The organism is Demequina sp. NBRC 110052 (assembly GCF_002090075.1).
GTDB lineage: Bacteria > Actinomycetota > Actinomycetes > Actinomycetales > Demequinaceae > Demequina.
The window spans coordinates 171,022-226,866 of record NZ_BBRI01000002.1; the positions used below are offsets into that span (position 1 = coordinate 171,022).

At 69.8% G+C, this 55,845-nt stretch carries 59 protein-coding genes (2 of these 59 cut by a window edge); 35 read left to right on the forward strand and 24 right to left on the reverse strand.

From position 1 onward, the window contains the following. Together B7K21_RS00800 and B7K21_RS00805 are read right to left on the reverse strand one after the other, a co-directional pair. Positions 1-595 carry the beginning of a 3-oxoacyl-ACP reductase gene (locus B7K21_RS00800; RefSeq protein WP_084073039.1) on the reverse strand. The gene continues 752 nt to the left of window position 1, outside the view, so 595 of the gene's 1,347 nt are visible here — the first part of the coding sequence; its start codon is at positions 593-595; its stop codon lies off the left edge, out of view. Next, positions 595-1,863, reverse strand: coding sequence for an acetyl-CoA C-acetyltransferase (locus B7K21_RS00805; protein WP_084073040.1), 1,269 nt, complete (start codon positions 1,861-1,863; stop codon positions 595-597). The genes B7K21_RS00800 and B7K21_RS00805 overlap by 1 nt, the downstream gene beginning before the upstream one ends. Before the next feature lie 76 nt (positions 1,864-1,939). Here B7K21_RS00805 and B7K21_RS00810 point away from each other — a divergent pair, with 76 nt between their 5' ends. The 18 genes from B7K21_RS00810 (at position 1,940) to B7K21_RS00895 (ending at position 20,060) form a co-directional block, all read left to right on the forward strand. Further along, on the forward strand, positions 1,940-2,572 hold the full coding sequence (locus tag B7K21_RS00810) for a TetR/AcrR family transcriptional regulator (protein ID WP_159448366.1): 633 nt from the start codon (positions 1,940-1,942) through the stop codon (positions 2,570-2,572). Positions 2,573-2,613: 41 nt separating this feature from the next. After that, entirely contained in the window at positions 2,614-4,563 is a 1,950-nt protein-coding gene (locus B7K21_RS00815; protein WP_084073042.1) for an acyl-CoA dehydrogenase, read from the forward strand. A gap of 123 nt (positions 4,564-4,686) precedes the next feature. Further along, entirely contained in the window at positions 4,687-5,940 is a 1,254-nt protein-coding gene (locus B7K21_RS00820) for an MFS transporter (RefSeq protein WP_084073043.1), read from the forward strand. Positions 5,941-6,031: 91 nt separating this feature from the next. Beyond that, complete coding sequence (locus B7K21_RS00825; protein WP_084073044.1) at positions 6,032-7,078, forward strand: alpha/beta fold hydrolase; 1,047 nt, start codon at positions 6,032-6,034, stop codon at positions 7,076-7,078. Positions 7,079-7,207: 129 nt separating this feature from the next. After that, the gene (locus tag B7K21_RS00830) at positions 7,208-8,419 is read left to right on the forward strand and encodes a substrate-binding domain-containing protein (RefSeq protein WP_084073045.1); all 1,212 of its coding nucleotides are present in this window, start codon (positions 7,208-7,210) and stop codon (positions 8,417-8,419) included. A gap of 7 nt (positions 8,420-8,426) precedes the next feature. Then, on the forward strand, positions 8,427-9,191 hold the full coding sequence (locus tag B7K21_RS00835) for an ABC transporter ATP-binding protein (RefSeq protein WP_084073046.1): 765 nt from the start codon (positions 8,427-8,429) through the stop codon (positions 9,189-9,191). Next, a complete protein-coding gene (locus B7K21_RS00840) occupies positions 9,188-9,922 on the forward strand; it encodes an ABC transporter ATP-binding protein (RefSeq protein WP_084073047.1) in 735 nt (244 codons plus the stop codon). The genes B7K21_RS00835 and B7K21_RS00840 overlap by 4 nt, the downstream gene beginning before the upstream one ends. Beyond that, positions 9,919-10,797, forward strand: a complete 879-nt coding sequence (locus tag B7K21_RS00845; RefSeq protein ID WP_084073048.1) for a branched-chain amino acid ABC transporter permease — start codon at positions 9,919-9,921, stop codon at positions 10,795-10,797. The genes B7K21_RS00840 and B7K21_RS00845 overlap by 4 nt, the downstream gene beginning before the upstream one ends. After that, positions 10,794-11,897, forward strand: a complete 1,104-nt coding sequence (locus B7K21_RS00850; RefSeq protein ID WP_084073049.1) for a branched-chain amino acid ABC transporter permease — start codon at positions 10,794-10,796, stop codon at positions 11,895-11,897. The genes B7K21_RS00845 and B7K21_RS00850 overlap by 4 nt, the downstream gene beginning before the upstream one ends. Beyond that, positions 11,894-13,441, forward strand: a complete 1,548-nt coding sequence (locus B7K21_RS00855) for a class I adenylate-forming enzyme family protein (RefSeq protein ID WP_084073050.1) — start codon at positions 11,894-11,896, stop codon at positions 13,439-13,441. Before B7K21_RS00850 ends, B7K21_RS00855 begins: the two co-directional genes overlap by 4 nt. Then, positions 13,438-14,121: a TetR/AcrR family transcriptional regulator gene (locus B7K21_RS00860; protein WP_084073051.1), complete on the forward strand. Its 684-nt coding sequence runs from the start codon at positions 13,438-13,440 to the stop codon at positions 14,119-14,121. The genes B7K21_RS00855 and B7K21_RS00860 overlap by 4 nt, the downstream gene beginning before the upstream one ends. Beyond that, entirely contained in the window at positions 14,118-14,870 is a 753-nt protein-coding gene (locus B7K21_RS00865) for a 3-hydroxybutyrate dehydrogenase (RefSeq protein ID WP_084073052.1), read from the forward strand. Before B7K21_RS00860 ends, B7K21_RS00865 begins: the two co-directional genes overlap by 4 nt. Next, positions 14,867-15,778: an alpha/beta hydrolase gene (locus B7K21_RS00870; RefSeq protein WP_084074746.1), complete on the forward strand. Its 912-nt coding sequence runs from the start codon at positions 14,867-14,869 to the stop codon at positions 15,776-15,778. Before B7K21_RS00865 ends, B7K21_RS00870 begins: the two co-directional genes overlap by 4 nt. Before the next feature lie 2 nt (positions 15,779-15,780). After that, entirely contained in the window at positions 15,781-16,554 is a 774-nt protein-coding gene (locus B7K21_RS00875; protein ID WP_084073053.1) for a CoA transferase subunit A, read from the forward strand. A 1-nt stretch (position 16,555) separates the two neighbouring features. Then, positions 16,556-17,197 carry a CoA transferase subunit B gene (locus B7K21_RS00880; RefSeq protein WP_200806219.1) on the forward strand — a complete coding sequence of 214 codons (642 nt, stop codon included), beginning with the start codon at positions 16,556-16,558 and terminating at the stop codon, positions 17,195-17,197. Next, positions 17,194-18,378 carry an acetyl-CoA C-acetyltransferase gene (locus B7K21_RS00885; RefSeq protein ID WP_084073054.1) on the forward strand — a complete coding sequence of 395 codons (1,185 nt, stop codon included), beginning with the start codon at positions 17,194-17,196 and terminating at the stop codon, positions 18,376-18,378. The genes B7K21_RS00880 and B7K21_RS00885 overlap by 4 nt, the downstream gene beginning before the upstream one ends. Positions 18,379-18,485: 107 nt before the next feature. Further along, entirely contained in the window at positions 18,486-19,103 is a 618-nt protein-coding gene (locus B7K21_RS00890) for a YitT family protein (RefSeq protein WP_200806220.1), read from the forward strand. 51 nt (positions 19,104-19,154) lie between these two features. Beyond that, positions 19,155-20,060 (forward strand): NUDIX domain-containing protein, encoded by a 906-nt coding sequence (locus B7K21_RS00895; RefSeq protein WP_084073055.1) that lies wholly within the window; start codon positions 19,155-19,157, stop codon positions 20,058-20,060. A 6-nt stretch (positions 20,061-20,066) separates the two neighbouring features. Here B7K21_RS00895 and B7K21_RS12525 read toward each other — a convergent pair whose 3' ends face one another. Beyond that, positions 20,067-20,693: an alpha/beta hydrolase gene (locus B7K21_RS12525; RefSeq protein WP_159448367.1), complete on the reverse strand. Its 627-nt coding sequence runs from the start codon at positions 20,691-20,693 to the stop codon at positions 20,067-20,069. Between the two features lie 56 nt (positions 20,694-20,749). Between B7K21_RS12525 and B7K21_RS12530 the strand changes: the two genes are divergently transcribed. Genes B7K21_RS12530 through B7K21_RS00910 form a run of 3 tightly spaced genes read left to right on the forward strand, consistent with a single transcriptional unit; the run spans position 20,750 to position 22,335 of the window. Beyond that, entirely contained in the window at positions 20,750-20,968 is a 219-nt protein-coding gene (locus tag B7K21_RS12530) for a hypothetical protein (RefSeq protein ID WP_159448368.1), read from the forward strand. Positions 20,969-21,012: 44 nt separating this feature from the next. Then, complete coding sequence (locus tag B7K21_RS00905; RefSeq protein WP_307155772.1) at positions 21,013-21,819, forward strand: Cof-type HAD-IIB family hydrolase; 807 nt, start codon at positions 21,013-21,015, stop codon at positions 21,817-21,819. Positions 21,820-21,849: 30 nt separating this feature from the next. Further along, positions 21,850-22,335 carry a hypothetical protein gene (locus B7K21_RS00910; protein WP_084073058.1) on the forward strand — a complete coding sequence of 162 codons (486 nt, stop codon included), beginning with the start codon at positions 21,850-21,852 and terminating at the stop codon, positions 22,333-22,335. A gap of 13 nt (positions 22,336-22,348) precedes the next feature. Here the strand turns inward: B7K21_RS00910 and B7K21_RS12850 are convergent, their stop codons facing one another. Genes B7K21_RS12850 through B7K21_RS00940 form a run of 6 tightly spaced genes read right to left on the reverse strand, consistent with a single transcriptional unit; the run spans position 22,349 to position 27,717 of the window. Further along, the gene (locus B7K21_RS12850; RefSeq protein WP_159448369.1) at positions 22,349-22,960 is read right to left on the reverse strand and encodes a TetR/AcrR family transcriptional regulator; all 612 of its coding nucleotides are present in this window, start codon (positions 22,958-22,960) and stop codon (positions 22,349-22,351) included. A gap of 51 nt (positions 22,961-23,011) precedes the next feature. Then, a complete protein-coding gene (locus tag B7K21_RS00920) occupies positions 23,012-24,238 on the reverse strand; it encodes an MFS transporter (protein ID WP_084073060.1) in 1,227 nt (408 codons plus the stop codon). Positions 24,239-24,253: 15 nt separating this feature from the next. After that, on the reverse strand, positions 24,254-25,519 hold the full coding sequence (locus B7K21_RS00925; protein WP_200806221.1) for an aminotransferase class III-fold pyridoxal phosphate-dependent enzyme: 1,266 nt from the start codon (positions 25,517-25,519) through the stop codon (positions 24,254-24,256). A gap of 2 nt (positions 25,520-25,521) precedes the next feature. Further along, positions 25,522-26,298 carry a hypothetical protein gene (locus B7K21_RS00930; RefSeq protein ID WP_084073062.1) on the reverse strand — a complete coding sequence of 259 codons (777 nt, stop codon included), beginning with the start codon at positions 26,296-26,298 and terminating at the stop codon, positions 25,522-25,524. Positions 26,299-26,313: 15 nt separating this feature from the next. Beyond that, the gene (locus B7K21_RS00935) at positions 26,314-26,931 is read right to left on the reverse strand and encodes a TetR/AcrR family transcriptional regulator (protein ID WP_084073063.1); all 618 of its coding nucleotides are present in this window, start codon (positions 26,929-26,931) and stop codon (positions 26,314-26,316) included. Positions 26,932-26,934: 3 nt separating this feature from the next. Further along, the gene (locus B7K21_RS00940) at positions 26,935-27,717 is read right to left on the reverse strand and encodes an SDR family oxidoreductase (RefSeq protein ID WP_084073064.1); all 783 of its coding nucleotides are present in this window, start codon (positions 27,715-27,717) and stop codon (positions 26,935-26,937) included. 188 nt (positions 27,718-27,905) lie between these two features. On the opposite strand from B7K21_RS00940, the gene B7K21_RS00945 reads away from it, so the two are divergent. After that, entirely contained in the window at positions 27,906-28,349 is a 444-nt protein-coding gene (locus B7K21_RS00945; protein WP_084073065.1) for an OsmC family peroxiredoxin, read from the forward strand. Between the two features lie 9 nt (positions 28,350-28,358). Here the strand turns inward: B7K21_RS00945 and B7K21_RS00950 are convergent, their stop codons facing one another. Then, positions 28,359-29,285, reverse strand: coding sequence for a LysR family transcriptional regulator (locus B7K21_RS00950; RefSeq protein WP_084073066.1), 927 nt, complete (start codon positions 29,283-29,285; stop codon positions 28,359-28,361). Positions 29,286-29,388: 103 nt separating this feature from the next. Here B7K21_RS00950 and B7K21_RS00955 point away from each other — a divergent pair, with 103 nt between their 5' ends. Further along, entirely contained in the window at positions 29,389-32,799 is a 3,411-nt protein-coding gene (locus tag B7K21_RS00955; RefSeq protein ID WP_084073067.1) for a proline dehydrogenase family protein, read from the forward strand. Positions 32,800-32,810: 11 nt separating this feature from the next. On the opposite strand, the gene B7K21_RS00960 is transcribed toward B7K21_RS00955, so the two are convergent. Beyond that, a complete protein-coding gene (locus B7K21_RS00960; protein ID WP_084073068.1) occupies positions 32,811-33,269 on the reverse strand; it encodes a MarR family winged helix-turn-helix transcriptional regulator in 459 nt (152 codons plus the stop codon). Between the two features lie 157 nt (positions 33,270-33,426). On the opposite strand from B7K21_RS00960, the gene B7K21_RS00965 reads away from it, so the two are divergent. From B7K21_RS00965 to B7K21_RS01010, 10 genes are all read left to right on the forward strand, one after another. Continuing rightward, positions 33,427-33,852, forward strand: coding sequence for an arsenate reductase ArsC (locus B7K21_RS00965; RefSeq protein WP_084073069.1), 426 nt, complete (start codon positions 33,427-33,429; stop codon positions 33,850-33,852). Between the two features lie 37 nt (positions 33,853-33,889). After that, positions 33,890-34,084, forward strand: coding sequence for a hypothetical protein (locus B7K21_RS00970; RefSeq protein ID WP_084073070.1), 195 nt, complete (start codon positions 33,890-33,892; stop codon positions 34,082-34,084). Between the two features lie 28 nt (positions 34,085-34,112). Then, positions 34,113-34,694: a CDP-alcohol phosphatidyltransferase family protein gene (locus B7K21_RS00975; RefSeq protein ID WP_234989122.1), complete on the forward strand. Its 582-nt coding sequence runs from the start codon at positions 34,113-34,115 to the stop codon at positions 34,692-34,694. A 30-nt stretch (positions 34,695-34,724) separates the two neighbouring features. After that, positions 34,725-35,150, forward strand: a complete 426-nt coding sequence (locus B7K21_RS00980; RefSeq protein WP_084073071.1) for an FHA domain-containing protein — start codon at positions 34,725-34,727, stop codon at positions 35,148-35,150. Positions 35,151-35,153: 3 nt separating this feature from the next. After that, positions 35,154-35,903: a MerR family transcriptional regulator gene (locus tag B7K21_RS00985; RefSeq protein WP_084073072.1), complete on the forward strand. Its 750-nt coding sequence runs from the start codon at positions 35,154-35,156 to the stop codon at positions 35,901-35,903. A 116-nt stretch (positions 35,904-36,019) separates the two neighbouring features. Beyond that, the gene (locus B7K21_RS00990) at positions 36,020-36,595 is read left to right on the forward strand and encodes a MerR family transcriptional regulator (protein ID WP_084073073.1); all 576 of its coding nucleotides are present in this window, start codon (positions 36,020-36,022) and stop codon (positions 36,593-36,595) included. Between the two features lie 112 nt (positions 36,596-36,707). Further along, complete coding sequence (locus tag B7K21_RS00995; protein WP_084073074.1) at positions 36,708-40,184, forward strand: pyruvate carboxylase; 3,477 nt, start codon at positions 36,708-36,710, stop codon at positions 40,182-40,184. A gap of 172 nt (positions 40,185-40,356) precedes the next feature. Beyond that, positions 40,357-40,854 (forward strand): flavodoxin domain-containing protein, encoded by a 498-nt coding sequence (locus B7K21_RS01000; protein WP_159448370.1) that lies wholly within the window; start codon positions 40,357-40,359, stop codon positions 40,852-40,854. Positions 40,855-40,948: 94 nt separating this feature from the next. Then, on the forward strand, positions 40,949-42,196 hold the full coding sequence (locus tag B7K21_RS01005) for an alpha/beta hydrolase-fold protein (RefSeq protein WP_084073076.1): 1,248 nt from the start codon (positions 40,949-40,951) through the stop codon (positions 42,194-42,196). An 87-nt stretch (positions 42,197-42,283) separates the two neighbouring features. Next, positions 42,284-42,646 (forward strand): hypothetical protein, encoded by a 363-nt coding sequence (locus B7K21_RS01010; RefSeq protein WP_084073077.1) that lies wholly within the window; start codon positions 42,284-42,286, stop codon positions 42,644-42,646. A gap of 57 nt (positions 42,647-42,703) precedes the next feature. Here the strand turns inward: B7K21_RS01010 and B7K21_RS01015 are convergent, their stop codons facing one another. Beyond that, positions 42,704-43,225: a MarR family winged helix-turn-helix transcriptional regulator gene (locus tag B7K21_RS01015; protein ID WP_084073078.1), complete on the reverse strand. Its 522-nt coding sequence runs from the start codon at positions 43,223-43,225 to the stop codon at positions 42,704-42,706. A 91-nt stretch (positions 43,226-43,316) separates the two neighbouring features. On the opposite strand from B7K21_RS01015, the gene B7K21_RS01020 reads away from it, so the two are divergent. Both B7K21_RS01020 and B7K21_RS01025 read left to right on the forward strand, forming a co-directional pair. Then, positions 43,317-44,228: an EamA family transporter gene (locus B7K21_RS01020; protein ID WP_084073079.1), complete on the forward strand. Its 912-nt coding sequence runs from the start codon at positions 43,317-43,319 to the stop codon at positions 44,226-44,228. Positions 44,229-44,281: 53 nt separating this feature from the next. Further along, entirely contained in the window at positions 44,282-44,620 is a 339-nt protein-coding gene (locus B7K21_RS01025; protein ID WP_084073080.1) for an RNA polymerase-binding protein RbpA, read from the forward strand. A gap of 104 nt (positions 44,621-44,724) precedes the next feature. Here B7K21_RS01025 and B7K21_RS01030 read toward each other — a convergent pair whose 3' ends face one another. The 12 genes from B7K21_RS01030 to ribB form a co-directional block, all read right to left on the reverse strand. Then, positions 44,725-45,468, reverse strand: coding sequence for a polyprenol monophosphomannose synthase (locus tag B7K21_RS01030; protein WP_084073081.1), 744 nt, complete (start codon positions 45,466-45,468; stop codon positions 44,725-44,727). Continuing rightward, a complete protein-coding gene (lnt, locus tag B7K21_RS01035; protein WP_144016007.1) occupies positions 45,465-46,994 on the reverse strand; it encodes an apolipoprotein N-acyltransferase in 1,530 nt (509 codons plus the stop codon). The genes B7K21_RS01030 and lnt overlap by 4 nt, the downstream gene beginning before the upstream one ends. A gap of 24 nt (positions 46,995-47,018) precedes the next feature. Beyond that, on the reverse strand, positions 47,019-49,766 hold the full coding sequence (locus B7K21_RS01040) for an RNA helicase (RefSeq protein WP_084073083.1): 2,748 nt from the start codon (positions 49,764-49,766) through the stop codon (positions 47,019-47,021). Positions 49,767-49,776: 10 nt separating this feature from the next. Then, entirely contained in the window at positions 49,777-50,709 is a 933-nt protein-coding gene (locus B7K21_RS01045) for a diacylglycerol kinase family protein (protein WP_084073084.1), read from the reverse strand. Next, positions 50,706-51,458, reverse strand: coding sequence for a twin-arginine translocase subunit TatC (gene tatC / locus B7K21_RS01050; protein ID WP_084073085.1), 753 nt, complete (start codon positions 51,456-51,458; stop codon positions 50,706-50,708). The genes B7K21_RS01045 and tatC overlap by 4 nt, the downstream gene beginning before the upstream one ends. Before the next feature lie 34 nt (positions 51,459-51,492). Then, a complete protein-coding gene (gene tatA, locus B7K21_RS01055) occupies positions 51,493-51,750 on the reverse strand; it encodes a Sec-independent protein translocase subunit TatA (protein ID WP_084073086.1) in 258 nt (85 codons plus the stop codon). A gap of 25 nt (positions 51,751-51,775) precedes the next feature. Beyond that, positions 51,776-52,696 carry a YafY family protein gene (locus B7K21_RS01060; RefSeq protein WP_084073087.1) on the reverse strand — a complete coding sequence of 307 codons (921 nt, stop codon included), beginning with the start codon at positions 52,694-52,696 and terminating at the stop codon, positions 51,776-51,778. After that, the gene (locus B7K21_RS01065; RefSeq protein ID WP_084073088.1) at positions 52,689-53,660 is read right to left on the reverse strand and encodes a YafY family protein; all 972 of its coding nucleotides are present in this window, start codon (positions 53,658-53,660) and stop codon (positions 52,689-52,691) included. The genes B7K21_RS01060 and B7K21_RS01065 overlap by 8 nt, the downstream gene beginning before the upstream one ends. Then, positions 53,661-54,503 carry an ATP phosphoribosyltransferase gene (gene hisG / locus B7K21_RS01070; protein ID WP_084073089.1) on the reverse strand — a complete coding sequence of 281 codons (843 nt, stop codon included), beginning with the start codon at positions 54,501-54,503 and terminating at the stop codon, positions 53,661-53,663. A 13-nt stretch (positions 54,504-54,516) separates the two neighbouring features. Then, positions 54,517-54,780, reverse strand: coding sequence for a phosphoribosyl-ATP diphosphatase (locus B7K21_RS01075; protein WP_084073090.1), 264 nt, complete (start codon positions 54,778-54,780; stop codon positions 54,517-54,519). A 69-nt stretch (positions 54,781-54,849) separates the two neighbouring features. Continuing rightward, positions 54,850-55,320 (reverse strand): 6,7-dimethyl-8-ribityllumazine synthase, encoded by a 471-nt coding sequence (gene ribH, locus B7K21_RS01080; RefSeq protein WP_084073091.1) that lies wholly within the window; start codon positions 55,318-55,320, stop codon positions 54,850-54,852. After that, positions 55,317-55,845 carry the final stretch of a 3,4-dihydroxy-2-butanone-4-phosphate synthase gene (gene ribB, locus B7K21_RS01085; protein ID WP_200806222.1) on the reverse strand. 713 nt of this gene lie beyond the right edge of the window, so only the last 529 of its 1,242 coding nucleotides appear in the window; the start codon falls outside the window, past its right edge; its stop codon occupies positions 55,317-55,319. The genes ribH and ribB overlap by 4 nt, the downstream gene beginning before the upstream one ends.

Consider the following 55,845-nt stretch of genomic DNA (forward strand, 5'->3'; position numbering starts at 1 on the left):
AGATGCCCGCGACCGAAGGGGCGTGGCCCACCGCCCAGGTCTGTCCGTCGACGAAGGCCGAGCGTCCCTGGAGCAGGAACTCCAGAGTCGACGCGACGTCAGCAGGGGTCGCGCCCTCCTCGACGCGCACAAGGTTGGACGTGGCGCCTCGTCGCAGCTCCTTGGCTACGGTCCGGTCGATCCCGTCGAGCGCGCGCGCGACGGCGCGCTGCTCCCAGTCGCCTCCGGCGGGGCGCGCGAGGATCACCACTCGACCGGATCCCTCGAGCCCCCGCACAGCGGGCCTCAGCACGGCGCGCACGTGCTCGAGCTGATCGATGCGCGTCACCTCGGTGGCGTCAATGACTACGGCGCCGATGCGGTCGCCGTAGCCGGGCGTGACGTCCTCGCCGCCGTCGAGCACCGGCGCCTCGTACGGGCGCCCGAGCACGTCGAGCGTGCGGGCCCCCAAGGTGGCCTCGCCGATCTGCGCGAGCACCAGGGCGCCACCAGGGTAGGTGCGGCCGCGGCGCAGCACTGGCGGCTCCGCGAGTCCGGCGCGTGCCGCGACCTTGCGTCCGACGGGGGAGTGGAATGCCTTCTCGAGCACGCTCATCACACCGCCTCCAGGATTGCGACGAGGCCCTGGCCGCCGGCCGCGCACACGGAGATGAGGCCCTTGCTGCCTGGACCCTTCTCGTGCAAGAGCTTCGCGAGTGTCGGGACAAGCCTCGCGCCTGTCGCGGCGAACGGATGGCCGACGGCGAGGGACGAGCCGGTGACGTTCAGCCGGTCGCGGTCGAGCTCGCCGATCGCCCCATCGAGTCCGAGCGACCGGCAGTACTCCTCGTCGGCCCACGCCTTGAGCGTGCTTACGACGGTGGAGGCGAAGGCCTCGTGGATCTCCACGAGCGCGAAGTCGCTCACTTCAAGACCCTGCCGTGCGAGCAGGCGGCCCGTGGCGGCGACGGGGCCGAGCAGCAGGTCGTCGCCGCCGGGGTGATCGACTGCGGCGATCTCGGCATCGACGATTCTCGCGAGCATCGGGAGTCCACGCTCCTTTGCCCACGTCTCGCTCGCGAGCAGCACGGCGGCCGCGCCGTCGGACAGCGCGGTCGAGTTGCCCGCGGTCATCGTGCCCTCGGGGCCCCCGAAGACGGGACGGAGCGCGGAGAGCTTCTCGACGGTCGTGTCTGGGCGCAGGATCGCGTCCTTGGCGAGGCCCAGGTAGGGCGTGACCAGGTCGTCGAAGAAGCCTTCCTGCCACGCAGCAGCGAGCTTGCGGTGCGACTCAGCGGCGATCTCGTCCTGTTCCTCCCGGGTGACCGACCAGCGCGCGCCGGTGAGCGCCTGGTGCTCGCCCATGGACAGGCCCGTGCGCGGCTCCGCGACGCTCGGAGCCTGCGGCGCGAGGTGCGACGGCCGGATGCGAGCGAGCGCCTTGAGGCGGGCGGCGGGCGTCTTGGCGGCCTGGGCCGCCAGCAGAATCCGGCGCAGTCCGTCGCTCACGGCGATCGGAGCATCGGACGTCGAATCGACTCCGGCGGCAATTCCTGCGTCGAGCTGCCCCAGGGCGATCTTGTTCGCGATGTACATGGTCGTCTCGAGGCCAGTGGCACAGGCCTGCTGCAGGTCGCACGCCGGCGTGAGGGGGGACAGGGCCGAGCTGAGCACGGCCTCGCGCGTGAGGTTGAAGTCTTTCGAGTGCTTGAGGACCGCGCCGCCCGCGACCTCGCCGAGTCGCACTCCAGCGAGTCCGTGGCGCGCGACGAGTCCGTCGAGCGCCGCAGTGAGCAGGTCATGGTTCGAGGCCTCGCGCAGAGGTCCTCCGGCCTTGGCGAATGGCGTGCGGTTTCCTCCGACGACCACGACGTTGTGGTTCATAGTGCCTCCGATGCAGATGGGGAACTCTCCGATACCGACGGTAGCAGATACCCGGAGTACTTGTTATATTGAAGGCATGGCAGACGTCAAGGTCGACGGCAGGGACACGCGCTGGGAGGCGCATCGCGCGCAGCGGCGCCGCGAGCTGGTGAGCCACGCCCTGCGTGCCATCCGGGTGCACGGTGGGGGCGTGAGCATGGAGGAGATCGCAGCCCGCGCCGGCACCTCCAAGACAGTCGTCTACCGGCACTTCGGCGACCGCTCCGGCCTCTACGCCGCCGTGGTCGACTCCGTGCACGACTACATCCACGCCGGGGTCACCGAGGCACTCTCGTCCACTGAGGACCGGGACCTCGAGCAGCTCGTGCACGATCTCGCCGACGCCTACCTTCGCCTCGTGGAGCGCGATCCCGAGATCTACAGATTCGTGCTGCATCGGCCCCCGAGCACGGGCGAGCAGACGATCGATCCTGCAGGCTCCCTCACTGCGCTGATCGGCGACCACGTCGCCGATGCGATCGCCGGCAGGCTCCGCCACCGTGGCCTCGAGACCGACCAGGCCGCCACGTGGGGCCACGGGCTCGTCGGCTTCGTCCGCGCGTCGGCAGACCGATGGATGGCCGCTGAACCCCGCCCACCGCGCGACATCGTCGTCGCTCAGATCTCCGCGCTCTTCGCACCCGCTTTCGCAGGCGCGCTCAGAGAGTGACACGCGCCCTCCGAGGCGCACCCACCACCGAAGGAGCAACAATGACGTTGACCGACACCTTGCAGACCGACGGACCCGCCGAGCAGATCACGACGCTCGGGTCGAGGCTGCGCGCCGCCCTCGACGGGCCGTACGCCGCGGAGCGGGCCGCGGCACGGGCGGCGTTCCCCGCCGAGAATCTGCTGCGCGACCCGGAGCTCTCGGTCGGGGAGTCCCGCGAGTGGGTGCTCGATCGCCTGCGCGAGCTCCAGGACTCCGGCTTCGGCTCTGCGGGCGTGCCCGACGGCAAGGACTCGGTCTCGGACCCGCTCACGGCCGTCGTGACCTTCGAGACTCTCGCTCACGGCGACCTCTCAGTGACGATCAAGTCGGGCGTCCAGTTCGGCCTGTTCGGCGGTGCGGTGATGAACCTGGGCACCGCGTGGCACCACGAGACCTTCCTGCCCGACATCACCGCGCTGCGGCTGCTCGGCGCATTCGCGATGACAGAGCTGGGCCACGGTTCCGACGTCGCGAGCCTCGAGACCACCATCACCTACATCCCGGAGACGGACGAGTTCGAGGTCGACTCACCTACGCCAGGCGCGACCAAGGCGTACCTCGGCAACGCCGCCACGCACGGCACCATGGCGGCGGTGTTCGGTCAGCTCATCGTCGACGGCGAGCGCCACGGGGTGCACACGATCCTGGTGCCGATCCGTACCGACGACGGCGCGGATGCCACGGGGGTCATCACGGGCGACCACGGGCATAAGGGCGGCCTGCTCGGCGTGGACAACGGCACGCTGCGATTCGACCACGTGCGAGTGCCGCGCCGCATGCTCCTCGACCGCTACGGCGGCGTCACCGAGGACGGCGTGTACGTCTCCGAGATCGAGAACCCCAACCGTCGGTTCTTCACGATGCTCGGCACCCTCGTGCGAGGGCGCGTGTGCATCGCAGCCGGCTCCGGCATCGCCGCGCGCCGTGCGCTCTCGATCGCCGTACGCCACGGACTGCGCCGACGCCAGTTCCCGGCCCCCGGGCGTCAGGACGGCGTGCTGCTTCTCGACTACGCCACGCACCAGCGCCGTCTGCTCCCGCGCGTCGCCCGCGCGTACGCGCTCGGGTTCGCCCAGAACGAGCTCACCGGTCGCCTGGTGCACATCCAGGGCGGGGGAGAGCACACCGAGGACGACCAGCGCGAGCTGGAACTGCGTGCCGCCGGCCTCAAGGCGATGACCTCATGGTTCGCGAACGACGCCGTGCAGGAGGCGCGCGAAGCATGCGGCGGCGCGGGCTACATGAGCGAGAACCGCATCGTCGGCATCCGGGAGGACGTCGACATCTTCGCGACCTTCGAGGGCGACAACACGGTGCTCATGCAGCTCGTGGCCAAGGGGATGCTGTCGGGCTACGCGGAGGCGTGGAAGGCGCTCGATCGTGCGGGCGTCGTGCAGGCGACCACGCGCGCGGTAGGCGAGGCGTTCATCGAGCGCACCGGCGCCACCGTGCTGTTCGAGCGCCTCGCCGAGACCGCGCGTCGCCGTCCCGAGGAGACGGCACTGGTGGACCGCGGCTGGCACGCGCTCATGTTCGAGGAGCGTGAGCGCCACACGCTCGAGGCGCTCGCGAGGCGCGCTCGCCAGGCAGGACGCGAGGACGGTGACAGGTTCGAGGCGATCAACCGGCTCGGAGGTCACATGCAGTTCGCCGCGCGCGCGCATGTGGAGAGGCAGGTGCTCGCGGCGTTCGTCGAGGCGCTCGACGCCATCGAGGATCCGGAGACGCGGGATGTGATGGAACGCGTGTGCTCGCTCTACGCGCTCGGGTCCATCCACGGCGACCGGGCCTGGTTCATGGAGCACCACCGCATGTCCGCAGGGCGCGCCAAGGCTCTCGGGGAGCAGATCGACGCACTGTGCAGGGAGCTGCGCCCTCACGCGCTCCCCCTCGTCGAGGGGCTCGGCGTCCCTGCCGAGTGGCTGCGCGCCGCGATCCTCGAGGGCTGATTCGCGCACCGGGATCCGATCCGGGAATCGCACGGCCGGCCGCTATCGTTGACACCCGTGCGCCATAGGCGCGCCTGCTCGACGGCGAGCGGTCCTCTCACCCCACTCGGATCGGATCCCGCCATGCCCGCGCTCAGCCCCACCCGCGTCCGTCTCTCGCTCCTCGCGCTCGCGCTCGGCGGCTTCGGCATCGGCACCACGGAGTTCGTGGCGATGGGCCTGCTTCCCGACATCGCGCGCGACCTGCTTCCCGAGCTGTATGCACAGGACCCAGACGCCGCACTCGCGCGCGCAGGCATGGTGATCTCCGCGTACGCCGCAGGAGTCGTCGTCGGGGCGCCCACGATCGCCGCGATGGCGTCGCGCTTTCCGCGCCGGACCCTGCTCGCTGTCCTCGCCGCCCTGTTCACGGTAGGCACGCTCGCGTCGGCCGCCGCGCCCACGTTCGAGCTGGTGGTCGTCGCCCGATTCGCCGCAGCGCTGCCGCACGGCGCGTACTTCGGCATCGCGGCGCTGGTCGCCGCTGACCTGATGGGGCCCGGCCGACGCGGCAGGGCGGTGGCCTTCGTGCTCACGGGCCTCACGATCGCCAACGTCATCGGAGTGCCCACGGTCACGTTCCTGGGTCAACAGGCGGGGTGGCGCGTCGCGTACGTCGCGGTCGCGCTCATCTTCGCCGCGACGACGGCGGCCATCCGCGTCCTCGTGCCCTGGCAGGCGGGCGACCCGCACGCCACCGTGCGCCGCGAGCTCAGCGCATTCTCCCGTCCCGCCGTGTGGTTCGCGCTCCTCACGGGCGCGATCGGCTTCGGCGGCTTCTTCGCGGTCTACAGCTACGTCTCTCCGCTCGCCACCGAGGTCACAGGGACGTCCGAGGGCTTCGTCCCGCTCGCGCTGGTCACGCTCGGCCTCGGCATGACGGCCGGCAACGCCGTCGGCGGACGGCTCGCGGACCGCGACCCGATGCGCGCGATTCTCACGATGTTCGGTGCCTTCGCGGCCGCGCTGATCGCCCTCGCGATCGCCTCCGGCACCGTCCCTGGCCTGCTGGCCGGCCTGTTCCTGGTCGGCGCGTCGGCCGCAGCGCTCTCGCCGGCGATCCAAACGCGTCTCATGGACGTCGCGAGCGAGAGCCAGACGATGGCGGCTGCCGTGAACCACTCGGCCCTCAACCTCGGCAACAGCCTCGGAGCCGCCCTCGGCGGCGCCGTGATCGCTGCGGGTTGGGGCTACCTCGCGCCCACCTGGCTGGGCCTCGCCCTGTGCGTGCCTGGCGTCGCCTTCGCCCTTGCGGGCTGGGCCGTGACGCGTCGCGAGCAGCCCGCCGCGGACGGAGTGGACGAGGCGACGCCCGTCCCGGTTCACGCCCCGCGCTGATCCGCGCGTCGCGTTGCACGGCCGCGGCAGCACCACCACAATGGCGCCACCGGCGGGCCGACGACGTCCCGCCCCGAGCCCGGGAGTCCCCATGACCGACGCGACGATCGAAGAGCTGCACGTCACCACCGACCGGCTCAGGACGCGCGTGCTCGAGCGAGGCGGCCCCTCCGCTCGGCGCACGCTGGTGCTGATCCACGGCAACGTCTCCAGTGCAGATTTCTGGCGGCCGACCATGGCGGCTCTGGACTCGGACATTCGCGCCTTGGCGATCGACCTGCGCGGCTTCGGCGGCTCCGAGCCGCGCGATGTCGACGCGACGCGCGGCGTGCGGGACTTCTCCGATGATGTGGCGGCGGCGCTCGATACGATCGGGGTGGGCCGTGCGGACGTCGTGGGCTGGAGCATGGGCGGCGGCGTGGCGATGCAGCTGCTGATCGACCGTCCCGAGCTCGTGTCGTCGCTCACGCTGGTCTCGCCGGTCTCTCCGTACGGCTTCGGTGGCACTGCGGGCGCGGATGGTCGACGGCTGACGGCCGATGGCGCGGGCACCGGTGGCGGGGGAGCCAATCCGGACTTCGTCGCGAGGCTCGCGGCGGGGGATCGCACCGACGAGGCGGCCACGTCGCCACGCTCGGTCTACCGCGCGTCATACGTGGTGGACGCGGCCACCGCCGAGGGCAGCGAGGACGAGTGGGTCGACGCGATGCTCACCACGCGCACGGGAGAGGGCGCCTACCCCGGAGATGCCGTGCCCAGTGAGGCGTGGCCCGGGTTCGCCGCGGGTAGCAGGGGAGTGCTCAACACCATGTCGCCACGCTGGTTCGACACCTCGGGCATCGTCGACGTCGACCCCAAGCCGCCCGTGCTGTGGGTTCACGGGGATCAGGACGCGATCGTCAGCGACGCCTCGATGTTCGACCTCAACCGGTTGGGCGAGCTCGGCATCGTGCCGGGGTGGCCCGGTGCCGAGGTCGCGCCCGCGCAGCCCATGGTGGCCCAGACCCGCGCGGTGCTCGACGCCTATGCGGCCCGGGGAGGCGCCGTCCGCGAGCTCGTGCTCGAGGGCTGCGGTCACTCAGCCCACCTCGAGCGGCCCGACGCGTTCCGAGCCGCGCTCGCCGCGCATCTCGCCTGAACGCCCCCACGCCCGCGGCCGACGCGGCGGCGAAGCTCGCTTGACAGGACCAAGGTCCCGGATTAGCGTCAGCAGCAACCTGAATCACCTTTCAGGTTTGGAACTTTCAATGGCGAAAGGTGTCCCCACATGCGTGGAACAACGACGTTGCTCGCGAGCGCTGCGGCGCTCACGGCGCTTGCCCTCGCGGCATGCGCTCCCTCCGAGGCGGATCCGGACCCCACGTCCTCCGCCACCGACACCGGCAGCGAGACCACCACGGTCACCGTCGGCATCATCACCTCCGAGACCGGCCCTCTCGCCGGCTACGGGGAGCAGTACCTGGCGGGCTTCCGAGCCGGCCTCGACTACGCGACCGACGGAACCGGCCAGGTCGGCGATGTCGTGATTGACGTCGACTACCGCGACGACGCGGGCGACGCCGACAAGGCGGTCACGATCGCCAAGGAGCTCATCGGAAGCGGCGTCAACATTCTTGCTGGCACCGTGTCGTCCGGCGTGGCCCTCTCGGTCGCCGAGCAGGCGGCGCAGAACCAGGTTCTGTACATCTCGGGACCCGCCGCAGCCGACGCCATCACCGGCATCAACGAGTACACGTTCCGTTCGGGCCGGCAGTCCTCGCAGGACGTCGCGACCGCGGGAACGTTCCTCGACGACATCGCAGGTCAGGACGTGCTCGTGTTCGCCCAGGACACCGCCTTCGGTCAGGGCAACGTCGCCGCCGTGGACGCGATCCTGGGAGGCCAGGGCGCGAACGTCACGTCGCTGCTAGTCGCGGAGGACGTCACGGAGTTCACGACGTTCGCCCAGCAGGTGATCGACGCGGCTCCCGACCTCGTATTCGTCGCGTGGGCCGGTGCCACCTCCGGTGCGATGTGGGAGGCCATGAGCCAGCAGGACGTGTTCGCCTCGATTCCCGTCGTCACGGGACTCGGCGATTCCGCCACCTACGGCGCCTACGGCGCGGCGAGCGAGCAGATCTCGTTCCTCAACCACTACTTCCCTGGCGGCCCGTCGAACTCGGTCAATGACGCGATGGTGTCCGCCATCGAGGACGAGGGCGGCACTGCCGACCTCTTCAGCCCTGACGGATTCAATGCCGCACTGATGATCGTGCACGCGATCGAGGCCGGCTACGACGACGTCGACGGCATGATCGCCGCTCTCGAGGGCTGGACCTTCGACGGCCCGAAGGGAAGCACCACGGTGCGCGCCTCTGATCACGCCCTGATCCAGGAGATGTACCAGGTCTCGCTCGTCGCCGACGGCGACTCGTACGCCCCCGAGCTGATCGCCACCGTGGGTGCCGACCAGGTCACCCCCGCCGAGGTCACGGAGTAGCCCCGGCATGAGCGCACCCACCCCGCCCGCGCTGCACGTCGACGGCATCGGCCTCACGATCGGAGGCGCGACGATCCTCGACGGCGTCGACCTCCACGTCGAGCCCGGCACCAAGATCGGCGTCATCGGTCCCAACGGCGCTGGCAAGACCACCCTGTTCAACGTGATCTCGGGGGTTATGCGACCCACCGCGGGCACGGTGACGCTCGGCGGCACCGACATCACCCGGATGTCGGTGCCCGCCCGAGCGCGGGCGGGGCTGGGGCGCACCTTCCAGACATCGAGCTACTTTCCGCGACTCTCGGTCCTCGAGAACGTCCGGGTCGCGGCCCAGGTGTCACGCGGCGGCAACTACTCGCTGCTGCACTTCCCACGTCGCGACGACCCAGCCACCGAGGCTGCACACGCGGCGCTGCACGAGGTCGGGTTGGCGCATCGGGCCGATGCGATGGCAGGCGACATCTCCCACGGCGACAAGCGCAAGCTGGAGATCGCGACGCTGCTGGCGACCGACACTCGCATCGTCCTGCTCGACGAGCCCATGGCAGGAGTCGGCTCGGGCGACGTCAACGGCCTCGTCGACCGCATCCGCGATCTGCATGACGGCGGTCGACGCACGGTTCTGATGGTCGAGCACCACATCGATGTGCTCCTCGGCCTCGTGGACAAGGTCGCCGTCATGTACAGCGGCTCGATCCTCGCGTTCGACGAGCCGCAGCGCATCATGGACGACCCCGTCGTGCAGCGCGCATACCTGGGGACGGCCGCATGAGCACCATCCTCGAGGTCGCAGGGATGAGCGCATCCATCGGCAGCCAGCAGGTCGTCGAGTCCGTGTCCTTCTCGGTTCCCGACACAGGGATCACGGCGGTGCTGGGACGCAACGGCGTCGGCAAGACCTCCACGCTGCGCGGCATCCTTGGACTCATCAAGCGCAAGGGGGAGGTCACGCTCGCGGGCGAGCGCATCGACGGCCTGCCCACCCACAGAATCGTGCAGCGCGGGGTGGGCTACGTGCCCGAGGACCGCGAGGTCTTCGCATCCCTCACTGTCGCCGAGAACCTCGCGCTGGCCGAACGTCAGGCGAACCCGCGGCGAGACTTCGTCGCCCACCTGTTCCCCGACCTCGTCGAGCGACGTGCTCAGATGGCAGGAACCCTCTCCGGTGGTCAGCAGCAAATGGTGTCGGTGGCGCGCGCGCTGCTCAACGACAACCGGCTCCTGCTCGTCGACGAGCCCACCAAGGGCCTCGCACCGCGGATCGTGAACGAGGTCGCCGGCGCGCTCGAGGAGGCCTCCCGAACGGTGCCGATCCTGCTTGTCGAGCAGAACCTCGAGGTCGTCAAGCGCCTCGCCAAGGACGCGATCGTCATCGACGGCGGGCGCGTGGTCCACCGCGGCGACGCGCGCGAGATTCTTGGCGACGAGGAGCTCACGCGCCGACTGCTAGGGGTCCACGGCGACGCGCCCGCGGACGGGCACGGGACGGAGGAGCGCGCATGAGCACCCTCGTCCTCGTCCTCGTCACCGGCGTCGGCCTCGGTGCCCTGTACTTCCTCGTCGCCTCGGGGCTGAGCCTCATCTACGGGCTGATGCACGTGCTCAACTTCGCGCACGGCGTCTTCCTCACGCTCGGAGCGTTCCTCGGGTGGGAGGTCGCCAGCCGCATCGGCGCCACCGGCTGGCCCGCGTTCCTCCTGTCGATCCTGGTCGGCGGACTCGTCGGCACAGCGTTCGCCACGGTCACGGAGCTCGCCCTCATCCGCCCGCTGTACGAACGGCACATCGAGCAGGTGCTCGTCACCGTCGGCCTCGCGTTCGCGGCAGTCGCACTGTTCGAAGGCATCTGGGGCTCCGACCCGATCTTCATCACCGGGCCTGCATGGCTCGACGAGACCACGACGCTGCTCGGCGCGCGGATCCCGAACGTGTACTTCGTGCTGATGATCGCGGCGACCGCGCTGCTCGCGAGTCTCGTCGTCTTCCTGCGCTACACGCGGTACGGCATGATCATTCGCGCTGGCGTGGAGAACCGCGCGATGGTCACGGCGCTTGGCATCGACGTGAAGAAGTCGTTCACGCTCGTGTTCGCCATCGGCGGCTCCGCAGCCGGCGTCGGCGGCGTGCTGGCAGCCCACTACACCGGATACGTCTCAGCTCACCTGGGGCAGACGCTGCTGATCTTCGCGTTCATCGTCACCGTGATCGGAGGCCTCGGGTCGCTCTCGGGCGCGGCGATCGCGTCCGTGCTCGTCGCGGTGCTGCAGCAGCTCGCGAACTACTACCTGGGCGGCACCGGCGACCTCATCGTCGTCGTCGCGCTCGCAGTCGTGCTGCTCGTGCGACCGCGAGGTCTGCTCGGAAGGAGGCCGGCATGAGCGACTTCATCCGCACCTGGTGGAAGCTCCTCGCGGGCGTGGCCGGAGTGGTGTTCATGGCGCTACTGCCGCTGCTGAACATCTCTGTTCCTGGAGTGCTGCCCACTCCCACGTATCAGCCGGGCACGCTCGCGCTGCTCTCGCTCGCGATGGTGTTCTCGGCGCTGGCGCTCTCATACAACATGCTCCTGGGCACCGGAGGCATGCTGTCGTTCGGCCACGCCCTGTACTTCGGCGCGGGCGCCTACGGGCTGGGCATCATCCTCGCGAACTTCGGCGTGCCCCTGTGGCCAGGCGTGCTCATCGCGCTGCTCGGCGGCCTGCTGATCGCGATCGTGACCGGTGCGATCAGCATGCGCGTGTCCGGTATCCCTTTCGCGATGGTCACGCTCGCGTTCGCCCAGGCGGGTTCCGTGCTCGTGCGTCGCAACTCCTCCGTGACCGGGGGAGAGGAGGGCCTCTCGCTCAACACGGAGCACGTGCCCGACGGATTGGTCGGCGTCGCCAACACGCGCAACCTCTACTGGTTCGCCCTCGGCGTCGTCGTGCTCGTGTACCTGGTCGCCCTGTGGGTGGATCGTTCCCGCCTGGGGCACCTCGCTCGCGCCACGCGAGAGAACGAGCTGCGCATCCGGGTGCTGGGCCTTGAGCCCACCCGCGCTCGCTTCGTTCTCTTCCTCATCGCGGCCCTGAGCGCGTCTGGGGCCGGCGTGGCCTATATCCTGCTGCAGTCCGGCACTGTCCCTCGAGCCGTGTCGGCCGACCTGACCATCACGGTGCTGGTCATGGTTGTGCTCGGCGGCGTGGGCTATCGCTGGGGCGCCGTGCTGGGCGGCTTCCTGTACACGATCCTCGATCAACGGCTCACTGTGCTCGCGGGATCCGAAGCGATCGAGGGCTTGCCCTCCGTACTGCGCATCCCGCTGAGCGAGCCGCTGTTCCTGCTCGGCACGCTGTTCATCCTCGTTGTGATCTTCCTGCCGGGCGGCATCGCAGGCACGGTCGAGACCCGCTGGCTGCAGCGCCGCCGCGCCGACGCGCTCACGGAGCTCGACGACGACGCGGACGAGGCCCAGCGGCCGAGCGAGGTGCGGCCATGACTCACACCGACCCCGGCGAGCACACCCTCGGGCGCTGGTTCGTCGACGCCGCCGCGCGCGACCCCCAGCGCGCAGCGATCGATGACCGCGGAGTCGTGCTCACGTACGAACGGCTGGTCGAGCGAGCGCGGTCGCTCTCCGACGCGCTCGCCCAGGCGGGCTACGGCGCTGGCGACCGCGTCGTGACAGTCTCCGGCTCGTCAGCGGACCAGGTGGTCACGTTCGCCGCGTGCGCGCTCAGCGGCCTTGCGCTCGCGCCGCTCTCAGTCAGGCTCTCCGCTGCCGAGATCGCCGCGCAGATCGAGCGCACGGACCCTGCTCTCGTACTCGTGGACGAGGACCGCGCACCCCTGGCGCGTGAGGCGCTCGAGCTCGCTCACGTAAGCACGCCCTCAGCCCGCATGGGCACCGCCGGCGCGGAGGCACACGTGCCCCGGGCGCTGGTGCCCCGTCCCGCCCGCGCACCGCGCGACGACGATCCGCTGCTGATCCTGTTCACGTCAGGGTCGGAAGCCGACCCCAAGGGGGTCGTGCTGACCCATCGCTCATGCTTCTGGACCAATATGGCGCTGGGCCAGGCGATGCCGATCCACGCGGATGACACCGTGTTGTGCATCCTCCCGCAGTTTCATGTCGCCGCGTGGAACGTGCAGCCGCTGCTCGCGTGGCGCGCGGGTGCGACGGTCGTGCTCGAGCGCGGCTTCGAACCCTCGCGGGTGCTGCGCCTGATCGAGAGCCGCCGGGTCACCTGCATGATGGGCGTGCCCACTCAGTATCGCCTGCTCGTCGAGGACGCCGAGTGGGAGGGCACCGATCTGGGCTCACTGCGCCTGGCGGTGAGCGGCGGCGCGCCCACACCACCCGATCTCGAGGAAGCGTGGGCCTCTCGCGCCGAGCGGCTCACTCTCGGCTACGGCCTCACCGAGGCCGGACCGAACGTGCTGTACCGCGCGCCGTCGGACGAGGTGCACGCCAGGGGCCGTGCTGCTCGTCCATACCCGCACGTGAGCGTTTCGCTACGAGACCCTGCCACCGGTCTCGAGGTGGGGCCTGGAGGTCAGGGAGAGCTCTGGGTGCACGGACCTGGCCTCTTCGCCGGCTACGTGGATGACGCCGACGCGACGGCCGCCGTGCTCGTCGACGGATGGCTACGCACCGGCGACCTCGCGATCGCAGATGGACACGGCGGCGTGACGATCGTGGACCGGCTCAAGGACATCTTCATCTCCGGCGGCGAGAACGTCGCGCCGGCCGAGGTCGAACGTGCGCTGGAACAGCATTCGCTCGTGGCGCGCGCGGCAGTCGTGGGTGTGCCGGATCGAGTCTGGGGAGAGCGAGGGATGGCCTTCGTGGCACTGCGGCCGGGCGCGGCCGTCGGCGTGGACGAACTGCTTGCGCACTGCCGCGATCGGCTCGCAGGCTTCAAGGTGCCCGTCCGCATCGAGATCGTTCCGGACCTGCCTCGTGGCGCACTGGACAAGATCGCACGGGCGCGTCTCAGGCGCAGCGCCGTCGCCCTGATCCGAAAGGAGGTCGACGGATGAACGAGACCGGCACCACCGAGGTCTCCCAGGCCACCGGCAAGCCACTGTCGGCGCGCGGGCTCGCCACGCGCGCCCGCCTGCTCGAGTCCGCCGAACTGGTCTTCGTGGAGCTCGGGTATCACGAGGCGTCGATCGTGAGGATCACCGAGCGCGCAGGCGTGGGCCTCGGCACCTTCTATCTGTACTTCGACTCCAAGCAGAGCATCTTCGAGGCACTGGTGCTGGACCTCAACGCGCGCGTGCGCCAGGCCATGAGTCAGGCGATGGTGGGCGCGACCAGCCGCCTCGAGGCGGAACGGCGAGGCTTCGAAGGGTTCTTCGCCTTCACCGCCGAGCACCCCGCGCTGTATCGCGTCGTGCGCGAGGCCGAGCTCGTGTCGCCGCAGGCGATGCGCGAGCATTACGCGCGCATCGTCGAGGGCTACCGCGAGGGTCTGCGTCAGGCGCAGCGCGACGGAGAGATCGCGGCCGACCTCGACCCGGAGGTCACCGCATGGGCGCTCATGGGCGTCGGCGAGCTGATCGGCATGCGCTATGTGCTCTGGGAGCGCGATGCGCAGGGCCGCGCTCCGCGCAGCATCGACCCGCAGGTGCTCGACGCCGCGATGCGCTTCGTCGACGGCGCGCTCCGCTCGTCGCGCAGGCCACCCCACGACCACGACACGAAGGAGGCATCATGACCGCGCAAGACCTTGAGGGTCGCCACGCCCTCATCACAGGGGCCGCGAGCGGCATCGGACGCGCATGCGCGCTCGAGCTCGCGGGTCGTGGTGCGCGCGTGACGATCGCCGACCTCGACGGTGACGGTGCCGCTGCCGTGGCGCGCGAGGTCGGGGGAGAGGCGTGGCAGGTGGACCTGGCACGCACGCACGAGCTCGATGACCTCACGCTCGACGTCGACATCCTCATCAACAACGCCGGCATCCAACGCGTCAGCCCCATCCAGGACTTCGACCCGGCGGCGTTCAGGCTCATCCAGGACCTCATGCTCGTGGCGCCGTTCCTGCTGATCCGCGCGGCGCTTCCGGGCATGTACGAGCGGGGTTGGGGCCGTGTGATCAACCTGTCGTCGGTGCATGGTCTGCGCGCGTCAGCCTTCAAGTCGGCGTACGTGGCGGCCAAGCACGGTCTCGAAGGGCTGAGCAAAGTCACGGCGCTCGAGGGCGGCGCCCACGGCGTGACGTCGAACTGCGTCAACCCCGGATACGTGCGTACGCCGCTCGTGGAGAAGCAGATCGCCGACCAGGCGCGCATCCACGGGATTCCCGAGTCCGAGGTGGTGGAGCGCATCATGATCACCGAGTCCGCCGTGAAGCGCCTGGTCGAGCCGACAGAGGTCGCCTCGCTGGTCGGGTGGCTCGCGAGCGACAACGCCGGTATGGTCACGGGCGCGTCGTACACGATGGATGGCGGGTGGTCGGCCCGATGACCGATCCACGTCTGCGCCACCTCCAGGTGCCCGTGGTCGGGGGGAGCCTGCACGTGGGCGTCTGGGAACCCGAGGGTGAAGCCAGCGCCACGATCCTCGCGATCCACGGCGTCACGTCATCGCATCTGGCGTGGGCGTGGCTCGCCGAGGCGATGCCCGGGGTGCGGATCGTCGCCCCCGACCTGCGTGGGCGTGGCCGTTCGCAGGGACTCGCGGGCGGCGGGGGCATGGCCACGCATGCGGACGACGTGGCAGCCGTCATCGACGCTCTCGCACTCGGTCCCGCGACGATCGTCGGGCACTCGATGGGCGGATTCGTCGCGGTAGTGACCGCAAGCATGCATCCGGAGGTCGTCGCGGGGCTGCTGCTGCTGGACGGCGGCGTGCCGTTCGGCGTCCCCCAGGGCCTCTCGCCCGAGGAAGCCGTCCAAGCGGTGCTGGGCCCGACAGCCGACAGGCTTCGCATGCGGTTCGGCGATGAGGCCGCGTATCTCGACTTCTGGCGCGCGCACCCCGCGTTCGCGGACACGTGGGACGCGCGGCTCGAGGAGTACCTCAGGTACGACCTGGTGCGCTGCGAGGGCGATCTCGCTCCTGCGACGTCGTATGCCACGACCGTCGCCGACACGGTTGACCTCATGACGGGCTCGGACGTGCCCGACGCGCTTCGCAGCCTCGCTGTGCCGGCCACCTTCATCACGGTGCCGCTCGGGTTGACCGCGGCGCCCCCGGGCCTGTACTCACCTGAGCGCCTCGCGTCGCTGCCGGTCGAAGCGCCCACTCTCGTGCACCGCCGCCTCGCGGACTTCAACCACTACACGCTCGTCATGTCGACCGCCGGGGCCTCTGCTGTGGCCGGACTGGTCGAAGAAGCGCTCGCAGCGTCGCGCGCGCAGAAGGAGGGATAGCCATGGACAAGACCGTCGCCTCGGCCGCCGAAGCGGTCGCGGACGTCCCGGACGGAGCCTCACTCGCCGTCGGGGGCTTCGGCCTGTGCGGCAACCCGATGGACCTGATCTCGGCGCTCCTCGCGCAGGGCACGCGAGACCTGTCGATCGTGTCGAACAACTGCGGCGTGGACGACTGGGGGCTGGGCCTGCTGCTCGGCGCCGGGCGTCTGCGCAAGATGACGGCCTCGTACGTCGGCGAGAACAAGGAGTTCGAGCGCCAGTTCCTCTCCGGAGAACTCGAGGTCGAACTCACTCCGCAGGGCACGCTGGCCGAGAAGCTCAGGGCCGGCGGGTCCGGCATCGGCGCCTTCTGGACGCAGACCGGGGTCGGCACCCAGGTCTCGGAGGGAGGACTCCCGCTGCGGTACGGCAGCGATGGCCGCGTGGCCGTCGCCTCGCCGCCCAAGGAGGTCCGCGTGTTCGACACGCCGCGAGGGCCACGCGAGCATGTGCTCGAGCAGGCGATCTTCACCGATTTCGCGCTCGTGCACGCCGCCGTGGGAGACACCCACGGCAACCTCGTCTTCCACTCGAGCGCGCGCAACTTCAATCCGCTCGCAGCGATGGCCGGACGCGTCTGCATCGCGCAGGTGGAGCGGCTCGTGGGGCCGGGCGAGATCGCCCCCGACGACGTCCACCTTCCCGGCGTGTACGTGCAGCGGATCGTCGAGGTCGGGACCGACATCGAGAAGCGGATCGAACGCCGCACCGTGACGGAGAGGACGGCGCACTGACATGGCGCTCACCAGGCAGGAGATGGCGGCGCGCGCCGCACAGGAGTTGAGCGATGGCGCGTACGTGAACCTCGGCATCGGGCTTCCCACGCTCGTCCCCAACTACATTCCCGCGGACGTCCAGGTCGTGCTGCAATCCGAGAACGGCATCCTCGGGGTGGGTCGCTACCCCTACGAGGACGAGGTGGACCCCGATCTCATCAACGCGGGCAAGGAGACAGTCACGACCCTGCCCGGCGCCGCATACTTCGACTCCGCGACGAGCTTCGGCATGATCCGCGGCGGCAAGATCGACGCCGCGATCCTGGGGGCCATGCAGGTCTCCGCGAAGGGCGACCTCGCCAACTGGATGATCCCGGGCAAGATGGTCAAGGGACCTGGCGGCGCCATGGACCTGGTGCACGGCGCGGGGAAACTGATCGTGCTCATGGAGCACGTCGCCAAGGACGGCTCGCCCAAGATCGTGCACGAGTGCTCGCTGCCGCTGACCGGGCGGGGAGTCGTGGACCGCATCATCACGGATCTCGCGGTGATCGACTTGCTGCCCGAGGGCCTCACACTTCGGGAGCTCGCACCTGGGGTCACCGTGGACGAGGTCGTCGCCGCGACGGAGCCCGCGCTGCGCATCGAGGTGGACGCATGAGCGCCGACGACGTCGTCATCGTCGGGGCCGCTCGCACCCCGCAGGGAAGGCTGCTCGGCGCGCTGTCCGCGCTGACCGCGGCGCAGCTGGGTGCGATCGCTATACGGGGGGCGGTCGAGCGGGCGGCCATCGAGGCCGCGGAGGTTGACGTCACCGTGATGGGGCAGGTGCTGCAGGCGAGCTGCGGACAGAACCCCGCGCGCCAGGCGGCGATCGCCGCGGGCATCGGCTGGCACGCCCCTGCGGTCACGGTCAACAAGGTGTGCCTCTCGGGCCTCGCCGCGATCATCGACGGCGCGCGCATCCTCCGGCTCCGCGAGGCGGACGTGGTCGTCGCGGGCGGCATGGAGTCCATGTCTCAGGCGCCGCACCTCCTGCAGGGCTCCCGCCGAGGTTGGTCCTACGGCGCCGTCGAGGCCATCGACCACATGGCCCATGACGGGCTCTCCGATGCCTTCGATCACGACAGCATGGGTTTGTCGACCGAACGCCACAACGAGCGTTTCGGGGTCGCGCGCGAGGAGCAGGATGAGATCGCGGCGCGGTCGCACCGCGCAGCGGCCGACGCGCGGGACGCGGGTGCGTTCGACGCCGAGATCGTGCCCGTCGAGGTGGCGCAGCGCAAGGGCCCCGCGCTCGTCGTCACCCGTGACGAGGGCATCCGCGATGACACCACGCCGGAGACGCTCGCCGGCCTGAAGCCTGCCTTCCGTCCGGAGGGAAGCCTGACCGCGGGCAACTCGTCGCAGATCTCCGATGGCGCCGCCGCGGTCGTGCTCATGCGGCGCGAGACAGCCGAGGCGCGTGGGCTTCCCGTGATCGCGACGCTCGGCGCCGCTGGCCAGGTGGCAGGCCCCGACAACTCGCTCCAGGAACAGCCTGCGCGCGCGCTCGAGGCAGCCTGCACGAAGGACGGCGTCGCTCCATCCGACCTCGATGTGATCGAGATCAATGAGGCCTTCGCCGCGGTGGTGGCACGTTCGGCGCACGCGCTCGGCGTCTCACCTGACCGCGTCAATGTCGAGGGCGGCGGCATCGCGCTCGGCCATCCCATCGGCGCGTCAGGAGCGAGGCTCGTGGTCCATGCGGCCTTCGCCCTCGCTCGGCGCGGCGGCGGCACCGCCGGGGTCGCGCTGTGCGGCGGCGGGGGACAGGGGGAGGCGCTCCTGCTGCGCGCGTGAAGTGCTCCGATGTTGGGTGATCGGCGCCCGCCGGTGCACCACAATAGGTGCGGTGCTGCGCGCGACCCGCGCGCAGCCGAGAAGCGCGTCCGCACAGGAGGAAGCCCGTGACCATCATCGAGCCGCCGCTCGACGTCAAGAAGCACGCCCTATGGGAGGACGCGCTCGCGCTGGTCGTCGGGGCCTTCATGATGTCGTGGGGAATCTTCCTCCTGGGCGCGATCGATGGAGTCTCCGGCGGGCTCGCCGGCGTGGCGTTCCTCACCAGCTACGTCACGCACTGGAGCTTCGGAGTCGTCTACTTCGTCATCAACGTGCCGTTCTACTACCTGGCAGTGAAGAGGCTCGGCTGGCGGTTCACCATCAAGACGCTCATCGCGGTGGCGCTCGTGTCGATCGGGTCCGCCATCCATCCGCTGTGGATCTCCGTCGATGACCTGAGCCCGCTGTACGCGGCAGTGTTCGCGGGCCTGTCGATCGGCATGGGCATGCTCGTGCTGTTCCGGCACGGGTCCAGTGCGGGAGGCTTCGGCATTCTCGCCGCCTATGCGCAGGAGCGGTTCAACATTCGGGCTGGCTACGTGCAGGGCGCGCTCGACCTGACCGTCGTGCTCGCGTCGCTCGCACTCGTCGAGCCATGGATCCTGCTGTGCTCAGTCGTGGGTGCGGTGCTCCTCAACCTCGTGATCGCGATCAATCACCGACCAGGCCGCTACTACGGGTGAACGCCGACGAGGCGCTCCCGTGGCCGCCTGTACGTGTGACACCCTGAGCGTGTGACCCTCGATCCCCGGCAGGCGAGCTCCTTGGCGCCGCCCTCGCGCGCCAGCCATCGTGATCCCGGCGATGCCTGGGTCGAGGGATCTGAAGGAACCCGCTACTGGGGGCGGTTCGGCGCCGCGGGCGTGCTCGTGCACGACGCCTCGCGCGGCGTGCTGCTGCAGCACCGCGCGCTGTGGAGCCACCACGGCGGGACGTGGGGCATCCCTGGCGGCGCGCTGCACCACGGAGAGTCAGCGCTCGACGGGGCTTTGCGCGAGGCGCGCGAAGAGGCCGGAGTGCCGCAGGACGCGCTGGACCTCCACGCGACCACGGTTCTCGATCGCGACGTGTGGAGCTACACCACTGTGCTGGCGCGGACCTCGCGGCCGTTCGAGCCGCGCATCTCCGACGCCGAGAGCCTCGAGCTCGCGTGGTTCCCGCTCGACTCAGTCGACACGCTGGCGCTGCACCCGGCATTCGGGCAGGCGTGGCCCACGTTGAGGTCGATGCTCGGCGCGCGTCCCGTGGTGCTCATCGACGCCGCCAACGTGGTTGGCGCCGTCCCGGACGGATGGTGGCGTGACCGTCAGGGCGCGACGGAACGCATGCTCGCGAGGGTGGCGGAACTTGCCGCCGCCGGCGCGCCCGCCGCGACGCTCGAGCTCCCCGGAGCCCACTGGTACCCGAGATTCGAGGCCGTCGTGGAGAAGGCGGCGCGCGACGCCACGGCGCCGGCCGGGATCGAGGTGCTGCGCGCGTCGGGTGTGGGCGACGACACCATCGCCGCGCGCGCCGCCCAGCTCCGCTCACGCGGGCACGAGGTCACAGTCGTGACCTCCGACCGGGGACTGCGCCAGCGCATCGACGAGCCCGCGCAGGTGCGCGGAGCGCGCTGGCTCCTCGAACTGCTTCCCGGGTAGGCCCCCTCAGAGAACGTCGATGAAGGATCGCACCGCAGTCATGACGGTCTCATCGATGCCGTGCCCTAGCCCGGGCCTCACTAGGCGGCGGGCATCAGCGTGGCCCTCGAGCCAGGCGTCGAGGTGCGTGATCGCGTGGGCTGGCACCACCGGGTCCGCGTCGCCGCGCGCCCACAGCACGGGCGGGTGATCGCGCGCGAGGTCAGAGTCGGCGGGCTGTTCCTGCGTATTCGCGAAGCCTGACAGCACCACGGCGCCCGGCACCCGCACCGGACGCGTGCGAAGCAGTTGGAGCGCCATGAACCCACCCTGGGAGAACCCGATGGGCACGATCGCCGCGTCGTGCGACGCGTGAGCGTCGATCCACGACCAGACGGCCCGCGTCGCCTCGTCGACCGCCTCCTGATCGAGGGAGAAGGTCGGGTCCAGAGGGAACCAGGCCGCCGCGTCGTAGCCCATCGTGAGCGGAGCACGGAGCGACGCCCACGGCCTGGCCTGCGGCAGTGCGGGCGCGAGCGAGGCGAGATCGTGCTCGTTCGAGCCGAAGCCGTGCAAGAGGACCAGGAGCGGAGCGGTCGGCGTCTCGGCGGCGTCGGGCCAGTCGGCGCTGGTACGCGCGCGGAGCTCAGTCATGGATTCAGCATGGCATGCCCAGCCCGGGCTACCATGCGTGTGCGGAGGGAGACGACGTGAACGAACGGCAAGACGTGGACGAGGTGGCCGCGGGGCAGCGCCTCGAGCGTGATCGCGTGGTCGCGTACCTACGCCACCACGAAGCCAGTGCCCGCGCGAATGCCGCCGCGGCGGACAACGACACGTCGCGCACGTACCAGACGACCATCGCCAACGCGATGCAGGCGATGAGCCGCGCTGTCGAGGGCGAGTTCCACTGGAAGGCAGACCTCTGAGCGCCCCATTCGAACTCCCGTCAGGGCCGCTCGATCTGAGGCTCGTGGTGTGCGACATGGACGGCACGCTGCTGGACCAGGACAAGCGCATGCCGCCTGGCCTGTGGCCGTTGCTGGACGCCTTGGAGGCACGCGGCATCGCGTTCGCCCCCGCGTCCGGGCGCCAGTATGCGACCCTCGCCGCACTGTTCGGCGAGCGGGGCGCGCACCTCGACTACATCGCCGAGAACGGTGCGTACGTGGTCAAGCACGGCGAGGAGGTGAGCTCCTCTGGGCTGCCGGAGCCGCTCGTGAGAGACGTCGTCACCGCGTTGCGGGCCCGTGCCGGCCACGGTGCAGACACGGGCACCGTCGTGTGCGGCAAGCGCTCCGCGTACGTCGAGTGCACGGACGACGCGTTCATGGACAAGGTGCGCCACTACTACAAGGCGCTCGAAGTCGTGCCTGACCTGGACCACGTCGAGGACCAGTTCCTCAAGATCGCCGTCTACGACTTCGACGGCGCCGAAGGCACGGCGGAAGCACTGGGGGCCTTCGAGGGACCGGCACGCGTCGTCGTGTCGGATCACCACTGGGTGGACGTCATGGCCCCCGGCGTCAACAAGGGCATTGCGCTGGAGGCGCTGCAGCGCGCGGTGGGAGTCACGCCCGCGCAGACAGCGGTGTTCGGCGACTTCCTCAACGATCTCGAGATGATGCACCACGCGGAGCTCTCGTTCGCCATGGCCAACGCGCATCCCGACGTCAAGGCAGCGGCCCGGCACCTCGCACCCTCGAATGCAGAGCAAGGCGTGCTCGTCGTGCTCCGCGCACTACTCGAGCGGCTCGACCAGGACCCCACATACGCGTGACGCCTATACCCTCTGGGGTATGGTGTCGTCATGTTCCTGCTGAATGAGCTCCGGGGATGGCCCGCACGGCGCTGGTGGGTCGCGGCCGGCACCGCCGCCGCGACGTTCCTGGTCATCGCCATCCCCACCGACCTGATCCCCAACCCCATCTTCGGGCGGGAGATCCCGCCCACGGCATGGTCGTGGTGGGCGCTCCTCATCAGCTCAGTCCTCGCAGGTCTGGTGACCGCGACGTACGTCGCCACCCCCGAGGCGGCTCGCACGGAACGAGAGGGACGATGGGGGATGGCAGGCGGCATCGTCACGTTCTTCGCCGTGGGCTGCCCCGTGTGCAACAAGCTCGTGCTCCTCGCGCTCGGGTACACCGGGGCGATCCAGTTCTTCGAACCGATCCAGCCGTATCTCGCGGTGGGCGCGATCGCGCTCCTGGGCTACGCCTTCGTGCAGCGCGTCCGGCGTGAGCGGTCGTGCGCAGTGCCGGCACGGAAGGCGATGGCGTCCACTTTGCGAGACTGAGGCGGCGCGGCACTCAGGCGCGAATCTCGGAGTCGAGGCGCGCGAGCATTGCGTCGAGGGCCTCGACCGCGCTGACCCCGTCGTCGTCGAGGAAGCGCGACTCGGCGGCCGCGAAACACGCGAATGCCGCCCCAGCCACCGCCGCAGCCTCGGCCGGCGTGAGGTCGCGCCCGGCCTCCGCCTCGCGCGCCACAAGCACGCGCGCGCACGCAGCGATCGTGGCCTGACGACGTTCCTGACGAGCAGCGAGCAGGCGGGACGACGCGGCGTAGACGGCGTGCAGCGCCCGCTCCGCCGACCTGTGCTCGGCATTGTCCACGCTCGGCGCGAGCGCCACGAAGGCGTGCCTCATCGCGGGCCATGGCCGCTCGCCGGAGGGTCTCGCCCGCAGGGCGGCGACGATCTGCGCGCCAAGGCTCTCGTACGCGTCGAGCAGCACCGATTCCTTCGTGTCGAAGTACCGGAAGAAGGTGCGGCGTGACACGCCAGCGCCTGCCGTGATCATGTCGATGGTGGTGCCATCGAAGCCCTCCGCCGCCACCAGCGAGCGGGCCGAGGACGTCAACGCCTCGCGAACCCGGCGGCGCGCGGCGGCGCGCGCTCCTGGAGCCGGGGACGTAGACATGCGCCCCATCGTGCCATGCGTCGTCACGGAGCGCGCGGGCCGGCTTGGCTGTCAGGCGTCGCGCCGCACCCTTCGGCGCACCCGCACAGGCACGGGGGTGTGGAACCGCCTGAGACTGCCGAGCACGAGTAGAAGCATCACCGAGCCGACGAGCAACGACGGCCCGTAGCCCGCCTGGGCAGCCAGCAGCCCTGGCACTACAGCGCCGATCACCGAACCGGGGTAGGTGAAGAGGTTGACTCGCGCCACGATCTCGTCACTGCGGCTTGGCTCGAGATCTCCCGCAGCTGAGTACGCGAGCGGCACGAGCGCTCCGACGCCGGCACCCGCGAGTGCGATGCCCACGAAGACTGTGACGGGCTGCGGCACGAGCGCCATAGTCGCAAGACCCACCGCGCCCACGATCGCTGCTGCACCCGCGAGGGCGGCGCGACCCCACCACCGCACCAGGCGGTCCGATGCGAGTCGACTCGCGAGCGTCATCACCTGATAGGTGGCGTAGCCGAGCGGCGCGACGGCCAGCGCGAAGCCGAGCGGCGCGATGCTGCCCGTCATGCCAAGGCCGTCCTGGAGATACAGCGTGGTCCAGGTGCTGAGCGTGGAGTCGGCCGTGAAGGCGGCGAAAACGACGAGTCCGACGAGAACCAGCCCGAGCGTCGGGATCGGACGGCGACGCGCAGAGCCCTCCTCCGCGGCCCCCTCTTCCCGCGAGCCGTCCAGCAGTCTGGTTCCGCCGAGACTCAAGGCGAGCGCCACCGCAGCGGCCGCGGCCAATGCGACGCCTTCGCCAGCAGGCGAGGCGACGGCAGCCGACATGACGATCGCACCGAGAGCGGAGGCGGCGGTCGCGGAGGCGTAGAACGAGCCCATCACATCCCGACCGAGCGCGCGTTGAGCGAGCACACCCTGCATGGCCGCGCCTGCATCGACGGCGCCAAGCCCGATGCCGTACGCCCCTATCGCGCACCAGAAGACGGGAAACGGCACCGGCAGCGCCACCGCCACCAGCATGAGTGCCTGCGTGCCGAACGCGAGCGTGAGTGCCGCCCTGGAACCGCGTCGCACCGCGATCCTGTCGGCGAGCACAGAGCCGGCGGCCGCGCCGATCACGACGGTCAGCGTCACCAGGGCGACGACATCCTCCGTGAGGGCGTAGCGATCCTTGAACTGAGGCAACGCGGTGACAACAGTGGCGTACCCGAGGCCTTGTGCGACATATGCGAGGGACACTCCAAGGCGCGCGGTGCGAGCGTGAGCGGCGGCAGGTTCGAGCTGCATGGGGACTCCCTGAGGTCAGCCGCGGCGCGAGGCAACGACGCCGAAGGCCTCGTGCGCGATCTCGAGGGTGCGGGCCACGTCGTCGTCCGTCAGCGCGGCGTTGATGAAGTGGTTGTGGTGGGAGGTGAGCCACAGGCCCCGCTGGACGCATTCCGCGATCCACTCCTGATGCAGCATCAGGGAGTCGTCGTCCGCGAGACGCAGATAGAACAGCGCTGGCTCGCCCGAGGCGACGAGAGTGAGGCCATGATCTGCGGCGGCCGTCACCAGCCCAGTCGTGACGGCTTCGCCCCGTTCACGGAACAGCGCGGGCGCGTCGAGCTCCTTGAGCTTCGTGATCGTCGCGATGGCAGCGGCGAAGGGCACCGCGCTCATCCAGTACGAGCCCGTGTAGGTGAGCGACGCCACGGACTCCTTGAACTCGTCCTTGCCGCACAGCGCCGAGAGGTTGTAGCCGTTCCCGATCGCCTTGCAGAAGCAAATGAGATCCGCCTCGATACCGTAATGATGATCGGACCCGGCGAGGTCGAGGCGCCAGCCGGCGCGCACGTCGTCCATGATCAGCACCACGCCGTAGCGGTCGCACAGGTCCCGCACCCCCTGCCAGTAGCCAGGTGCGGGCAGCTCGTTGTCGATGAAGTTGCCGTGCATGTAAGGCGTCGAGATGAATGCCGCCACCTCGCCCTCGTGCGCCGCGAACATCGCCTCGAGCGCGTGGAGGTCGTTCCACGGCACATAGAGGTTGTGCGCCACGTCCTCCTCGATCACGCCGGGGTAGTCCAGCTTCTGCGTCCATGGCGCGACGCCGTGGTAATAGCCCTTCACGAACACGACCTTCTTGCGGCGGGTGTGCGCACGCGCGGTCATGACAGCCAGCGTGGTGGTGTCGCCCCCGTTCTTCGCGAAGAATGCCCAGTCAGCGGAGGCGACCGTGTCGACCAGCAGCTCCGCGAGGTCGATCATGACGGTCGAGGGCAGCGTCGTGACGTCCTCGAGGCGCGCCTGAGCGGCGGCGGCGGCGTCCACCGTCGGGTCGCCGTACCCGAGCACGTTGGGCCCGTATGCGCACATGTAGTCGAGGTACTCGTTGCCGTCGAGGTCCCAGAAGCGGGCGCCCTCCGCGCGGGACGAGAACCGCGGGTAGGCGCCGTTCGGGATGAAGCAGCCCTCGGATGGACCGAGATGCCCAGGCACGCCGGTGGGGATGACCTGCGCCGCTCGGGCGAAGGCCGCGAAGGACTTCTCGTAGGTGTAGGGGGTGGTCAGCGGGGAGGCGGTCATCGTCATTCTCCGAGGTAGTGGCCGACACGGTCGAGGATGCGGCTGACGTTGTCGAGCATCGGGATGTACCCCCTCATGCCGAGCGTGCCGTCGCAGATGGAGCCGAGCGCAGAGGCGCGCCCAGCCAGAACGTCCCCCGCGACATCGAGGTCAGCGAAGCGCAATGCCGCACGCGGCGGCACGGTCGCGGGGGAGGGGTCGAATTCGAAGCGTGCAGCCGCCACGTGCAGACGAAGGTCGATCTCATCGCCCACCTCGAGCGCCACCTGGCCGTCCGGCACGAGGCTCGCCGAGAACCTCCCGGACCTGTCCTCGTTGGCTACCTGGGCGATCGCGGCTGCCGCGACGTGCAGCGTCATGACCGTCGACACCTCACGGAAGTCCGGATCCGCCAGATCGTCCGGCGCTGGACGCAAGTAACGTCCGAGCAGATCGGCAAGCGCGCTGAATGGCCCCGTGAGGAACCCGAGACCGGCGGGGCCCGCGAGGGGGATGGGCTGGGCGGCGCCCTCGACCATGCGGTTGAGGTGCTCCGGGGACGTGAACATCAGCGTCACCCGGCGCGCTCCCGTTGCCTTCCCCCGCGTGACGCCGTCCGAACTGAAGGTGTAGGCCGCCGGCGCGACTCCAGGCGCCTTCAGTTCGACGGACACGGGGCGTGGCAGACCCGCGAGAGTCTCGCGCGCGGCGGGCACCCGGGCGACGAGCACGGGCAAGGCGCCGAGTACTGCGTGGGCGTTGATGTGCGCGGTGACGCGCGCATCCAGTTCGGTGAGCATGGATTCCTCTCGAGGTCAGCCGTCGGCGGCGAGCGCTGCGGTGTGCGACGCGAGCGCGTGGGCATAGAAGCGGGCCGTCGAGCGCGCGGCCTCGGTGTCATGGTCGGCGAGCCAGGTCGTGGTGATGCCGTCCAGCATCGAGACGGTGTGCCTCGCGAGCTCCGTCTCGGCGATGGTCCAGCGCACTCCCGACGCTGCAGCCGCCTGGGTGAGGAGCGCGCCGACGAGCCGATACGACTCGTCATACGTTCCGGCCGCGGCCGGTGCGGCGAGACGCCGTCGCGCCGCGTGCATGGTGAGCTCGAGGAACGCGAGCTCCCTGCCAGGCGCAGCGACGAGCAGATCGATGTATCGGTCGAATCCCGCCCTGATCACCGAGGCGATGTCGGAGTGCTGGGAGTGATCACCGAGTGCGCGTTCGGCAGCGAGCCGCTCTTGGGTCGTGACCTCGTCCGCCGCGGCGCCGAGCAGCTCCTCGACAGTGGAGAAGGCGTAGTGCAGTGAGCCGAGCGGCATGCCGGCCTCGCGCACGATGGACCGCGCCGTGGCGCCCGCCACTCCCTCGCGCTCGATGACCGCGAGGGCCGCGGCCACGAGGGCGCTGCGGCGGTCCTCAAGCGTCATGCGGGCCATGCGTCACCTCGCCGTCAGACGCGATGCGACGTCGAGCGAGACGCGCGTAGGTACGAGTCGAGGCGCAAACGCGGTGAGCACATTGCGCACTCCCGCGATGCGCGAGGGTCCCGGTTTGGCGCGCGCGAGCTCACGGAATGCCACGTCCACCACCTGTTCGATGCTGAGCACCTGGCCGACCTTGAAGCGCTCGGATCCTGCTACCGCGAAGAACTCGGTCTCCGTGGGGCCGGGGGAGAACGCCAGGATTCGGGCGCCGGTCCCCTCGGCCTCCTTCCACAGCGCCTCGGTGAGCGACCGAACGTAGGCCTTGGAGGCGGCGTAGAGCGCGATGCTGGGCAGGGGCTGGTAGCTCGCGGTGCTCGCCACGTTCACGAGCACGCCCCGACCTGACGCCATGATCTGTGGCAGCAGAAGTCGGCTCAGCTCCGTGAGCGCGACGACGTTCACCGCGAGCAGTGAGCGCACCACGTCGGGGTCGTGCTCTGCGAAGGGCCCGTCCACTCCGAAGCCCGCGCAGTTCACCAGTCCATCGGGCGCGATGCTCCTTCGCTCGAGTTCCTGGACCAGGCGCTGCGAAGCGCCGTCCTGTGCCAGATCCACCTCGATCGGCGTGGCTCGAATGCCGTGCGTTGCCTGGAGCCGCTCCGCCAGGACCGCGAGCCGGTCCATGCGGCGCGCGACCAGCACTACGTCAGTGCCGAGGGCTGCAAGGCGACGTGCGAACTCGGCGCCGAGCCCCGAGCTCGCGCCCGTCACTACTGCGCATGAGGGCGCTGGAGTCATTCCGGTGGCCTCCTTCCATGGTTGGACGAGCGTCCAACGATGTGCACTCAACCGTGCCTGACACTCGATGACAAGTGGTTCGGGACAGAATTTACGAGCACGAAACACGCCTCGTACTTGCCGCGCAGCCTCGCGATCGCGGTGCTTGACTGGAGTCTCCAGCACCCGAGACGGACGGAGGATCTGCCATGATCACCAGCAAGGCGACGACGCGATGGAACGGCGGGCTGAGCGACGGCTCCGGCCGCACTGCGCTCGAGTCAGGCAACGCCGAGGTCGCGGTCGATTGGCGCCGCCGATCGACAGGCGAGGGCGACTCCACTACGCCGGAGGAACTTCTCGCGGCGGCCCACGCGTCGTGCTACGCAATGGCACTGTCGCATGCGCTTGAGCAGCGCGGCACGCCGCCGACCGCGCTGCGCGCCGACGCGCGGGTGCAGTTCGTGCCCGGCGAGGGTGTCCTGCGCAGCATGCTCACCGTGCACGCCGACGTCCCCGGCCTGGACGCCCAGGAGTTCTCGGACATGGCCGCCACGGCCAAGGATGAGTGCCCGATGTCCCAGGCGCTCGCCGCGATCGAGGTCAGCCTGGAGAGCGCGACGCTGGTCGGGCCCGGGGGAGACGTCGGCTGAGGACGTCGTCTAGCGGGATCCGGTGAGCGGCTCGGCTCCGACTTCGGGGCCGAGGTCCGACGCGGCACTCTCGAGGGCGTCGCGCACTGCCGCGATCGCAGGGTCCGCGCCAGCAGAGTCGCGCGCCGCCGAGAACACGGTGCGCCACGCCTGCACGGCGAGCGGGTGCGCGATCAGTTGCAGCCCCTCCACGCCCCACATGAGGCCCGGAAGCAGACCGACCACGAGCCCGGACTCGATGAGACGCACGTGCGCCTGCAGGTCCGCGGACTCGACCCGCACGTCGGGCTCGAAGCCCGCGTTCCGACACGCCTGCTCGGCGAAGTGGCGCGTGGCGGTTCCTGCGGGCTCCATTACCCACGGGGCTGCGGCCACGTCGCTCAGCGACGTCGCGTCCGCCCACTGCCCGGCGACGCAGAGGCGGATCTCGTCGCGCACGAGCGCCCGTCGGCTCATTCCGGCGTAGTGGGGCGCGGAGTGGTGCGGATACTCCTCGGCCACCACCAGGTCCACATCGCGCGCCCACACGTCGGCGAGCGCAGCTCCCGGCTCTGACTGGAGCACGTGGACCCGCAGCGCGGGATGCTGGCGCGCCAGGGCACGCAGCGCGGGAGGCACGATCGCCAGGGCGGCCGACTGAAAGACGGCAACCCTGACGGTGCCGGTGAGCGGCGCGTCGGCGTCGTGCAGATCGGCCTCCGCCGCGTCGAGCGCGGCGAGGACTCGTCCCGCATGCTCGACCAGTCGCTGACCCGGAGGGGTGAGCGTGAGCCGGCGGCCACTGCGTCGCGTGAGGCGAACCCCGGCCTCGCGCTCAAGCGCGGAGATCTGCTGCGAGACTGCCGAGGGCGTGTAGCCCATCGCCTCGGCGGCCGCCGCGATGGTGCCGCGCATGGCGAATTCGCGCAGCATTGCCAATCGCGTCACGTCGAGCATGCCAACAGTTAAGCATCCCTCATGCTTTCCGTGCAGGAACGTGTACTAGTGCTCATGCGCGAGTTCGCCCACACTTGCCTCAACGCCACTTGGGAGGATGCTGATGGTGGAGACGACGAGCATGCCGACGAGCCCCGCGACCAGCCACGACCAAGACGAGGTCGTGGCGCTTGTGCGCCACTGGCTGCGCGAGTCGAGGCGCCACCCGGTGAAGGGCTCGGCCCGCCTGCTCGCTGGCCTGCTTGCACACGAGGACGGCCTGCCGTTCCTGACGCAGTTCGTGGACGGCGTCATTCGCCCTGAGGACTCCCGCGTCGCCGCCCGCAGCTTCCGCGCGATGGCCGCGAGGGACACGCGGTTCCTGCCGATCTACCAGCGCGCCCTGCTCGTCGTGGGCGCGGTGGCCTCTCACGTCGCGCCGGGCCTCGTGGTGGGCATCGCGCGCCGCACCGTGCGCCTCATGGTGTCCCACCTCGTCGTCGACGCGACGCCGCGTCGCCTCACGGGGGCCCTCGCGCGCCTGCGTGATCAAGGACACCGCCTCAACGTGAACCTCTTGGGCGAGGCCGTGCTGGGCCGGGAGGAGGCGGCGCGCAGGCTCGCGCGCACGGCCGACCTGCTGGCCCGCGACGACGTGGACTACGTGTCGCTCAAGGTCTCGTCCACGATCGCGCCGCACAATCCGTGGGGCTTCGACGAGGCCGTCGAGCACATCGTGCACACGCTCCGGCCCTTGTTCCTCGCCGCGGTTGCCGACGACGCATCGTTCATCAACCTCGACATGGAGGAGTACCGCGATCTCGATCTCACCGTGGAGGTGTTCACGCGACTCCTCGAGGACGACGCACTTCATCACCTGACCGCCGGCATTGTGCTCCAGGCCTATCTGCCCGATGCGATGGACGCCATGGAGCGCCTTCAGTCGTGGGCAGCGGCCCGCACTGCCAGGGGTGGCGCACCGATCAAGGTGCGGCTCGTCAAGGGCGCGAACCTCTCGATGGAGCGCGTGGACGCCGAGCTCCACGGCTGGCCTCTGGCGACCTGGAGCTCGAAGGTCGAGTCCGACGCGCACTACAAGAGGCTCATCGACTACGCGCTCACGCCCGAGCGCACGCGATCGGTCCGCGTCGGTATCGCGGGGCACAACCTGTTCGACATCGCGCACGCGCACCTGACCTCGCGCGACCGTGGCGTGCGCGACGCGGTGGACTTCGAGATGCTGCTGGGGATGGGCGAGCACGTCGCCGCCGCCGTCGCCGATGACGTGGGCTCGCTGCGCCTGTACACGCCCGTGGTCCACCCGCAGGAGTTCGACGTCGCACTCGCTTACCTCGTGCGTCGGCTCGAGGAGGTGGGCAGCCGCGAGAACTTCATGTCGTCGCTGTATGAGATCGATGCGGACCCTGCCGTGTTCGCGCGGGAGGAGCAGCGGTTCCGCGCCTCCTGGGAGCTTGCTCGCGAGAGTTACGTGCGGACCCACCGCGCAACCGGATCTTCCGACGCCGACGCGCCTGGCGAGCGCTTCGCCAACACTCCCGACGTGGATCCCGCCGTGGCAGCGCACCGCGCGTGGGCCGCGAGCATTCGCGAGCGCGCGCACGGCTCGTCGCTGGGACTCGGCGTCCTCGCCGGCGCGCATGTCGACACTGTCGAGCAAGTCGCTCGCACGATCGGCGACGCGGCGGCCGCGGCTCCGTCGTGGGCGGCGGTCGGCGCGCATGCACGCGCCGAGGTGCTGCGCGCTGTCGCACGGCGGCTGGAAGAACGCAGGTCGGACCTCATCGAGGTCATGATGGCCGAGGCCGGCAAGACGGTGGATCAGGCCGATCCGGAGGTCTCCGAGGCGATCGACTTCGCGCGCTACTACGCGGACCGCGCCGAGGAGCTCGAGAACTGGGAGGGCGCCCGCCCGGTGCCCCGCGGAGTCACCCTCGTGACGCCGCCGTGGAACTTCCCTGTGGCGATCCCCACCGGTTCCACGCTGGCTGCACTGGCGACGGGCAGCGCCGTCGTGCTGAAGCCCGCTGAGCAGTCGCGCCGCTGCGGTGCGGTGGTGGCCGAGATCCTGTGGGAAGCGGGCGTACCGCACGGGGCACTGTGCCTGATCGACCTCGACCCCGAGCAACTGGGAGACGCGCTGCTGAGCGATCCCCGCATCGATCAGGTCATCCTCACTGGCGCTTACGACACCGCGGAACGGTTCCTGCGCGCGCGTCCGGCGTTGCGCCTGTTCGCCGAGACCAGCGGCAAGAACGCCATCGTGGTGACACCGTCCGCTGATCTGGACCTCGCGGTGCGTGACATCGTGGCCTCCGCGTATGGGCACGCGGGCCAGAAGTGTTCGGCCGCCTCGCTCGTGATCGCCGTCGGGTCGGTGGCCACATCCCGCCGGTTCCTCAGCCAGCTTGAGGATGCGGTGCGCTCCGTCGTCGCCGGCCCGGCGACATCGGCGCTCACGCAGATGGGTCCGCTCATCGAACCCGCACAGGGAAAGCTCGAGCGCGCGCTGACGACGCTCGAGCCCGGCGAGCGCTGGATCGTCGAACCTCACCGCCTCGACACCGAGGGGAGCGCGTGGACACCAGCACTCAAGGCCGGCACGCGCCCGGGTTCGTTCTTCCACCTCACCGAGTGCTTCGGTCCGGTGCTGTCAGTGATGTCGGTCGCCTCGCTCGAGGATGCGATCCGCCTGCAGAATGCGGTTCCCTACGGACTAACGGCGGGTATCCACTCGCTCGATCCTGTGGAGATCGCCCACTGGCTGGACCAGGTGGAGGCGGGCAATCTCTACGTGAACCGGGGCATCACCGGCGCGATCGTGCAGCGGCAGCCCTTCGGCGGGTGGAAGCGCTCGGTGGTCGGGCCGACGTTCAAGGCGGGCGGGCCGCACTACCTCTCGGCGCTCGTCGACTGGGAGCGCACTGAGATCGCCGCAGCCGAGCCTCGCTCGCCGCGCCTGCGTGCCTTCCTCGACCGCGCTCAGGCGCCCGCGTGGGTGCGCAGCGCGGTCGCCGCGGACGAGAGGGCGTGGGACGAGCAGTACGGGCGGGCGATCGACCGCACGGGACTCGCGAGCGAGGCGAACCTGCTGCGCTACAGGCCTGCCGAGGTGGACATTCGCTGGGATGGTGAGGCCCCAGTGGACGGGCTCATCCGCGCCTGTGCCGCGCACTTCGTCACCGGGGGAGAGGGCGTCGTGAGCGCACCCGTGCCTCTTCCTGGCGCCCTGGCCCTCGCACTCGACGAACTGGACATCGAGCTGCGCCTCGAGGACGACGCGATGTGCCTGCTACGAGCCTCGGCCCACGACGGCACCCGCGTGCGTGCGGTGGGCCGACTGGTCGGCGGCCCTCAGGTCGCCGTGTTCGATCACCCCGTCACCGCGTCGCCCCACGTCGAGCTCACCCCATACCTGCGTGAGCAGGCGGTGTCCGTCACTATGCACCGCTTCGGCACGCCGTTCACGGGCGCGTCGGACGTGGTGACTGAGATCCAGGCGCCATCCTCGAGGTAGCGCGGGAACCGTCAGGCGGTCGGGTCCGTCGCCATGACGACGCGCATCATGGTCGCCGCGAACTGCGGGGCGATGTCGGGAGACAGGCGATCGAGGTAGGCCTCGCGGATCGCGGCGGCGAACACCTCGAGAGCGGGTTCGAGCAGCCGCTCACCCTCGTCGGTGAGGGCAACCCACGTGCCGCGCAGGTCCTCAGCGCACTCGACTCGCGCGACCATTCCGCGGCGCTCCATGCGGCTGACCTGGTGGGAGATGCGGGACTTCTCCCACACGAGCATCTCGCCGAGCGCTCCCACGCGCGCACGCCGGTCCGGAGCAGTGGACAGCGCGTGCAGGATCTCGAAGTCGGCGGCGGAGATGCCCGCCTGCGCCTGCAGGCGCTGCTCGACCCGGTTCCACAGCTGCCGGGACATCAGCGCGAACGAACGCCACAGCGCCCATTCGCGCTCGCTCAGCGACGTGTCACTCATGTGGCTCACGCTAGCCCTCCTCGCCACATCGCACCCGGGACCTTGCGCACGCACCCATGCACACGCTGCCGCGGAGCCTCACCAGGCGTGGTGAACACTCGGTGAACAGGGCCGAATTTGCCTCAATGCGCATTGATCTATCACTAGACTGCGAGTCATGACCGACAAGCACTCCGCCCTGTTCGTATGCGTGCACAACGCCGGCCGCAGCCAGATGGCCGCGGGCTTCCTCCGCGCCCTCGGCGGCGACCGTGTCGAGGTCCGCTCCGCAGGCACCGCCCCCAAGGACCAGATCAATCCCGTCGCCGTCGAGGCGATGGCCGAGCTCGGCATCGACATCCTGGGCCAGCAGCCCAAGGTGCTCACCGACGACGCCGTGAAGGCGTCCGACGTCGTGGTGACGATGGGCTGCGGCGATACCTGCCCGTACTTCCCGGGGAAGATCTACCTGGACTGGGTGCTCGACGACCCGGCGGGTCAGGGGATCGAGGCCGTCCGGCCCATCCGCGACCAGATCCGCACGAACATCGAGGAGCTCCTCCGCACCTGGGATCTCGAGCCGCTGCCGCTGCCTTCGCACTAGGCGAACCTCACCCTGCGCCGACCGCCGCATCGGGCCTATGCTGGAAGCGTCCATCCCGACCGACGTCGCGAAGGAGGCCACCGCCATGGACGGCAACGCCACTGAGACCCGCCGCTACCACTACGAGCAGATCAAGGCGCGCGAGATCGCGCGAGGCGCCTCCGAGGAGGACGCCTCACGCGTCGCAGCCGAGACGGTCGACAAGGTGATGGCTGACAAGCGCGAGGACTGACCGCGCGCTGGCCGTAGACTCGGGCGGCGTGGAGCCCACCCGCGACATCTGGACCGTGCCCAATGCGATCAGCATGCTGCGGATCGCGCTCATCGGCGTATTCGGCTGGACGCTCGTCATCGGTCAGGACGGTTGGGCTATCGCCGCTCTCGCACTCGCCGGCATCAGCGATTTCCTCGACGGGTACCTCGCGCGCCGCTGGAACCAGGTGACAGCGCTGGGCCGCATCCTCGATCCCGCCGCGGACCGCATGCTCACCGTCGTGGTCGTGCTGGGGCTCGGCATTCGGGGCATCGTGCCGTGGATCCTCGTGGCCGTGCTCCTCGCGCGGGACGTGGTCGTGGGCGTGGCGCTGGTCATCGGCCGCTCCCGAGGCATCGAGTCGCCCCAGGTGACGTTCCTCGGCAAGGCGGCGACGGCCGCGCTGTACCTCTTCCTGCCCCTCGCGTTCCTCGCGTTCGCACGGTGGGACGCCGTCCACACGCTCGCCATCGTGGGCGCGTGGCTCGCGGCGGTGCTGTACTGGCTCGCGGGACTCGGATACGTCCGGGACGTCGCGAGAAGATCCGACGGGCGCGCCCCTTCCGTTCCCGAGCCCGGCGACGCATAGGATGGTTCCACCACCGATACTGGAGGCGAGATGACCTACGACGAGAGTCCCGTCGAGCGGACGATGTCTCTGGGCTCCGCGATCCCGCAGGTCGACGAGACGGGCCCCTACCGCCTGTCCCCGCAGGACCAGGCCGCCGTCGACGCGCTTGCGGACGACCACGCGCTGCTGATCGTGCACCACGGCCCCAACGCAGGCGCCCGCTTCCTGCTCGACGTGGACGTGACCACGGCCGGCCGCTCCGTCTCCGGAGACATCTTCCTCGACGACGTCACGGTCAGCCGCGAGCACGCGCGCTTCGTGCGCGAGGGCACGCAGTTCAGCGTCGAGGACGCAGGATCGCTCAACGGCACGTACGTCAACCGCGAGCCCACCTCGAAGGCGGTGCTCCACGAGGGGGACGAGGTTCAGATCGGCAAGTACCGCCTCACGTTCTATCCCGGGCACCGCGCGTAGAGCATGGTCTCGCTGCCCTCCGCCGCCTCGCGCCTCGAGCGCGCCGCGGCGCACCACGCCGGGGCGGAGCCGACGCCCACGGAGGGCACCTGGCCGCACCGGCTGTCGCACGATCCGCTGCTCCGCGTGTCCGACGTGCTCCGACTCGTGCAGACGGAGTTCCCCGCGCTCACACCCTCGAAGCTGCGATTCCTTGACTCTCAGGGACTCGTCAGCCCGGTGCGCACCGCCTCGGGCTACCGGCAGTACTCACCCGCAGATGTCGAGCGCGTGCGCTTCGTGCTCCGGCAGCAGCGCGACCATTACCGTCCGCTCGCCGTCATCGCGGAACACCTCGCGGCGCTCGACGCGGGCACGATGCACGAGGCGGTCGCCCCGCGTGTGCTCGACGACGACGACGCGCCCGCGTACCTCTCCGCTGAAGCACTCGCGACCTCAGCGGGGGTGGAACCCGAGGTCGTGTCCGCGGCGGTGGAGGCGGGCGTGATCTCGCAGACGACCCCGGCAGGCTTCGATCGAGACGCAGTGACCGCGATCGCAGCGGTGGGCGCGTACCTGAGCGCCGGGGGAGACGTGCGCACACTACGAGGCCTCGTCCGGGCCGCGCACCGCGAGGCGGAGCTCGCCGAATCGGCCGCGGCGCCCCGAAGGGCACGGGGGGACGGAGAAGGTGCCGACGCGCGGGAAGAGGCCCTCTCCGAGGCCGCGATCGGGCTGTTCGCGGCTTGTGTACGAGGGTCCGTACGCCGATAGACAGGGCATCGGCCCCATGCGACGCGACACGCGGTAGCGTGAGACTCGGATGTCACGGCGATCCGGGCATCAAGGCCCTAACGTTGAACCAAAGGTTGAACCCGGGGGAGGGAATCATGGCGGAGGACATCAGCCGCAGGACCCCCGTCGTCGTGGACCAGGGCGTCCTCTTCGCCGACGGCATGGCAGAGCTCGACGAGGACGCCGGCTACCGCGGGCCGATCGCGTGCAAGGCCGCAGGCATCACGTACCGCCAGCTCGACTACTGGGCCCGCACCGGCCTGGTGGAGCCCACCGTGCGCACGGCGACCGGCTCGGGCACCCAGCGCCTCTACGGCTTCCGCGACATCCTCGTGCTGCGCGTCGTCAAGCGCCTGCTCGACTCAGGCGTCTCGCTGCAGCAGATCCGCATCGCCGTGCAGCACCTGCGCGACCGCGGCGTCGAGGATCTGTCTCGCATCACCCTCATGTCCGACGGCGCTTCCGTGTACGAGTGCACCTCGGACGATGAGGTCATCGACCTCGTCCAGGGCGGACAGGGCGTCTTCGGGATCGCCCTCGGCAAAGTATGGCGCGAGCTCGAGGGCTCGCTCGCCGCGCTGCCCGCTGATCGCGGCGAGGGCCCCGTCGCGGACCCTGACGTCGTGGACGAGCTCGCCGCCCGGCGCGCGCGCCGCACGCAGGCAGGCTGACGGCTCTTCGCGGCCGCTTCCTGGGCCCAAGGCCCTATGAGTTCGCACTTTCGACGTGCTGTCGCCTACCCTGCAAACCTGGCAAGATAAAGACACCGTCGAAGGGAAGTCAATGTTCTCCAAGGTGCTCGTCGCAAACCGCGCTGAGATCGCCGTGCGCGCCTTCCGCGCCGCCTACGAGCTCGGGGCCAAGCACGTCGCGGTCTTCCCCCATGAGGACCGCATGTCCGAGCACCGCCTGAAGGCGGATGAGGCATACGAGATCGGCACGATCGGCGAGCCGGTCAAGGCCTATCTGGACGTCGACGAGATGATCCGCGTGGCCAAGCACGCCGGTGCGGACGCCATCTACCCCGGATACGGCTTCCTGTCGGAGAACGTCGAGTTCGCGCGCCGCGTCGGCGAGGCTGGAATCACCTTCATCGGACCGCCGCCCGAGGTGCTCGCGAAGGCCGGCGACAAGGTCGCCGCCCTCAAGGCCGCGCGCGAGGCCGGAGTGCCCGTGCTCGCCTCGTCTGAGCCGTCCGAGGACGTCGACTGGCTCATCGACGAGGCGGACAAGATCGGCTTCCCGATCTTCGTCAAGGCCGTCGCCGGCGGCGGCGGTCGAGGCATGCGCCGGGTCGAGACCCGTGAGCAGCTCCCCGAGGCGCTCGCTTCCGCGATGCGCGAGGCGAAGAACGCGTTCGGCGACGCGACGGTGTTCCTCGAGCAGGCCGTGCTCGGGCCGCGCCACATCGAGGTGCAGATCCTTGCCGACGGCGAGGGCAACGTCGTCCACCTGTACGAGCGCGACTGCTCGGTGCAGCGCCGCCACCAGAAGGTCGTGGAGATCGCGCCAGCCCCGAACCTCGACCCGGCGATCAGGGACGCGCTGTGCGAGGACGCCGTCAAGTTCGCGAAGAGCCTCGGCTACGTGAACGCAGGCACCGTCGAGTTCCTCGTCGCCACCGAGGGCGAGCGCGCGGGCGAGCACGTGTTCATTGAGATGAACCCGCGCATCCAGGTCGAGCACACCGTGACCGAGGAGGTCACGGACATCGACCTCGTGAGCGCGCAGATGCGCATCGCCTCCGGAGAGACGCTCGAGCAGATCGGCATCCGCCAGGACGAGATCGAGGTCCGCGGCTTCGCCATCCAGACGCGCATCACCACCGAGGACCCCACCAACGGCTTCCTCCCCGACACGGGTCGCATCGTCGCCTACCGTTCGCCCGGCGGCGCCGGCGTCCGACTCGATGGCGCCACGGGCCTCGCGGGCAACCGCATCCTCGGCCACTTCGACTCGATGCTCGTGAAGCTCATCTGCCGCGGTCGCGACTTCGACACCGCAGCGCGCCGCGCCTCACGTGCGCTCGCCGAGTTCCGCATCCGCGGCGTCACCAACAACATCCGCTTCCTGCGCGCCGTGCTCGACGACCCCGACTTCCGCAAGGGCGGCGTCACGACCGCGTTCATCGACCAGCGCCCATACCTGCTGGACGTCGGGGAATCGTCCGCGCGTTCTACCAAGATTCTGCAGTTCCTTGGTCATGTCTCGGTCAACAAGCCCAACGGCGAGCACGGCGACGTCGTGCTGCGCCCGGGGGACAAGCTGCCCACCATCGACCTCGATGCGCCCGCGCCTGACGGCACCCGTCAGCTGCTGCTCGAGAAGGGCCCGGAGGGCTTCGCCCGCCACCTGCGCGAGCAGGAGGCACTCGCCGTGACCGAGACCACGATGCGCGACGCGCACCAGTCGCTGCTCGCGACGCGCGTGCGTACCTACGACCTGCTCGCCGTGGCCGGGCACACAGCACGCATGACGCCGAACCTGTTCTCGGTCGAGTGCTGGGGCGGCGCGACGTATGACGTGGCGATGCGCTTCCTGTCTGAGGACCCGTGGCTGAGGCTCGCGCGGCTGCGCGAGGCCATGCCGAACATCGCCCTGCAGATGCTGCTGCGCGGCCGCAACACCGTCGGCTACACGCCGTACCCGGACGAGGTGGCGCACGCGTTCGTCGAGGAGGCGACCGAGGTCGGCATCGACATCTTCCGCATCTTCGACGCGCTCAACGACGTGGACCAGATGCGTCCAGCGATCGAGGCCGTGCGCGGCACCGGCCAGGCAGTGGCCGAGGCGACGCTCTGCTACACGTCCAACATGATCGACCCCGACGAGAAGCTGTACACGCTCGATTACTACCTCAAGCTGGCGGACGAGCTGGTCGAGGCGGGCGCGCACATCCTCGCCATCAAGGACATGGCGGGTCTGCTGCGTCCCGCGGCGGCCTACACGCTCGTGGATGCGTTGCGTCAGCGCTTCGACCTGCCCGTGCACCTGCACACGCACGACACGGCGGGCGGCCAGATCGGCACGCTCCTCGCTGCCGCCGAGGCCGGCGTGGACGCCGTCGACGTGGCGAACGCCGCGATGGCTGGCACCACCTCCCAGCCGCCCATGTCAGCTCTCGTGGCCGCACTTGAGCACACCACGCGCGACACCGGCATCGACCTGGCCGCCGCGCAGGACCTCGAGCCGTACTGGGAGGCGGTGCGCAAGCTGTACGCGCCATTCGAGTCCGGACTGCCGGGGCCCACGGGCCGCGTCTATCGCCACGAGATTCCGGGCGGCCAGCTCTCGAACCTGCGCCAGCAGGCGATCTCGCTGGGTCTCGCAGATCGTTTCGAGCAGATCGAGGACATGTACGCCGCCGCGGACCGCATCCTGGGCCACCTGGTTAAGGTCACGCCCTCGTCGAAGGTCGTCGGGGATCTCGCGTTGCACCTGGTCGCGAACGATGCCGACCCCGCTGACTTCGCGGAGAACCCTGGCTCGTACGACGTGCCAGACTCGGTGATCGGGTTCCTCTCCGGCGAGCTTGGCGACCCGCCCGGCGGCTGGCCCGAGCCGTTCCGCACCAAGGCGCTCGAGGGCCGGGAGATCAAGAACCGCGTTGCCGAGCTGACCGAAGAGGACCGCACTCTCCTCAAGTACTCGGGTGAGGACCGTCAGCGGAGGCTGAACCACCTGCTCTTCCCTGGACCGGCCAAGGACTTCGACGTCGCGATCGACACGTACGGCGACATCTCGGTGATCGACACGTATCACTACCTCTACGGGCTCACGGTGGGCTCAGGCGAGGAGGCGAATGTCGACATCAGCGACGGCGTACGCATGATCATCCAGCTCGAGGCGCTAGGCGAGCCCGACGAGCACGGTGAGCGCACCGCCATCTTCGGCTACAACGGCACGATGCGGCCCATCCAGATCCGCGACGAGTCCGTCAAGGTCGAGGTCACCTCGCGCGAGCGCGCCGACAAGAACAACCCCGGGCATGTGCCGGCACCGTTCACGGGCGCCGTCACAGCCTCCGTCGAGCTCGGCGCGAAGGTGGTCGCCGGTCAAACGGTCGCGGTGATCGAGGCCATGAAGATGGAGTCGTCCATCACCACGACGGTCGCGGGAATCGTGAGCCGCATCGCTGTGAACGGCACCGAGCAGCTCTCGGGCGGGGACCTGGTTCTCGTCGTCGAGCCCTCCGCCCAGGCAGCCGATGCGGAGGACGAGGAATCGTCCGACGCGTCGGACGACGAGGCAGGGGATTAGTCGCCGTTGCGCACCTTGGGGTGACGCGCGTCGGTCCTCATGGACGCGCGCGTCGTCCCTGGTACGGAACGAAGAAGCCTCGAGAAGTGGACGTGTCCGGGACCCTTGTCCCGCGCAGGATGACGCCGCGCGAGGCACGATGGTCGCAGACGGTCATCTAGGAGGAATCGCCATGAAGGTTCTCGTTGCAGTCGGCTCCAAGTACGGCGCGACTCGTGAGGTCGCCAAGCGCATCGCGGAGCAGATCTCGGAGCGCGGATTCGACGTGGACTTCTCCGACGCGTGCGACGTGCAGGGCGTGCACTACTACGACGCGGTGATCCTCGGCTCGGCGGTGTACGGCGGTCTGTGGCGTCGTGACGCCTCGGGCCTGCTCCGCGAGTTCGTCGAGGAGCTGCGCGTCAAGGACGTGTGGCTCTTCTCGGTCGGCATGGAGACCGTGGTGAAGCCGGGCCAACCGCTCGACGAGTCAGATGGCTTCGCCTCGCTCGTGGGCGCACATGACCACGCCCGCTTCCCGGGCGCCCTGGACTTCGACAAGCTGAACGTGGGGGAGAAGGCGCTCATCACCGCGCTGAACCCGCCCCGCGGCGACTTCCGCGACTTCGAGGGCGTGCGTGACTGGACCGCCGGGATCATCACCCGCCTCGAGGAGCTTGCGTTCGCCTGAGCCGTCGTCCGCGCTGACCGGGCGCCGTCGACGACACCCCCTGGTCGCACTGGTCGCAGCAACATGCCTGGCAGTTGCAGCCTCGGCGTGCAGTGTGACGTCGCAGCACACGCCCGACGCAGTTGAGGACGCCTCGTTCGGCCCCACCATCGTGCACACCGGGACGGGCCCCTCGGGCTACGAGGTGACACTTCGATACGCGGCACCCGAGGCAGAGGCCGTCGGGCTGGTCGGCGATGTCTTCTTCACGCAGCCCGAGGCGATCGGTCCGGACCTGTCACACGAGGCGCGCCTTGGCGATGAGTGGAAGCCCGGGGACGTGGCGATGCCTCTTATGGTCGCTCCGCCGGTGCCTCTGACGCAGGTCGCGGATGGCGTGTGGGAGATCTCCTTCGCCCTGCCCGTCGGCACGTACTCGTACGGGTTCGTGGAAGGGGAGTGCAGCATCGCACTCGTCTGCACGAGCTCTCTGGACCCCGCGAATCCTCCCGTGCTCTCCGGCACCGCCGCAGCGTCCGCCCAGCATCTGAGCCAGGTGCACGTGCCCTTCGACCCCGACTTCCCCACGTACGAGGCGACCTACGAGCTGCCGCTGGATACCGGGTCGGGCAGGGGAGAGGTGTCGCTCGTCACCTACGTAGGGGCCCTCGACGGTGCTGAGCGACCGCTCGGCGTGTACGTGCCCGCGGGGTACGACCCTGACCGCGCCGAGCCGTATCCGCTGCTCGTGCTCTCGCACGGCGCGGGCGGCAACGAGACCACGTGGTTCAGCGAGGGCGCCGCGGCGAACCTCCTGGATCACGCGATCGCGGATGGCGCGATCCCGCCCGTCGTCGCGATCACCACCGACTTCTCCGGCCTTGGCGAGACTGCGATGGGCACCGACGCGTTCTACGCGGACTACCGCGACGAGCTCATCGAAGGCGTGCTTCCGTTCGTCGAGCGGGAGTTCAACGTGGCAACCACGGGGGAGGGGCGGGCCTTCGGTGGCCTCTCCATGGGCGGCGCGCTCGGGCTCAGCCTGTTGCGGACTGAGCCTGCCCTCTTCGATTGGTGGGGTCTATGGTCCGCAGCCGCCGACTTGGGCGAGAACGAGCCCGCGCCGCTCACCGACTCCCAGCTCGCGGCGGCCGGGCACGTACAGGGCGTCCACATCGGTACGGGACGCCAGGATTACCTTGAGGGCATCGGCGCGCTGTCGATGGCGCGCGCGGACGTGTTCGCCTCCCAGGGCCTGCCCGTCACATCGTTCGACGTGGACGGAGGTCATGCCTGGCAGGTGTGGCGTCGCGAGCTCGATGACTTCCTTCGTCGAGTTGCGTTCGCCGACGCCGCTGAGTGATCCGCCACAGAATGCGTCACTGTAGGGCATTCGCCCCGTATGCTTCGAGCGGATGCTGAGGGAAGCAACCTGTTGAGGGAGTCAGAGATGACACGCCCATCGTGGAACATGCTCGGCTGGATCGTCGCCCTGGCGGCCGTGATCTGGGCAGCCTGGTACTTCCTGCCGCGCGCCGACAGCACCACGGCGATCTCGTTGAGCGAGGTCCAGGGAAAGGCCACCTCGGAGCAGCTCACCATCACCTATGTGGACTGCAGCCGAGACGGTGATGTGCAGTTCGTCGAGACCGACACGTCCGTGACGATCACCGTGCGCATCGACTGGACGAGCAAGCTCGACTGCCCGAACGAGACCGCCACTGAGAGCATCGTGCTCGCATCCGATCTGGGGGACCGCAGTGTGATCGATGGAAGCAACGGCTCGACCATGGAGCTGCTGCCTCCGAACTAGGCCTCACACGGCGTAATGTCATAATGTGCATTATCGGCAATACGGGTTGGAGCGTTTTCACGCGCTTGGGTGGGGTCTCCGCGGAACCGGCGCCTCATCTCTGAGAGCCTCCGCCAACGCCGTGAGGCCGCGCGTGAGCGCCTGGATGTCGTCGTCACTCATGGATGCCAGAATGCGTCGCTCGTTGTCCAGATGCACGGGATACGCTTCGAGGCACGCCGCGCGGCCCGCGTCGGTCAGCGTGACCCACACGACCCGCGCATCCTCAGGATCCTTGGTGCGCGCGACATAGCCGCGCTGCTCGAGGCGCCCGATGCGGTGTGTGGTCGTCCCGGACGTGATCATCATCTGCCGCTCGAGATCTCCGGCCGTCAGCGCGTACGGCGCTCCCTGGCGCGTGAGGCTGGCGAGCACATCGAACTCCCATGACTGCAGCCCGAGCTCTGCGAACGTGGCGTCGATGCGTGCCTGCACCAGCGCCGAGAGCCTGTTGAGCCGTCCGATCGTTGCCATCGGAGTGACATCGATGTCCGGCGCCTCGGCGCGCCATTGCTCCACGAAGGATCCGACCGCGTCCATGTGACTCCCCTCGGCCTCCGCAGGGCCCTTGCATCGTCTTGACATCAAGATACATCAGTGTTTCTCTTGATATCAAGAGATTGAGAGACCCATGAACGACCTGCGCATGCTCGCGTCCACGGCGGGCGCTCCACTCCTCTGGGGCACCACGTACCTCGTGACGGCCACGCTGCTCCCACCCGACCAGCCCCTCACCGCCGCCGTGCTGCGCGCCCTTCCCGCAGGCCTCCTCATGCTGGCCCTCTCCCCCGCTCTCCCTCGCGGCATCTGGTGGTGGCGCTCCGCGGTGCTCGGAGCCGTCAATATCGGCGTGTTCTTCGGCTTGCTGTTCGTCGCCGCGTACCGTCTTCCGGGCGGCGTGGCAGCCACCCTCAGCGCCACGCACCCGCTGGTCGTGGCCGCGCTCGCCGCCGTCTTCCTCCACGAGGCCTTCAGCCGCCGCAAGCTGCTCAGTGCGCTGCTGGGGCTCGTGGGCGTCGCCATGCTCGTGCTCGGCCCCGCAGCACAGCTCGACGCGCTCGGTGCGATCGCCGCCGTGGGTGCCGGAGCCTCAAGCGCCGTCGGCGTGATCCTCGTCAAGCGCTGGGGCCGCCCCGTCGGGCTCATGCCGTTCACCGCGTGGCAGTTGGTCTGGGGAGGCCTCATCCTCCTGCCCTTCGCCCTCGCCATCGAGGGCACAGGTGCAGCGCTGACACTCGCGAACGTGGCGGGCTATGCCTGGATGGCCATCCCCGGCACCGTGATCGCCCAGCTGCTGTGGTTCCGCGGCATCCAGGCCCTTCCCGCATCACGTGTGAGCCTCCTCGTGTTCCTCACGCCTCTCACCGCGACCTTCCTGGGCTGGGCAGTGCTCAAGGAGTCCATGAGCCCGACGCAGTGGCTGGGCGCGGCGGTCGTGCTCGCCTCCGTCGCGCTGGTCGCCGTGCCGACGCGCGCGAGGCCTGCCAGGATGGAAGAGGGTGAACGAGCGCCTGCCTCCGCTGGAACAAAGGCCCTGGGATAAGCGTTCCCGAGGTGAGCAGGCACCACCCCCGCCTGCGCCAGAGGGAGGCTGACATGGCTGATCGCGCACTACGCGGAATGCGACTGGGAACCCAGTCGCTCGAGTCCACCGAGCACGCGGAGCTCGCCGAGCGCCGCGATGCTCACTACGACTGCCCCAACGGTCACGTGCTGACCTTCCCGTTCTCCGTCGAGGCCGAGGTGCCGCTGTCGTGGGAGTGCCATTGCGGCTCGCTCGCGCTGCTGCGCGACGGCGACCGTCCGGAGCCCAAGGAGGAGAAGGCCGCACGCACCCACTGGGACATGCTGCTGGAGCGCCGCACCATCCCCGAGCTCGAGGAGCTCCTGGAGGAGCGTCTCGAGTACCTGAGGAGCATGCGCGCCAGCGCCTGACACGCATCGTCATGAGCGGCGTCCACCACCAGGTGGGCGCCGCTTCGTCGTTCTTGAGGCAAGCCAGGGACATGCCCGACGCCGTGGCGGGCTCCAGCGCGAACCTAGTCCGCGCGTCGGGCGGGCAACAGCGCTGCGAGCTGGTGGAGACGATGCCCTGCGCCCCACAGCGTGGTCTTGAGCAGCGCCTCACGGATGATTGCGCCGCTCATCTTGGACGCTCCCTGGACGCGCTCGACGAACTCGATCGGCACCTCGACGACCGTCCCGCCGGCGCGCAGTACGTGCCAGCACATGTCGATCTGGAAGCAGTATCCCTGGGACTCGACGTCATGGAGATCGATCGCGCGCAGGATGTCGGCCGTGTACGCCCGGAAGCCGGCAGTCGAGTCCTTGACCCCGATGCCCAGCGCGAGCCTCACATACGTGTTCGCGCCGGTGGAGAGCAGCCGGCGATGAGTGGGCCAGTTCCGTACCGAGCCGCCCGGCACCCACCGGGAACCGATGACCAGGTCTCCCTCCCCCACTCTCGCGAGCAGTGAGGGAAGCTCGTGGGCCTGATGCGATCCGTCGGCATCCATCTCCACGAGCACGTCGTAACCGCGTTCGAGTCCCCACGCGAATCCCGCCTGATACGCGGCGCCGAGTCCTGCCTTGGCGGTGCGATGCAGCACATGCACGTGAGAGTCCCCGGCGGCGGCCTCATCGGCCCACTCCCCCGTCCCGTCAGGCGAGCCGTCATCGACGACCAGCACGTCCACGTCGGGCGCGTGTTCACGCACGCCTGCGAGCTGCACCGGGAGGGACTCGCGCTCGTTGTAGGTCGGGATGATGACGAGCGTGCTCACCAGTCGTACCGCGCCCTCATGCGGCGGCTCACGGCGCTCACGAGCGCGATGACCGCGCCGCCCATGAACAGCCACTCGAGATAGCCGCCGAACCTCACGGCGGGCGTGATCTCGGTGCGCAGTCCGACGTCCGCGAGCATGTACTCGGCCGTGAAGAGACCGGTCTGCTGCAGCACCCGCCCGTCCGGAGCGATGATCGCCGAGACCCCCACCGTCGAGTCCTGGATCGTGTACCGGCCCGTCTCGATCGCCTTGAGGCGCGACATCTGCAGCTGCTGGGTGCTCTCGGCGGTGTCGCCGAACGTAGCGTTGTTCGTCTGCACGATCAGCACCTCGCCGCCGAGCGCGATCGACTCGCGCACCACGTCGTCCACGGCGACCTCGAAGCAGATGACGGTGCCGAGCGTGACGACGCGACCCAACGACTCGATGCCCACCTGCATGACGGCGGGCTCGGTGCCCGCGAGCATGTCGACCGAGACGCGATCCACGTCCTCGCTGAACAGCCGCGCGAAGTCTCGGATGGGGATGTACTCCGCGAAGGGAACGGGCCGCTGCTTCTGATACAGGTCCAGGACCGTGCCGTTCTGCGACCACAGCAGGGACGTGTTGTACCGACCGTCCTCGGGCGTGTAGTCCACGGTGCCCAGCAGCAGCGGCGCGCCCATCTCCTGCGCGGCTGCCGTGACAGTGTCGCGCGACTGCTCGTCGGTACGCGGATCCAGGTCCGCGGCGTTCTCCGGCCAGATCATCAGGTCCACCGTGCCTGCTGCCACCGCGGCAGCCTGCGCGCTGACAGCCGCATGGTTGTCGAGCACCTCGCGCGCCTGGCTGAACGAGTCGAGCCCGCGGTTGGGTACGTTGCCCTGGATGACGGCGACGGACAGCTCGCCGTCGGTGGCGCGCGCGTCGATCGGGATCAGGCCCGGCAGGAAGACGATGGCGATCGCGACGACCGGCGCCACCGAGGCCGCGAGGAACCGTCGCTCGCGCAGCCGCTCAACGCCGACGCCCAGGAGCGCGCCCACGAGGACGATCGCGAACCCGGCCAGCGGCACGCCGCCCGCCCACGCCAGCCGCGCGATCGGCACGTCGACGAACGCGAAGCCGAGCCGCCCCCACGGGAAGCCACCGAACGGCACGTACGAGCGCGCGACCTCGACCCCGGTCCACAGAAGCGCGAACAGCAGCGGACCGGCGAGCACGCCCCGTCCCGCAAGTCCCGCGCGCCGCACGTGCGCCCACGCCATGCCGAAGATGCCCCACGCGAGGCCCTCGGCGACGGACAGCGCCGCCCAGGGGATCACATCGGTGGCGACGTACGCCCACCACACGTGCGGCGCGAAGAACGCGATGCCGAACAGCCAGCCGAGCCCCAGTCCCGCCCACGCTCCTGCCTCCTCGAGCGCCCACCACAGGCCCGCGAGCGAGACCAGCGCGAGCGGCCACCAGCCCCAGTCGGGGAAGGCCAAGGCCATCAGCAGGCCCGATGCGACGGCCACGGCGACGTTTCTCAAGCCTCTCACGCGGTCCAGCCTACGGAGCGGAGGTCAGTACGCGACCACGCCTCGCCGCATCGCGGCGATGGCGGTCAGTGCCCGCGTGCGAAGCTGCTCGGTGGGAGCCACGTCGGCGATCTGGTCGAGCGCGTCGATCACCTGCTTGCACCATCGGACCATGTCACCGGGGGCGATGTCGGTGCCTGCCAGCACGGTGTCGAGGCTCTTGCCCTGCGCCCATCCGTGAACCGGCCCCACGATGCCCCACTCGGGCGTGGGAAGCTCGCCGAGACGGTGCTCCTCCTGGAGGTCACTCACGCGCGACCAGATGCGAACCGTCTCCTGGAGCGCGCGCCCGAGCACGCCGTGCGGGCCCCCGGGCACGCGCGGCTGACGCAGCTCGTCCTCACGACGGCCGTTGTACAAGAGGGTCGAGACGGCGGCGGCGAGTGCGGGCGGGTGCAGCGCGCTCCACGCGCCCGTGCGGAGGCACTCGGCGATGACGAGGTCGTTCTCGGCGTACAGCGTGCGCATCATGGCGCCCGACTCCGTCACCTCCCAGCCGTCCTCGTCCTGCTCGAGGTAGCCCAGCTCGCCGAGCACCAGGCATCGGCGGTCGAAGACGCGCGCGATCGAGCCGGTCGCTCTCTGGATCTCGCCAACGACGCGGTCCTTGTCGCGCAGTGTGCGGTAGTAGCGCTCCGCCCAGCGGGCATGCTCCTCGCGGTCCGGGCACGCGTGGCAGGGATGCGACGCCATGCGCGACCGCAGCTCACTGATCTCGCGATCCGGAGCGTCGGCCTCGCCGCCGCGGCGCGCCGATGGCCGCGCGAACGACGGCTTCGCGCCCTCGATGACCTGTGCCAACTCCCGCCGCCGCCGGGCGTCGCGGTGGTCGAAGTTCTTGGGCACCTTGACCCGACCCACGACGTCGAGCCCGTGGTGCAGCTCCGCCAGCGCCAGCCGGAAGCTTCGGCCCTGGTCCGTGACCACGAGCGGGCGTGGCGCGCGCTCGTTGTCGTCGGGCGCGATCACGGCGGCGAAGCCCGCACGCCGTCCGCCCCCGACGCGCACCACCTCGCCGCGTGTGAGCGCCGCGAGCGTGGCACCGGTCGCCTCCCGACGCTCGCGAGACGCCGCCTTCGACCGCCCCTTCTGCATCCGGTTGAGCCGCTCGCGCATCCCCGCGTACTCGAGGAAGTCGCCGCGATCGCAGCTCACGGCCTCCTTGAAGCCCTGCAGCGTGCGCTCGAGCTCCTGCGCACGGCGCGCCTGCCCCACCACCGACTGGTCGGCCTGGAACTGCGCGAAGGACATCTCCAGGACCTCGCGCGCGCGGGCAGCGCCCACCGCGCCGACCAGATTGATCGCCATGTTGTAGGAGGGCTGGAACGAGCTGATGAGGGGGTAGGTGCGGCGTGACACAAGCCGCGCCAACTGCGCGACGTCCAGCCCGGGGTGCTCGACGACCACGGCGTGCCCCTCGACGTCGATGCCGCGCCGCCCCGCCCGTCCTGTGAGTTGGGTGTACTCCCCGGCGGTGAGGTCCTTGTGGCCCTGCCCGTCCCACTTCACGAGCTTCTCGAGCACCACCGAACGTGCGGGCATGTTGATGCCCAGCGCGAGCGTCTCCGTCGCGTACACGACCTTGAGCAGCCCCCGCCGGAACAGCTCCTCGACGACCTCCTTGAACAGCGGGATCATGCCCGCGTGATGCGCCGCGATGCCGGCTTCGAGGTGATCGAGCCAATGCAAATACCCGAGCGCGCCAAGGTCCTCCGCCGGAATGCCCCCGCAGCGCTCCTCTACGAGTGCGCGAATCTCGGCGCGCTCGTCATCCGTCGTGAGGCTCAGGCCTGAGGCGCGGACCTGATCGACCGCGTCCTCGCAGCCCGCGCGCGAGAACACGAACACGATCGCCGGCAGCAGTCCCTGCCTGTCGAGCTGGTCGACGACGGCGAAGCGGGGCGGGCTGCGCCGCGCTGCGGGTCGGCGCCCCCCACGCGCGGGCCGGTAGCTCATGCGCGTGGGGTGGTTGCGCGAGTCGATCTGCGCCTGCCGTTTGACGATCGCCTCAAGCTCGGGGTTCAGGCGCGGGTTCGGACCCAGTTCGACCGGATCGACGTCAGGGGCGTACAGGTCGAACATGCCCTCGCGCAGCAGCACGTGCGGCCACAGCGGCACGGGGCGCACCTCGCTGACCACCACTCGGGTGTCTCCCCTGACCTCCGCGAGCCATGCGCCGAACTCCTCGGCGTTGGACACGGTCGCCGACAGCGCGACGATCGCGGTGGACTCGCTGAGGTGGATGATCACCTCTTCCCACACCGAGCCCCGGAAGCGGTCGGCGAGGTAGTGCACCTCGTCGAGGATCACGGTGCCCAGCCGGCCCAGGTCCGGCGATCCCGCGTAGATCATGTTGCGGAGCACCTCTGTGGTCATCACCACGATGTCCGCATGCGGGTTGACGGACGTGTCGCCAGTCAGGAGCCCCACCGCAGACTCCCCATAGACCTCGCGCAGGTCCTGGAACTTCTGGTTCGACAACGCCTTGATGGGCGTCGTGTAGTACGCCTTGAGGCCCCGCTCGTGGGCGTGACGCACCGCGAACTCGCCCACGAGGGTCTTCCCCGCGCCGGTCGGGGCCGCGACGAGCACCGACCGTCCGTCCGACACCGCCTCGCATGCCTCACGCTGGAAGCCGTCGAGCGCGAACGGCAAAGTCTGCTCGAAGTCGGCGAGGTCGGCGTGCTGCGCCCGTCGACGCGCGGCTGCGAAGCGCTCGGCCGGGGAGGTCATGCTCCCCAGGCTATCGGCGCGTGGCACCCAGCACGCGCAGCGCGCCCGACGCGGCGGTCACCTGGATCGGTACGGCGCCGACAAGCTCACCGTCGGCGGATGCAGGCGGCAGCGGCGCGCCGTCATGGTGGGCCACGATCTCGACTTCGCGCACCGTGCGGAAGCGGATCCTCGGGTCGCTCGCGTGCGAGCCGTCCCGGAGCTGGGGAAAGATACGGAGGATCTCCCGGCGGCTGAGGCCCTCGGCAACCACCAGCTCGAGCATTCCATCGGCCGGATCCGACCCCGGCGAAATCCTGAGACCACCGCCGAAGGACGGCGCGTTGGCCACCGCGACGAGCGTGGCCTCCTGGGACCACTCCTCGCCATCCGCGCGCACCGTGACGCCGTACGGTTGGAAGCGCGGCAGCTCGACCATCACTGCGGCGGTGTACTTGAGCGAGCCCCGCGGAAACGTCATGCGCCGCGCGCGTTCGGCGACGGCGGCGTCGATCCCCGCCGAGAGCACCGCCGCGAAGTACCGGGGCTGCGACGGGTGCTCAACGGACGGGCCCTCGATCCTGCCCACGTCCATGGCGGACACGTCGCCGATGGCGAGAGCCCGCGCGACGTGCGTGCACGCCGCCTCGATGTCGCCGACCGGGAGGCCGAACGCCGATGCGATGTCGTTGCCCGAGCCTGCGGCGACGATGCCGAGCGGGAGGTCTGTCTCAGCACACGCCTGCAGACCCAGGTGCGCCATGCCGTCACCGCCGATCACCACGAGCGCATCGAGCTCGTCGCGGTGGGCCTGCACCGCCTCCAAGGACGCGGCCCACGACCCCGCCGAGAGATCCCGCAAGCGCAGCCCTGCGCCCGCCAGGTCCGTCAACGCTCGCGCCGCCCACGCGCGACCGCGACCCGACCCCGACGTCGGGTTGGACACGATGCCGACGAGCGTCACGCGTCGGCCTCTGCCCCCGCACGCCGCAGCCGCCGCCTGACGGCAGCCTGACGCAGCGCCGCGATGCCGACCGCGAGGAAGTACAGCAGCACCATCGGCAACGCCATCAGCACCATCATCACGCCGTCCGGCGTGGGAGTGAGCACTGCGGCGGCAAGCGCGATGATGATCATGGCCCACCGCCAGCCGCGCAGCCACGTGCGAGCCCCCACGAGACCGATCCAGGTGAGTGCGACCATCACGACCGGGAACACGAACGCGATCCCGAACGCGAGGAGCATCCTCACCGAGAAGGTGAGGTACATCTGCGCATCGAGCACGTTCGCTGCGCCGTCGGGGGTGAACCCGACGAGGATGTCGACGGCCTGAGGGAGGATGAACGCCGCGAAGACGACGCCGCCGAAGAACAGCGGCACCGCCGCCGCGAGAAAGGCGAAGGTGTAGCGCTTCTCCCTGTCCTTGAGCCCCGGGGCCACGAAGGCCCACAGGTGGTACAGCCACCACGGCGCCGTGAGGATCGCGCCGAGCACGAGCGACACCTTCAACTGCATGTCGAGCGCGCTCGCGAGCCCTCCGAAGTTCACCGTGACGAGCGCATCGTCGCGCTCGGCGAGATCCAGCACGGGCTGCTGAAGGAACTCGTAGACGGGGGTGTAGAGGAACCAGCCGACGACCGCGCCGACCGCGATGCCCGCGAAGGCGAGCAGCACGCGGCGACGCAGTTCCGCGATATGGGCCCTAAGCGGCATGCGCGCGTCGGGATCGGCCCGACGCGCCTGCCTGCTACTTGCCACGCCCCTCGTCGTCGGGCGAGATCGTCGAGTCGGGCCACTCGGCCTTCTTCGGGTCGCCCTGAGCGGCGTCGGTCTCAGTCGCGGTCGACGAACCGTCGTCGTCTCGCAGCGCCTTCGTCTCGTCCTTGATGATGCGCATCGACTTGCCCAGCGACCGGGCGAAGTCCGGCAGCTTGGGGGCGCCGAAGAGGATCAGCACGATCACCAGGATGATGATGATCTCGCGGGCTCCGAAGCTTCCCACCATGCCTCCTTCGTAGGGTCGTCCCAGTCTAGCCGTCCTGTGCAGCGAGCACGTCCGCCGCGCGCCTTGCCACCGCGTCGGCCAATGCGGCAGGGGCCACCGAGTGCAGATGGGGACCGATGGCGAGCAGACGACCAGCGACCCAGTCGGCATCCGCAACCGGGAAGGTCGTCAAAATGCCCTGATCGGTCTCGCTGATCGACGCTCCCGGCATGGACTCCAGCGCCCAGCGCGCCGCGCGCGCCGCTTCCACGGTCGCCTCGTACCGGGGCGCGAGCGAGAAGCCGGTGTGGTCCGCAGGTGCATGCGTGACCACGTCCTCGGTCAGCGCGGCGCTCATGATCCGATCCAGCCGCAGCGTGCGATAGTCTCCCGCGCGATGACACCAGCACTCGACATAGCCGACGCCGTCGATGGTGACCAACCGATGCGGCTCGATGAGCCGCTCGGTCCGGTGATCCTGGGCGTCGACGTACTCCAGCGCTACCGCCCGTCCGCTCTCCGCGCCCTCGCGGACCACGGCGACCACCTGCGGATCCGCACGGCTCTCCCCCATGACCTCGACGGGTGCCACGTCGCCGACGGCAGTCTTGAGCTTCGTCAGCGCCGAGGCTGCCGCGGGGGGCGCCGCACCGGAGGCCTCGAGCGAGCTGAGCGCGCCCAGCAGCGCGACGGCTTCACGCGCGCTGAACCGCACCTGCGTGAGCCCTTGTCCGTCGCGAAGACGGGCGATGCCCTCATCGAGGGCATCGCCGTCGAAGTCCACGTAGTCATCCGGCATGCCGCCTGGCTTGCCTGTGGTGAACAGCAGCCACACGTCTGCCTCGATCTGCGTCGGCGTGGTGCCGAAGCGCGCGGCGAGCTCGTCGAACGGCGCCTCCCCGTGCGTCTCGAGGTACGACACGATCCCCAGCAGGCGCGTCAGCCGCGCGAGCGCTCTCTCAGCCACGGACGGCCTCCAGCGCACCGCGCGCGTGCGCGCGCACCTCGTCCGCGAGCCAGAGCGGTTCGATCACGCGAGCGGCGCCCGCGAGGGCCAGGACCTCATCGCGCAGCTGGTCGGCGTGGTGGTAGCGCACGGCGATCACATCCCACTCGCCGTCCCGTCCCCGCGCGGCTCCTCGCGCGCGGAGCGCATGGCCGGCCTCGGCACGAACGGCGAGGAGCGCCTCGCCGGGCTCCTGCTCCTCGAATGCTGCCGGCATCGCCGCAGGGATCTCGAACGCTCCTTCGTCGCCGACCGCGCGCACCGTCCCATGGAACCGCGACAATCGGAACGTGCGAGGCTCGCCGCGGTCCACGTCGTGACCCTGCAGGTACAGCGCTCCGCCGCGCAGCACGAGCCGCCACGGGCGCACGGTCCGGGTCGATGACCCGGACGCCGCCGAGGTGTACCCGAAGCGGACCTCGCGCCGCAGCTCGATGGCTTCGACGAGCGCAGCGACCGCGTCGGCCACCGCGGAGGACGTTCCCGAGAGCACCACTCGCTCGGACGGTCGCTCGTCGCTCGCAGAGGCGACCTTGGTGAGCGCCTGGCGGGCGTCCTCGCCCAACGTCGCATCGCTCCACAGATCCGCCGCGATCCCCACGACGGCGAGCTCGGCGGGGCTGAGGTCGAGGGGCGGCAGCGCGGCCGCAGCGGCATCGATGCGATACCCGATGTCGTCCCCATGGATCGGGTCCACGACCGTGCGCAACGGGATACCCAGACGACGCAAGTCGTCCTTGTCGCGCTCGAACTTGCGCTCGAACGCCGCGTCGAGACGGCGACGCTCGTCCTCCGAGGCGCCAGCGGGCACCGTGTCGTAGCCCTCGACCGTCGCACGGATGCGCTCTCTGGTCATGCGCGCTCCGGAGTCCGTCAGCGCGATGATCAGGTTGAGCAGCCGCCCCGCCGCCTCGGTTCCCGCCATCTAGACGCGCACCGCCAGCAGCTCGGTCGTGAGGATCGCGCGCGCGCCCACGGCGTACAGCGCATCCATGACGTGATTCATCTCGACCCGAGGCACCATCACCCGCACGGCGGACCAGTCAGATCCATGCAGGGGCGCGACGGTGGGAGCCTCGAAACCCGGGGTCACGTTCAAGGCGTCCTCAAGCCGGTCGGCCGGTACGTCGTAGTCGACGAGGACGTACTGACGCGCCATGAGCACGCCGCGGAGGCGCCCTGTGAGCACTGCGATGTCCTCGTCGGTGGCGTCCGGCCCCTTGATGAGGATCGCCTCGGACTTCAGCAGCGGCTCGCCGAAGATCTCCAGACCCGCGGCGCGCAGCGTGGTGCCGGTCGAGACCACGTCGGCCACGACATCGGCCACGCCCAGGCGGACCGACGACTCGACGGCGCCGTCCAGCCGGACCACATCCGCCTCGACGCCGAACGACTTCAGGTGCGTCCTCACCAGGTGGGGGTACGACGTCGCGACGCGCTTGCCTGCGATGTCCTCGATGCGAGACGCCACGCCCGGCTCGGCGGCGTAGCGGAAAGTCGAGCCGCCGAAGCCGAGCTCGAGGTGCTCGGATGCGGGAGCTGCCGAGTCGAGCAGCAGGTCGCGACCGGTGATGCCCGCCTGCACCGTGCCGGAGCCGACGTACACGGCCACGTCGCGGGGACGCAGGAAGAAGAACTCCACGTCGTTGCGGGAGTCCACCAGCACCAGCTCGCGCGGATCTCTCCGCTGCTTGTAGCCGGCCTCCTTGAGAAGCTGGACGGCGGGCTCGGACAGCGAGCCCTTGTTGGGAACGGCAATGCGCAGCACAGTGACTCCGGGATTACAGGTAGCGGTACACGTCCTCGAGGGTGAGCCCCTTCGCGATCATCATCACCTGCGCGTGATACAGCAGCTGTGAGATCTCCTCGGCGGCATCCTCGTCCGACTGGAACTCGGCGGCCATCCATGACTCGGCGGCCTCCTCGACGAGCTTCTTGCCGATCGCATGGACGCCCTTGTCGAGCAGGGCGACGGTGCCGGAGCCCTCCGGCCGCTGCGCGGCGCGCTCCGTCAGTTCGGCGAAAAGGTCTTCGAAGGTCTTCACGCCGTCCAGCCTAGTGGCGCGCACGACGCGTCGGCGAACCTCCGCGCGGGCAGGTCCCCGCGTCGGGCGTCAGTCGTTGAGGTCCCGCAGGATGCGCGCCGTCGAGAGCGCGGCCTCCACTGACTCCGCGCCCTTGTCCTCCTTGGAGCCCTCCAGCCCTGCGCGGGCGAGCGCGTGGCTCTCCTCGTCGACCGTGAGCACGCCGAATCCCACGGGAACCGCGTGCTCACGCGACACGTCGGTCAGTCCCTGCGTCACCGACTGGCATACGTACTCGAAGTGCGGCGTCTCGCCCTTGATCACCACGCCGAGCGCCACGATCGCGTCGGCCCCGCGCCGGGCGAGGGCCTCCGCGACGACGGTGAGCTCGACGGCGCCGGCGACGCGCGTCACGCGATAGCCAGCTCCTGCAGCCTCCGCGGCGCGCACTGCGCCAGCGACGAGGCCATCCATGACCTCGGTATGCCACAGCGAGGCGACGATCTCGACCGTGAGGCCCTCGCCGTCGACGGCGATCTGCGGTGCTCCCGCTCCACTCATGACTGCTCTCCCAGCAGGTGACCCATCCGCTCCACCTTGGTGCGGCGGTAATGCTCGTTCTCGGGATGCGCGCCCACCAGGTGAGGCACACGCTCCACGCAGGCGATGCCGGAGGCGCGCAGCCCTTCGACCTTCGCCGGATTGTTCGTCAGCAGGCGGATCTCGCCCAGCCCCAGATCGTGCAGGATCGCGGCGGCCGCGCCGTACTCGCGGCGATCCACCGGCAGACCGAGATCGGTGTTGGCGTCGACAGTGTCACGCCCCGAGTCCTGCAGCGCGTAGGCCTTGATCTTGGACAGGATGCCGATGCCCCGCCCCTCGTGACCCGTGAGGTACACGACGGCGCCGCCCTCCTCCACGATGCGCGCGATCGCCGCATCGAGCTGCGGCCCGCAGTCGCAGCGGATCGAGCCGAAGGCGTCGCCCGTGAGGCACTCGGAGTGCACGCGCACGATCGGCACGATGCCCTCCTTGGGGGGCACCACGAGCGCGACGTGCTCGTCGCCCGTGCGGGCGTCCCTGTAG

Excerpts from the sequence above, each read along its gene's own strand:
- B7K21_RS00805 (WP_084073040.1), bottom strand. The coding sequence starts at position 1,863 with ATGAACCACAACGTCGTGGTCGTCGGAGGAAACCGCACGCCATTCGCC.
- B7K21_RS00810 (WP_159448366.1), top strand. The coding sequence starts at position 1,940 with ATGGCAGACGTCAAGGTCGACGGCAGGGACACGCGCTGGGAGGCGCAT.
- B7K21_RS00815 (WP_084073042.1), top strand. The coding sequence starts at position 2,614 with ATGACGTTGACCGACACCTTGCAGACCGACGGACCCGCCGAGCAGATC.
- B7K21_RS00820 (WP_084073043.1), top strand. The coding sequence starts at position 4,687 with ATGCCCGCGCTCAGCCCCACCCGCGTCCGTCTCTCGCTCCTCGCGCTC.
- B7K21_RS00825 (WP_084073044.1), top strand. The coding sequence starts at position 6,032 with ATGACCGACGCGACGATCGAAGAGCTGCACGTCACCACCGACCGGCTC.
- B7K21_RS00830 (WP_084073045.1), top strand. The coding sequence starts at position 7,208 with ATGCGTGGAACAACGACGTTGCTCGCGAGCGCTGCGGCGCTCACGGCG.
- B7K21_RS00835 (WP_084073046.1), top strand. The coding sequence starts at position 8,427 with ATGAGCGCACCCACCCCGCCCGCGCTGCACGTCGACGGCATCGGCCTC.
- B7K21_RS00840 (WP_084073047.1), top strand. The coding sequence starts at position 9,188 with ATGAGCACCATCCTCGAGGTCGCAGGGATGAGCGCATCCATCGGCAGC.
- B7K21_RS00845 (WP_084073048.1), top strand. The coding sequence starts at position 9,919 with ATGAGCACCCTCGTCCTCGTCCTCGTCACCGGCGTCGGCCTCGGTGCC.
- B7K21_RS00850 (WP_084073049.1), top strand. The coding sequence starts at position 10,794 with ATGAGCGACTTCATCCGCACCTGGTGGAAGCTCCTCGCGGGCGTGGCC.
- B7K21_RS00855 (WP_084073050.1), top strand. The coding sequence starts at position 11,894 with ATGACTCACACCGACCCCGGCGAGCACACCCTCGGGCGCTGGTTCGTC.
- B7K21_RS00860 (WP_084073051.1), top strand. The coding sequence starts at position 13,438 with ATGAACGAGACCGGCACCACCGAGGTCTCCCAGGCCACCGGCAAGCCA.
- B7K21_RS00865 (WP_084073052.1), top strand. The coding sequence starts at position 14,118 with ATGACCGCGCAAGACCTTGAGGGTCGCCACGCCCTCATCACAGGGGCC.
- B7K21_RS00870 (WP_084074746.1), top strand. The coding sequence starts at position 14,867 with ATGACCGATCCACGTCTGCGCCACCTCCAGGTGCCCGTGGTCGGGGGG.
- B7K21_RS00875 (WP_084073053.1), top strand. The coding sequence starts at position 15,781 with ATGGACAAGACCGTCGCCTCGGCCGCCGAAGCGGTCGCGGACGTCCCG.
- B7K21_RS00880 (WP_200806219.1), top strand. The coding sequence starts at position 16,556 with ATGGCGCTCACCAGGCAGGAGATGGCGGCGCGCGCCGCACAGGAGTTG.
- B7K21_RS00885 (WP_084073054.1), top strand. The coding sequence starts at position 17,194 with ATGAGCGCCGACGACGTCGTCATCGTCGGGGCCGCTCGCACCCCGCAG.
- B7K21_RS12525 (WP_159448367.1), bottom strand. The coding sequence starts at position 20,693 with ATGACTGAGCTCCGCGCGCGTACCAGCGCCGACTGGCCCGACGCCGCC.
- B7K21_RS00910 (WP_084073058.1), top strand. The coding sequence starts at position 21,850 with ATGTTCCTGCTGAATGAGCTCCGGGGATGGCCCGCACGGCGCTGGTGG.
- B7K21_RS12850 (WP_159448369.1), bottom strand. The coding sequence starts at position 22,960 with ATGTCTACGTCCCCGGCTCCAGGAGCGCGCGCCGCCGCGCGCCGCCGG.
- B7K21_RS00920 (WP_084073060.1), bottom strand. The coding sequence starts at position 24,238 with ATGCAGCTCGAACCTGCCGCCGCTCACGCTCGCACCGCGCGCCTTGGA.
- B7K21_RS00925 (WP_200806221.1), bottom strand. The coding sequence starts at position 25,519 with ATGACCGCCTCCCCGCTGACCACCCCCTACACCTACGAGAAGTCCTTC.
- B7K21_RS00930 (WP_084073062.1), bottom strand. The coding sequence starts at position 26,298 with ATGCTCACCGAACTGGATGCGCGCGTCACCGCGCACATCAACGCCCAC.
- B7K21_RS00935 (WP_084073063.1), bottom strand. The coding sequence starts at position 26,931 with ATGGCCCGCATGACGCTTGAGGACCGCCGCAGCGCCCTCGTGGCCGCG.
- B7K21_RS00940 (WP_084073064.1), bottom strand. The coding sequence starts at position 27,717 with ATGACTCCAGCGCCCTCATGCGCAGTAGTGACGGGCGCGAGCTCGGGG.
- B7K21_RS00945 (WP_084073065.1), top strand. The coding sequence starts at position 27,906 with ATGATCACCAGCAAGGCGACGACGCGATGGAACGGCGGGCTGAGCGAC.
- B7K21_RS00950 (WP_084073066.1), bottom strand. The coding sequence starts at position 29,285 with ATGCTCGACGTGACGCGATTGGCAATGCTGCGCGAATTCGCCATGCGC.
- B7K21_RS00955 (WP_084073067.1), top strand. The coding sequence starts at position 29,389 with ATGGTGGAGACGACGAGCATGCCGACGAGCCCCGCGACCAGCCACGAC.
- B7K21_RS00960 (WP_084073068.1), bottom strand. The coding sequence starts at position 33,269 with ATGAGTGACACGTCGCTGAGCGAGCGCGAATGGGCGCTGTGGCGTTCG.
- B7K21_RS00965 (WP_084073069.1), top strand. The coding sequence starts at position 33,427 with ATGACCGACAAGCACTCCGCCCTGTTCGTATGCGTGCACAACGCCGGC.
- B7K21_RS00970 (WP_084073070.1), top strand. The coding sequence starts at position 33,890 with ATGCTGGAAGCGTCCATCCCGACCGACGTCGCGAAGGAGGCCACCGCC.
- B7K21_RS00980 (WP_084073071.1), top strand. The coding sequence starts at position 34,725 with ATGACCTACGACGAGAGTCCCGTCGAGCGGACGATGTCTCTGGGCTCC.
- B7K21_RS00985 (WP_084073072.1), top strand. The coding sequence starts at position 35,154 with ATGGTCTCGCTGCCCTCCGCCGCCTCGCGCCTCGAGCGCGCCGCGGCG.
- B7K21_RS00990 (WP_084073073.1), top strand. The coding sequence starts at position 36,020 with ATGGCGGAGGACATCAGCCGCAGGACCCCCGTCGTCGTGGACCAGGGC.
- B7K21_RS00995 (WP_084073074.1), top strand. The coding sequence starts at position 36,708 with ATGTTCTCCAAGGTGCTCGTCGCAAACCGCGCTGAGATCGCCGTGCGC.
- B7K21_RS01000 (WP_159448370.1), top strand. The coding sequence starts at position 40,357 with ATGAAGGTTCTCGTTGCAGTCGGCTCCAAGTACGGCGCGACTCGTGAG.
- B7K21_RS01010 (WP_084073077.1), top strand. The coding sequence starts at position 42,284 with ATGACACGCCCATCGTGGAACATGCTCGGCTGGATCGTCGCCCTGGCG.
- B7K21_RS01015 (WP_084073078.1), bottom strand. The coding sequence starts at position 43,225 with ATGGACGCGGTCGGATCCTTCGTGGAGCAATGGCGCGCCGAGGCGCCG.
- B7K21_RS01020 (WP_084073079.1), top strand. The coding sequence starts at position 43,317 with ATGAACGACCTGCGCATGCTCGCGTCCACGGCGGGCGCTCCACTCCTC.
- B7K21_RS01025 (WP_084073080.1), top strand. The coding sequence starts at position 44,282 with ATGGCTGATCGCGCACTACGCGGAATGCGACTGGGAACCCAGTCGCTC.
- B7K21_RS01040 (WP_084073083.1), bottom strand. The coding sequence starts at position 49,766 with ATGACCTCCCCGGCCGAGCGCTTCGCAGCCGCGCGTCGACGGGCGCAG.
- tatC (WP_084073085.1), bottom strand. The coding sequence starts at position 51,458 with ATGCCGCTTAGGGCCCATATCGCGGAACTGCGTCGCCGCGTGCTGCTC.
- tatA (WP_084073086.1), bottom strand. The coding sequence starts at position 51,750 with ATGGTGGGAAGCTTCGGAGCCCGCGAGATCATCATCATCCTGGTGATC.
- B7K21_RS01065 (WP_084073088.1), bottom strand. The coding sequence starts at position 53,660 with ATGGCGGGAACCGAGGCGGCGGGGCGGCTGCTCAACCTGATCATCGCG.
- ribH (WP_084073091.1), bottom strand. The coding sequence starts at position 55,320 with ATGAGTGGAGCGGGAGCACCGCAGATCGCCGTCGACGGCGAGGGCCTC.